This window comes from Salibacterium sp. K-3 (assembly GCF_054052005.1).
Genome location: NZ_JBSVZE010000003.1, coordinates 576,717 through 629,621 on the forward strand (window position 1 = coordinate 576,717; position 52,905 = coordinate 629,621).

General features: G+C 45.3%; 51 protein-coding genes, 7 tRNA genes, 1 rRNA gene and 3 pseudogenes (1 of these 62 cut by a window edge). 21 read left to right on the plus strand and 41 right to left on the minus strand.

Annotated elements, in window-relative coordinates:
- The 9 genes from ACW9JV_RS18300 to ACW9JV_RS18340 all read right to left on the minus strand — a co-directional run.
- Positions 1 to 57: transfer RNA gene (locus tag ACW9JV_RS18300), tRNA-Ala, on the minus strand; it reaches 19 nt to the left of the window's first position.
- Positions 58 to 68: 11 nt separating this feature from the next.
- Positions 69 to 142 (minus strand) — tRNA-Gly (locus tag ACW9JV_RS18305).
- Positions 143 to 146: 4 nt separating this feature from the next.
- Positions 147 to 221 (minus strand) — tRNA-Gly (locus ACW9JV_RS18310).
- Between the two features lie 14 nt (positions 222 to 235).
- Positions 236 to 311 (minus strand) — tRNA-Lys (locus ACW9JV_RS18315).
- 107 nt (positions 312 to 418) lie between these two features.
- Positions 419 to 503, minus strand: a tRNA-Tyr gene (locus ACW9JV_RS18320).
- A 64-nt stretch (positions 504 to 567) separates the two neighbouring features.
- A tRNA-Glu gene (locus ACW9JV_RS18325) sits at positions 568 to 642 on the minus strand.
- An 87-nt stretch (positions 643 to 729) separates the two neighbouring features.
- Positions 730 to 1,941 carry a D-alanine--D-alanine ligase family protein gene (locus tag ACW9JV_RS18330; protein WP_457337118.1) on the minus strand — a complete coding sequence of 404 codons (1,212 nt, stop codon included), beginning with the start codon at positions 1,939 to 1,941 and terminating at the stop codon, positions 730 to 732.
- Between the two features lie 21 nt (positions 1,942 to 1,962).
- The gene (locus ACW9JV_RS18335) at positions 1,963 to 3,549 is read right to left on the minus strand and encodes a Mur ligase family protein (RefSeq protein WP_457337120.1); all 1,587 of its coding nucleotides are present in this window, start codon (positions 3,547 to 3,549) and stop codon (positions 1,963 to 1,965) included.
- Positions 3,546 to 4,322 (minus strand): alpha/beta fold hydrolase, encoded by a 777-nt coding sequence (locus tag ACW9JV_RS18340; RefSeq protein ID WP_457337122.1) that lies wholly within the window; start codon positions 4,320 to 4,322, stop codon positions 3,546 to 3,548. The genes ACW9JV_RS18335 and ACW9JV_RS18340 overlap by 4 nt, the downstream gene beginning before the upstream one ends.
- 297 nt (positions 4,323 to 4,619) lie before the next feature.
- Between ACW9JV_RS18340 and ACW9JV_RS18345 the strand changes: the two genes are divergently transcribed.
- The 3 genes from ACW9JV_RS18345 to cydS are packed head-to-tail and all read left to right on the plus strand — an operon-like array spanning position 4,620 to position 7,107.
- Positions 4,620 to 5,972: a cytochrome ubiquinol oxidase subunit I gene (locus tag ACW9JV_RS18345; protein ID WP_457337124.1), complete on the plus strand. Its 1,353-nt coding sequence runs from the start codon at positions 4,620 to 4,622 to the stop codon at positions 5,970 to 5,972.
- Complete coding sequence (locus ACW9JV_RS18350) at positions 5,969 to 6,982, plus strand: cytochrome d ubiquinol oxidase subunit II (protein ID WP_457337126.1); 1,014 nt, start codon at positions 5,969 to 5,971, stop codon at positions 6,980 to 6,982. Before ACW9JV_RS18345 ends, ACW9JV_RS18350 begins: the two co-directional genes overlap by 4 nt.
- A 17-nt stretch (positions 6,983 to 6,999) precedes the next feature.
- Positions 7,000 to 7,107, plus strand: a complete 108-nt coding sequence (gene cydS, locus ACW9JV_RS18355) for a cytochrome bd oxidase small subunit CydS (protein ID WP_457337261.1) — start codon at positions 7,000 to 7,002, stop codon at positions 7,105 to 7,107.
- 295 nt (positions 7,108 to 7,402) lie between these two features.
- Here the strand turns inward: cydS and ACW9JV_RS18360 are convergent, their stop codons facing one another.
- From ACW9JV_RS18360 to ACW9JV_RS18370, 3 genes and pseudogenes are all read right to left on the minus strand, one after another.
- Complete coding sequence (locus tag ACW9JV_RS18360) at positions 7,403 to 8,251, minus strand: M15 family metallopeptidase (protein ID WP_457337128.1); 849 nt, start codon at positions 8,249 to 8,251, stop codon at positions 7,403 to 7,405.
- Positions 8,244 to 9,370, minus strand: a pseudogene (locus ACW9JV_RS18365) (ethanolamine utilization protein EutH). The gene ACW9JV_RS18360 and the pseudogene ACW9JV_RS18365 overlap by 8 nt, the downstream one beginning before the upstream one ends.
- Before the next feature lie 15 nt (positions 9,371 to 9,385).
- The gene (locus ACW9JV_RS18370; RefSeq protein ID WP_457337130.1) at positions 9,386 to 10,207 is read right to left on the minus strand and encodes an MBL fold metallo-hydrolase; all 822 of its coding nucleotides are present in this window, start codon (positions 10,205 to 10,207) and stop codon (positions 9,386 to 9,388) included.
- Between the two features lie 119 nt (positions 10,208 to 10,326).
- Between ACW9JV_RS18370 and ACW9JV_RS18375 the strand changes: the two genes are divergently transcribed.
- Entirely contained in the window at positions 10,327 to 11,013 is a 687-nt protein-coding gene (locus ACW9JV_RS18375) for a thermonuclease family protein (RefSeq protein ID WP_457337132.1), read from the plus strand.
- Between the two features lie 300 nt (positions 11,014 to 11,313).
- On the opposite strand, the gene ACW9JV_RS18380 is transcribed toward ACW9JV_RS18375, so the two are convergent.
- Complete coding sequence (locus ACW9JV_RS18380; RefSeq protein WP_457337134.1) at positions 11,314 to 11,739, minus strand: pyridoxamine 5'-phosphate oxidase family protein; 426 nt, start codon at positions 11,737 to 11,739, stop codon at positions 11,314 to 11,316.
- A gap of 164 nt (positions 11,740 to 11,903) precedes the next feature.
- On the opposite strand from ACW9JV_RS18380, the gene ACW9JV_RS18385 reads away from it, so the two are divergent.
- The 3 genes from ACW9JV_RS18385 to ACW9JV_RS18395 all read left to right on the plus strand — a co-directional run bounded on the left by ACW9JV_RS18385 (position 11,904) and on the right by ACW9JV_RS18395 (position 15,511).
- On the plus strand, positions 11,904 to 12,770 hold the full coding sequence (locus ACW9JV_RS18385; protein ID WP_457337136.1) for a methyl-accepting chemotaxis protein: 867 nt from the start codon (positions 11,904 to 11,906) through the stop codon (positions 12,768 to 12,770).
- A gap of 3 nt (positions 12,771 to 12,773) precedes the next feature.
- Positions 12,774 to 14,237: an aldehyde dehydrogenase family protein gene (locus tag ACW9JV_RS18390; RefSeq protein ID WP_457337138.1), complete on the plus strand. Its 1,464-nt coding sequence runs from the start codon at positions 12,774 to 12,776 to the stop codon at positions 14,235 to 14,237.
- 242 nt (positions 14,238 to 14,479) lie between these two features.
- Positions 14,480 to 15,511: a glycerophosphodiester phosphodiesterase family protein gene (locus ACW9JV_RS18395; protein WP_457337140.1), complete on the plus strand. Its 1,032-nt coding sequence runs from the start codon at positions 14,480 to 14,482 to the stop codon at positions 15,509 to 15,511.
- Positions 15,512 to 15,580: 69 nt separating this feature from the next.
- On the opposite strand, the gene ACW9JV_RS18400 is transcribed toward ACW9JV_RS18395, so the two are convergent.
- The 8 genes from ACW9JV_RS18400 to ACW9JV_RS18435 form a co-directional block, all read right to left on the minus strand.
- Entirely contained in the window at positions 15,581 to 16,510 is a 930-nt protein-coding gene (locus ACW9JV_RS18400) for a nucleoside hydrolase (RefSeq protein ID WP_457337141.1), read from the minus strand.
- 377 nt (positions 16,511 to 16,887) lie between these two features.
- Positions 16,888 to 17,913, minus strand: coding sequence for a zinc-dependent alcohol dehydrogenase family protein (locus tag ACW9JV_RS18405; RefSeq protein WP_457337143.1), 1,026 nt, complete (start codon positions 17,911 to 17,913; stop codon positions 16,888 to 16,890).
- A gap of 118 nt (positions 17,914 to 18,031) precedes the next feature.
- A complete protein-coding gene (locus tag ACW9JV_RS18410) occupies positions 18,032 to 18,166 on the minus strand; it encodes a hypothetical protein (RefSeq protein WP_457337145.1) in 135 nt (44 codons plus the stop codon).
- Complete coding sequence (locus tag ACW9JV_RS18415; RefSeq protein WP_457337147.1) at positions 18,157 to 18,318, minus strand: DUF6612 family protein; 162 nt, start codon at positions 18,316 to 18,318, stop codon at positions 18,157 to 18,159. Before ACW9JV_RS18415 ends, ACW9JV_RS18410 begins: the two co-directional genes overlap by 10 nt.
- Before the next feature lie 137 nt (positions 18,319 to 18,455).
- The gene (locus ACW9JV_RS18420) at positions 18,456 to 20,645 is read right to left on the minus strand and encodes a 5'-nucleotidase C-terminal domain-containing protein (protein WP_457337149.1); all 2,190 of its coding nucleotides are present in this window, start codon (positions 20,643 to 20,645) and stop codon (positions 18,456 to 18,458) included.
- A gap of 238 nt (positions 20,646 to 20,883) precedes the next feature.
- The gene (locus ACW9JV_RS18425; protein ID WP_457337151.1) at positions 20,884 to 21,705 is read right to left on the minus strand and encodes an ABC transporter ATP-binding protein; all 822 of its coding nucleotides are present in this window, start codon (positions 21,703 to 21,705) and stop codon (positions 20,884 to 20,886) included.
- Positions 21,706 to 21,747: 42 nt separating this feature from the next.
- A complete protein-coding gene (locus tag ACW9JV_RS18430) occupies positions 21,748 to 22,800 on the minus strand; it encodes a FecCD family ABC transporter permease (protein ID WP_457337153.1) in 1,053 nt (350 codons plus the stop codon).
- Positions 22,797 to 23,801 (minus strand): FecCD family ABC transporter permease, encoded by a 1,005-nt coding sequence (locus tag ACW9JV_RS18435; protein WP_457337263.1) that lies wholly within the window; start codon positions 23,799 to 23,801, stop codon positions 22,797 to 22,799. The genes ACW9JV_RS18430 and ACW9JV_RS18435 overlap by 4 nt, the downstream gene beginning before the upstream one ends.
- A gap of 195 nt (positions 23,802 to 23,996) precedes the next feature.
- Here ACW9JV_RS18435 and ACW9JV_RS18440 point away from each other — a divergent pair, with 195 nt between their 5' ends.
- Entirely contained in the window at positions 23,997 to 25,016 is a 1,020-nt protein-coding gene (locus ACW9JV_RS18440; protein WP_457337155.1) for an ABC transporter substrate-binding protein, read from the plus strand.
- Between the two features lie 163 nt (positions 25,017 to 25,179).
- Positions 25,180 to 25,866, plus strand: coding sequence for an RluA family pseudouridine synthase (locus ACW9JV_RS18445; RefSeq protein WP_457337157.1), 687 nt, complete (start codon positions 25,180 to 25,182; stop codon positions 25,864 to 25,866).
- A 39-nt stretch (positions 25,867 to 25,905) separates the two neighbouring features.
- On the opposite strand, the gene ACW9JV_RS18450 is transcribed toward ACW9JV_RS18445, so the two are convergent.
- Positions 25,906 to 26,028: a hypothetical protein gene (locus ACW9JV_RS18450; RefSeq protein WP_457337159.1), complete on the minus strand. Its 123-nt coding sequence runs from the start codon at positions 26,026 to 26,028 to the stop codon at positions 25,906 to 25,908.
- Positions 26,029 to 26,060: 32 nt separating this feature from the next.
- On the minus strand, positions 26,061 to 27,005 hold the full coding sequence (locus ACW9JV_RS18455; protein WP_457337161.1) for a helix-turn-helix transcriptional regulator: 945 nt from the start codon (positions 27,003 to 27,005) through the stop codon (positions 26,061 to 26,063).
- Between the two features lie 119 nt (positions 27,006 to 27,124).
- Here ACW9JV_RS18455 and ACW9JV_RS18460 point away from each other — a divergent pair, with 119 nt between their 5' ends.
- Complete coding sequence (locus ACW9JV_RS18460; RefSeq protein ID WP_457337163.1) at positions 27,125 to 27,661, plus strand: dihydrofolate reductase family protein; 537 nt, start codon at positions 27,125 to 27,127, stop codon at positions 27,659 to 27,661.
- Positions 27,662 to 27,740: 79 nt separating this feature from the next.
- Here ACW9JV_RS18460 and ACW9JV_RS18465 read toward each other — a convergent pair whose 3' ends face one another.
- The 7 genes from ACW9JV_RS18465 to ACW9JV_RS18495 form a co-directional block, all read right to left on the minus strand.
- Positions 27,741 to 28,220, minus strand: coding sequence for a DinB family protein (locus ACW9JV_RS18465; RefSeq protein ID WP_457337165.1), 480 nt, complete (start codon positions 28,218 to 28,220; stop codon positions 27,741 to 27,743).
- 147 nt (positions 28,221 to 28,367) lie between these two features.
- Positions 28,368 to 28,928 carry an NADPH-dependent FMN reductase gene (locus ACW9JV_RS18470; protein WP_457337167.1) on the minus strand — a complete coding sequence of 187 codons (561 nt, stop codon included), beginning with the start codon at positions 28,926 to 28,928 and terminating at the stop codon, positions 28,368 to 28,370.
- An 87-nt stretch (positions 28,929 to 29,015) separates the two neighbouring features.
- Positions 29,016 to 30,413 carry an MFS transporter gene (locus ACW9JV_RS18475; protein WP_457337169.1) on the minus strand — a complete coding sequence of 466 codons (1,398 nt, stop codon included), beginning with the start codon at positions 30,411 to 30,413 and terminating at the stop codon, positions 29,016 to 29,018.
- An 85-nt stretch (positions 30,414 to 30,498) separates the two neighbouring features.
- The gene (locus ACW9JV_RS18480) at positions 30,499 to 31,092 is read right to left on the minus strand and encodes a TetR/AcrR family transcriptional regulator (protein WP_457337171.1); all 594 of its coding nucleotides are present in this window, start codon (positions 31,090 to 31,092) and stop codon (positions 30,499 to 30,501) included.
- Between the two features lie 285 nt (positions 31,093 to 31,377).
- Positions 31,378 to 32,934 (minus strand): mechanosensitive ion channel, encoded by a 1,557-nt coding sequence (locus ACW9JV_RS18485; protein ID WP_457337173.1) that lies wholly within the window; start codon positions 32,932 to 32,934, stop codon positions 31,378 to 31,380.
- Positions 32,935 to 33,025: 91 nt separating this feature from the next.
- Positions 33,026 to 33,802 carry a helix-turn-helix domain-containing protein gene (locus ACW9JV_RS18490; RefSeq protein WP_457337175.1) on the minus strand — a complete coding sequence of 259 codons (777 nt, stop codon included), beginning with the start codon at positions 33,800 to 33,802 and terminating at the stop codon, positions 33,026 to 33,028.
- Positions 33,803 to 33,983: 181 nt separating this feature from the next.
- Positions 33,984 to 34,136 (minus strand): hypothetical protein, encoded by a 153-nt coding sequence (locus ACW9JV_RS18495; RefSeq protein ID WP_457337177.1) that lies wholly within the window; start codon positions 34,134 to 34,136, stop codon positions 33,984 to 33,986.
- A gap of 436 nt (positions 34,137 to 34,572) precedes the next feature.
- Between ACW9JV_RS18495 and ACW9JV_RS18500 the strand changes: the two genes are divergently transcribed.
- On the plus strand, positions 34,573 to 35,346 hold the full coding sequence (locus ACW9JV_RS18500) for a class I SAM-dependent methyltransferase (RefSeq protein ID WP_457337179.1): 774 nt from the start codon (positions 34,573 to 34,575) through the stop codon (positions 35,344 to 35,346).
- Positions 35,347 to 35,619: 273 nt separating this feature from the next.
- Here ACW9JV_RS18500 and ACW9JV_RS18505 read toward each other — a convergent pair whose 3' ends face one another.
- From ACW9JV_RS18505 to ACW9JV_RS18515, 3 genes are all read right to left on the minus strand, one after another.
- Complete coding sequence (locus ACW9JV_RS18505) at positions 35,620 to 36,408, minus strand: SDR family NAD(P)-dependent oxidoreductase (RefSeq protein WP_457337181.1); 789 nt, start codon at positions 36,406 to 36,408, stop codon at positions 35,620 to 35,622.
- Between the two features lie 65 nt (positions 36,409 to 36,473).
- Entirely contained in the window at positions 36,474 to 36,860 is a 387-nt protein-coding gene (locus tag ACW9JV_RS18510; RefSeq protein ID WP_457337183.1) for an ArsR/SmtB family transcription factor, read from the minus strand.
- Between the two features lie 53 nt (positions 36,861 to 36,913).
- Positions 36,914 to 37,357: a UPF0236 family transposase-like protein gene (locus ACW9JV_RS18515; protein WP_457337185.1), complete on the minus strand. Its 444-nt coding sequence runs from the start codon at positions 37,355 to 37,357 to the stop codon at positions 36,914 to 36,916.
- 265 nt (positions 37,358 to 37,622) lie between these two features.
- Between ACW9JV_RS18515 and ACW9JV_RS18520 the strand changes: the two genes are divergently transcribed.
- On the plus strand, positions 37,623 to 37,979 hold the full coding sequence (locus ACW9JV_RS18520) for a zinc-ribbon domain-containing protein (RefSeq protein ID WP_457337187.1): 357 nt from the start codon (positions 37,623 to 37,625) through the stop codon (positions 37,977 to 37,979).
- Positions 37,980 to 38,426: 447 nt separating this feature from the next.
- On the opposite strand, the gene ACW9JV_RS18525 is transcribed toward ACW9JV_RS18520, so the two are convergent.
- From ACW9JV_RS18525 to ACW9JV_RS18540, 4 genes are all read right to left on the minus strand, one after another.
- Positions 38,427 to 39,089: a hypothetical protein gene (locus tag ACW9JV_RS18525; protein WP_457337189.1), complete on the minus strand. Its 663-nt coding sequence runs from the start codon at positions 39,087 to 39,089 to the stop codon at positions 38,427 to 38,429.
- A 350-nt stretch (positions 39,090 to 39,439) separates the two neighbouring features.
- Entirely contained in the window at positions 39,440 to 40,108 is a 669-nt protein-coding gene (locus ACW9JV_RS18530) for an NAD(P)-dependent oxidoreductase (protein WP_457337191.1), read from the minus strand.
- Positions 40,109 to 40,192: 84 nt separating this feature from the next.
- The gene (locus ACW9JV_RS18535; protein WP_457337193.1) at positions 40,193 to 40,576 is read right to left on the minus strand and encodes an NAD(P)-binding domain-containing protein; all 384 of its coding nucleotides are present in this window, start codon (positions 40,574 to 40,576) and stop codon (positions 40,193 to 40,195) included.
- Positions 40,577 to 40,580: 4 nt separating this feature from the next.
- On the minus strand, positions 40,581 to 41,771 hold the full coding sequence (locus ACW9JV_RS18540) for an MFS transporter (protein ID WP_457337195.1): 1,191 nt from the start codon (positions 41,769 to 41,771) through the stop codon (positions 40,581 to 40,583).
- Between the two features lie 246 nt (positions 41,772 to 42,017).
- On the opposite strand from ACW9JV_RS18540, the gene ACW9JV_RS18545 reads away from it, so the two are divergent.
- From ACW9JV_RS18545 to ACW9JV_RS18555, 3 genes are all read left to right on the plus strand, one after another.
- Positions 42,018 to 42,353, plus strand: a complete 336-nt coding sequence (locus ACW9JV_RS18545) for a MerR family transcriptional regulator (RefSeq protein WP_457337197.1) — start codon at positions 42,018 to 42,020, stop codon at positions 42,351 to 42,353.
- A 231-nt stretch (positions 42,354 to 42,584) separates the two neighbouring features.
- Positions 42,585 to 43,505 carry a LysR family transcriptional regulator gene (locus ACW9JV_RS18550; protein ID WP_457337199.1) on the plus strand — a complete coding sequence of 307 codons (921 nt, stop codon included), beginning with the start codon at positions 42,585 to 42,587 and terminating at the stop codon, positions 43,503 to 43,505.
- A 94-nt stretch (positions 43,506 to 43,599) separates the two neighbouring features.
- Positions 43,600 to 44,652 (plus strand): homocysteine S-methyltransferase family protein, encoded by a 1,053-nt coding sequence (locus ACW9JV_RS18555; RefSeq protein WP_457337201.1) that lies wholly within the window; start codon positions 43,600 to 43,602, stop codon positions 44,650 to 44,652.
- Positions 44,653 to 44,979: 327 nt separating this feature from the next.
- Here ACW9JV_RS18555 and ACW9JV_RS18560 read toward each other — a convergent pair.
- A pseudogene (locus tag ACW9JV_RS18560) lies at positions 44,980 to 45,235 on the minus strand (MBOAT family O-acyltransferase); the annotation flags it as partial.
- 252 nt (positions 45,236 to 45,487) lie between these two features.
- Between ACW9JV_RS18560 and bla the strand changes: the two are divergent.
- The 3 genes from bla (at position 45,488) to blaI (ending at position 48,746) form a co-directional block, all read left to right on the plus strand.
- Entirely contained in the window at positions 45,488 to 46,417 is a 930-nt protein-coding gene (bla, locus tag ACW9JV_RS18565) for a class A beta-lactamase (RefSeq protein ID WP_457337203.1), read from the plus strand.
- Between the two features lie 151 nt (positions 46,418 to 46,568).
- Positions 46,569 to 48,341, plus strand: coding sequence for a BlaR1 family beta-lactam sensor/signal transducer (locus ACW9JV_RS18570; protein ID WP_457337205.1), 1,773 nt, complete (start codon positions 46,569 to 46,571; stop codon positions 48,339 to 48,341).
- A 21-nt stretch (positions 48,342 to 48,362) separates the two neighbouring features.
- The gene (blaI, locus tag ACW9JV_RS18575) at positions 48,363 to 48,746 is read left to right on the plus strand and encodes a penicillinase repressor BlaI (RefSeq protein WP_457337207.1); all 384 of its coding nucleotides are present in this window, start codon (positions 48,363 to 48,365) and stop codon (positions 48,744 to 48,746) included.
- Positions 48,747 to 49,055: 309 nt separating this feature from the next.
- On the opposite strand, the gene ACW9JV_RS18580 is transcribed toward blaI, so the two are convergent.
- Positions 49,056 to 50,399, minus strand: coding sequence for an aminotransferase-like domain-containing protein (locus ACW9JV_RS18580; protein ID WP_457337209.1), 1,344 nt, complete (start codon positions 50,397 to 50,399; stop codon positions 49,056 to 49,058).
- Between the two features lie 175 nt (positions 50,400 to 50,574).
- On the opposite strand from ACW9JV_RS18580, the gene ACW9JV_RS18585 reads away from it, so the two are divergent.
- The 3 genes and pseudogenes from ACW9JV_RS18585 to ACW9JV_RS18595 all read left to right on the plus strand — a co-directional run.
- Positions 50,575 to 51,567, plus strand: a complete 993-nt coding sequence (locus ACW9JV_RS18585; RefSeq protein WP_457337211.1) for a DMT family transporter — start codon at positions 50,575 to 50,577, stop codon at positions 51,565 to 51,567.
- A gap of 1 nt (position 51,568) precedes the next feature.
- Positions 51,569 to 52,210 (plus strand): NAD(P)-dependent oxidoreductase, encoded by a 642-nt coding sequence (locus tag ACW9JV_RS18590; protein WP_457337213.1) that lies wholly within the window; start codon positions 51,569 to 51,571, stop codon positions 52,208 to 52,210.
- A gap of 83 nt (positions 52,211 to 52,293) precedes the next feature.
- Positions 52,294 to 52,452 (plus strand): annotated as a pseudogene (locus tag ACW9JV_RS18595) (DinB family protein); the annotation flags it as partial.
- A gap of 282 nt (positions 52,453 to 52,734) precedes the next feature.
- On the opposite strand, the gene ACW9JV_RS18600 reads toward ACW9JV_RS18595, so the two are convergent.
- Positions 52,735 to 52,810 (minus strand) — tRNA-Thr (locus tag ACW9JV_RS18600).
- 16 nt (positions 52,811 to 52,826) lie between these two features.
- Positions 52,827 to 52,905: ribosomal RNA gene (rrf, locus tag ACW9JV_RS18605) — 5S ribosomal RNA — on the minus strand; the annotation flags it as partial.

The window sequence follows — 52,905 nt, forward strand, 5'->3', positions numbered from 1 at the left end:
CGAACCGCTGACCTCCTGCGTGCAAAGCAGGCGCTCTCCCGGCTGAGCTAAGGCCCCGGCTATGTAAATGGAGCGGGTGATGGGAATCGAACCCACGACATCAGCTTGGAAGGCTGAGGTTTTACCACTAAACTACACCCGCATCATGGAGCGGAAGACGGGATTCGAACCCGCGACCCTCACCTTGGCAAGGTGGTGTTCTACCACTGAACTACTTCCGCGTTCCTTTGAAAAATGGTGAGCCATGGAGGATTCGAACCTCCGACCCTCTGATTAAAAGTCAGATGCTCTGCCAACTGAGCTAATGGCTCCTTTGGGTTAATACTTCTTTCGTTAACAGGCGCTACTCCAGCGTATGTACAAAGTACTGTTTTCTATTGTACTCCATTATAACCGAAAAAACAACGATGTAAACAAATGGTGGAGGGGGACGGATTCGAACCGCCGAACCCGAAGGAGCGGATTTACAGTCCGCCGCGTTTGGCCAACTTCGCTACCCCTCCCGCTTCCAAAGACACCTTTCTATTTAAACAAAAAAAGTATCTGTTGTCAATATAAAAATGGAAGTGGTGACCCGTACGGGATTCGAACCCGTGTTACCGCCGTGAAAGGGCGGTGTCTTAACCACTTGACCAACGGGCCATACTGCCGGCAGGAAAGTTCCCTCTCCTGCTGACATACGACATTATATCTCAAACGCCGGAAATGGTGCAAGTCCTTTTTTTATATTCATGATGAACGCCCGTTTCCATTTTTTGACCCTTTTCCGCTGCCGGCATTCTGCATGGAGAACAAATTGGAATCGATGGAAAATACGAGCTTCTCCCGTTCCCGTTTGCGTTTCAGAGCAAGTTGAATGAGTTGATCCGTTAATGTCCTGTAATCTTTTCCTGCCGGTTCCCATAGATAGAACGAAAGAGAGCCGGGGATGGTATTGATTTCGTTAACGTAGACGCGGTCCCGAGCCTGGTCAATTAGAAAGTCGATACGGGATACTCCGCTGCAGCCGAGGATCTGGAATGTATCTTTCGCTAATTCCCGGACTTCTCTGGACCTATCCTCTTCAAGTTCCGCCGGGATAATGCGGTCCGTACTTTCCATTCCTTTGGCAGCATCGCCGTCTTTCCCGCTTCCACACTGATATTTATCTTCATAACTCAGAATTTCCTCGGATTTCAGGACTTCTTCTATCTCAGACGCTTCGACTTCTTCATAGTCTCCAAGGACAGAACAATTTACTTCTTTCATGTCTTCGACCATAGTTTCGACGAGCAACTTCGCGGAAAATTCCATAGCCTCTTCCACGGCTTCCTCCAGTTCCTGTTCATTTTCTGCTTTATTGATGCCGACACTGGATCCGAGGTTGGCCGGTTTAACAATGACGGGAAATCCTAACTTTTCACCGATCATCTTTATCATTTCCGCGCTGTCTTCCACCCAGTGGCTGCTGTAAAACCAAACGTAATCCAGTACGGGGAGCCCGGAATCTCTCAGGATCTGCTTCATCACTACTTTATCCATGCCCCCCGCTGACGAGAGGACATCACAGCCGACATACGGAAGGTTCAGCAGTTCAAAATACCCCTGCAGCACCCCGTCCTCTCCAAACGTGCCGTGTATAATCGGAAAAGCTAGGTCTATCTCCGCAGCAATTTTCTTTCCAAAACGAGGGACCGGATCTTTCTGGAGTACGACGCTCCCGTCATCCGACCTCGTCACCATGACTTTCTGCGCCGTCTCAAGAAGATTGTCCAAATCCTTATAGTTCTCTATATCAAGCAGTTCTTCCCCGGTGTAAAAAGAGCGGTCTTTGCTGATATAGACGGGGACCGCTTCATATTTTGAATCATCCATTGCCTGCACGGCCTGCAGGGCGGAAATGACGGACACTTCATGTTCAACCGAGACACCGCCGAAAAACACGCCAACTCTTGTTTTCATGTACAGCTCTCCTTCACCTGATTACTCGTTAAACGTATCCGGCAGATCATTTTCCAGCAGTACCACCGATTTCTGTACGGCTTTCTCATGCATTTTATTCAATGCATCCTGCAGGTTCTCTGCCACGTAGTACTGTTCCTCCGGGTATCCTTTGTCCTGCAGTCCCTGCTGCAGCGGCTCCGTCTGTTTTCTGCCGACCAGTATGACAAAATCGCAGACGTCTGCAGCATATTCTGCAAATGCCTTATTCAGTTCGTATTCTTTTTCTCCAAGTTCAATCATGCCGGGAGTCACAAGCATCTTGTACTCCGGCATCTGCCCCAGCACCTCAAGCGCCATTCTGGAACCTACCGGATTCGAATTAAAACTGTCGTCCACAATCGTAATGTTTCCGGACGGTTTTTTCAGTTCCAGCCGATGTTCCACAGGGGCAACCTGTTTGACAGCCCGCGCGATTTTGTCAAAAGCAATTCCTTTTTCCGATGCCATCGCAATCGCAGCAAGAATGTTGTAGATATTATGACGCCCAAGCAGTTTGGTCTGAATCTTCACCGAAGTCCCGTCGTATTTATAGACCGTAAACTGAGATCCTTTTGAAGAATAGGAAATGTCAGCAGCTCTGTAATGAAGATCGACAGCATCAATGCCGTAATACATCGTCCGGCACTGATTGCGCTGCTGGTACGACATAATATTCTGGTCGTCTTTGTTCAGAAAGGCAGTCCCTTCATGCGGCAGCGTCTCGATTAATTCGAATTTGGTCTTTTTAATATTATCAAGCGTCTTAAACGTTTCCAGGTGCTGCTCTCCGACGGCTGTCAGAATGCCGTACTTCTGATGTACCAGCTCACAGATATCCTGGATGTCATGTTCCTGCTTTGCCCCCATTTCCGCAATAAAGATCTCGTGATAGGGCTTGAGCATCGTCCGGATTGTCTTGGTAACCCCCATTTTCGTGTTGTAGCTTTCGGGGGTCATCAATACATTGAATTCAGAGGACAGGACGGTTTCGAGTATATGTTTCGTACTCGTTTTCCCGTAACTGCCTGTTACTCCGATCACTTCCAGGTTGTTCATCTGCTTAACGATCTTTTCTGCATCGTGGTAATAATACTGGCTGATCTGCTTTTCAATCGGCCAGTTGATGACATTGGCAGCCAGCGTATAGAAATAAGCAAGAATCGACGAAGCCGTCACAAACAGAAGAAACCACCCAATGCTGCTTTCTTCCCCTGTTCCTGTAATAATGCCTGCCAGTGCGGTTAAAGCAAAAAGCACCCCGCTCGTGACCAGAAGACGTTTTACTCTGGCGGTAAACACCAGTTTCTTTTTTTCCTGCTCTTCCGGCATGAAATACGCTGCAAGCGCAAAAATAAGAGTCCCCGCCGTCAAAGCTGCCGTTTCATTTCCGAAAATCAAAGGAAGAAAGGCAAGAACCGGCAGGAAGCTCTGTATCGGAAAGGCTCTGGAAGTGTGAGACATGGTCCAGTTCCAGTACCGTTCCGTCCGGTAGGCATTCAGCTGCAGCATATGTGTGCTTGTGTTTACGATCCGTGCTGTATACCAGCCCCAGGCTGCGAGAAATAATAGAATGAATACGCCTGTCATGAATTCCTCTCCCCCTTGTCTTGTTGAAGGAAAGAATCGATTACCAACAAAAACTGCTGTCGCTTATCAAGATATGAATAATGACCTGCGTTTTCCAAAACTGCCAGACCTGCATCCGGAATCATGCCTTCCATCAGGCGGGCATCTTCCACCGGAGTGGCTTCATCCTTCTCTCCCCATACAAGCAGTGTCGGCGCCTGTATATTGGGAAGATGATGGCGCAGATCTTCATTGACGACTTTGACCATCGTCTGCTGCATCGTTCCGGAAACATTTTTATAGTCTGTGGAACCGAGCTTTCCTTTTACTTTTGTGAGAATATTTTCTTTATACCGGTTGAGAACCGGCAGATCCAGTATTTTTTTGAATGCCTTGTACGTGTAGACTTTAACATAATACTGCCATTTCCTCTTAGGCTTAATACCGGCGCTGTCTACAAGAATAACTTTATGCACCGGGTTGGCGGATGCATACTTGATCGACACCCTTCCGCCGAAGGAATGTCCGATTAAGGTCGGCCGGTCAATATGTGCCTTCTCCAGAAAGGCCCCGAGCATCCTGGTGTAATCGCCGACGTCCCAGGGTTCCGGGGGCTCCTCACTGTCTCCGAACCCTGGAAAATCAAGGGACCACACTCTGAAATGCTTTTCCAGGGATTGATGAACCGGCGCGAAAGCGTTCCTGTCAGCTCCCCAGCCATGCAGAAGAACAACGTCCGCTCCTTCGCCGGAAACGTGGTACCCCACTTTCACTCCCTCTATATCTATGTTCACAGCTATAACGCTCCTATTCTTATGATAACTTCCGTCCGTATTGTATATATAATCAGTTGTTCTACAGTTTATGTTCTTTTCCCATATAACACATAACCACCACTATATCTTATCATATCAAACAGTAAACGAGAATCGTCTCTTTTCTTTGGATTGTCACTTCTTCTATCTTTCTTTCGCATTTCATTTGTGATATATTTCACATAATAAAACAGGTGAACAGCAAAAGGAAATAAAGATTTTAGTGTCCCTTTTTAAAGGGAAGGATATAGACAGGCTTAGAGAGGAGAATGCCTCATGTTTATGGAATATGATGCAGCCACGTTCAGCCGCATGCTGACAGGTCTGACCCTCGGCTTTCATATTATTTTTGCCACGATCGGCGTCGGCGTGCCGTTAATGATAGCTTTCGCCGAATGGATGGGCATACGCAGGAACGATGAACATTACAGACTGCTCGCCAGGCGTTGGGCCCGCGGTTTTGTGGTAACGGTAGCTGTCGGAGTGGTGACCGGTACCGCCATCGGGCTTCAGCTGAATCTGTTGTGGCCGAATTTCATGCAGCTTGCCGGTCAGACGATTTCGCTCCCGCTTTTCATGGAAGTATTTGCTTTTTTCTTTGAAGCCATTTTTCTTGGCATCTACCTGTACACGTGGGATCGGTTCAAAAGCAGGATGCGCCACTTTCTTCTCATGATCCCGGTCGTTCTCGGCGCTTCCTTTTCCGCTTTTTTCATCACGACCGTCAATGCTTTCATGAATGCGCCGCAAGGGTTTGAGCTGGTGGACGGCGTTATTACCGACATCAATCCGATTGCCGCGATGTTTAATCCAGCAACGCCGACCAAGACCGCCCATGTGATCGTCACCTGTTATCTCACATCCGCGTTTGTCCTCGGTATGATCGGCGCGGTGAAAATGCTGAAAGGCGATCATCACGTCTATCATAAAAAAGCGCTCCGCTTAACGATGATGGCAGCCTTCATTTTCTCCATCGGGACCGTCATCATTGGAGATTTGTCCGGCAAATATCTGGCTGAATATCAGCCGGAAAAACTCGCTGCTGCGGAATGGCACTTTGAGACCGAAGAAGAGGCACCGCTTGTTGTGGGCGGTATGCTGAACGAAAACGGAGAGGTGAGCTATGCACTTGAAATTCCATACGCTCTCAGCATTCTGGCACACGGAAATCCGTCGGCAGAAGTAACGGGGCTGGAGGAGTTTCCGGAAGAAGACACCGCTCCGCTTATTGTGCATTACTTTTTTGACAGCATGGTCTTTATCGGTATGTATCTTGCTTTTATTTCGCTTTTATATCTGCTGCTCAGCTGGAAAAAACCGGACTGGATGCATCATAAAGTGGTGTTGTGGGGGATTGCCGCCGGCGGCCCGTTATCGATTCTTGCGATAGAATTCGGCTGGGTGTTTGCTGAAATCGGACGGCAGCCGTGGATTCTGTACGACATTATGCGGACACCGGAAGGGGCCACCACTTCCGAACACGTCGATGCCATGCTCTACCTGTTCATCGGCCTGTATGCGGTACTCGGTACCTCCAGTGCGATCGTCCTCCGCAAAATGTTCAAAAACAATCCGGTCGCTCATGAGCTTGAGCACCGCGGTATTGAAGAACGGGGGGACTCGTCATGACTTATGAAATTCTCGGTATTACCGTGCTCTGGTTTTTCCTTTACGGCTACTTAATCGTAGCCTCGGTTGATTTTGGAGCCGGCTTCTTCCATTTTTACAACAAGGTGTCCCACCAGAACTACCAGGTGAACAAACTGATTCAGCGCTATCTGTCCCCGGTATGGGAAGTGACAAACGTCTTTCTCGTTTTCTTTTTCGTCGGGATTATCGGTTTTTTTCCAGATACGGCGTATTATTACGGCACAGCACTTCTTGTTCCGGGAAGTATCTCGATTATTCTGATCGCCATCCGCGGCTCCTATTATGCCTTTAATACGTACGGGTCCAAAGACAGCCGGGTGTACTCGTTTCTATACGGAATGAGCGGCCTCTTGATTCCCGCTTCGTTTACCATCGTATTGACCATCTCGGAAGGAGGGTATCTCGATGTGTCGGAAGGCAGCGTCACCCTGCTTCTCGGTGAATTATTGACGAGTACGTATTCCTGGAGTGTGGTCGTCCTGGCTGTCGTGAGCGTGCTGTATATTTCGGCGGCGTTTTTGACGTACTACGCCTATAAGGCGGGGGACACAGCATCTTACGGCCTGTTCCGGCGTTACACGCTGTTCTGGTCGGCACCGACGATTCTTGCCAGCCTGCTGATCTTTTTTGCGATCAGCCGCCACAACCCGGAACACTTCAGCAGCATGCTTGATATAAGCTGGATGTTTGTGCTGTCGCTGCTTTTCTTCCTCGGCGCCGTGTTTCTGATTTATCGAAGACAGCGGCTCGGTCTGGCCTTTGTGCTTGTGATGCTCCAGTTTTTCAGTGCGTGGTTCGGCTACGGGGCTTCTCACCTGCCGTACCTGCTGTACCCGCATCTCACGATTTATGGTGGGTTTGTAAATGAGACGATGGCCATTGCCTTGATTCTGGCCTTTATCGCCGGGCTGCTGCTGCTCATTCCATCGCTTGTGCTGTTAATGAGACTGTTTCTGTTTGACGCGGATTATATACGCGGCAATCGCTAGGAAAGGAGCGTTGTATGATGGACGTTTTTGTGATCATGATTGCCCCCCATCTTGTACTCGGAGCCTGTGTGCTGGCTGTTTTTCTATGGGGCGGGCGCCGGAAAGATTATTTTGACTATAAATAAGGGATTCCCTCAGCAGCAGGATGTCGTCTTGAGGACACTACAGTGAAAAAACCACGCCTTAGTGGTTTCCGGCGGATGGCATGAAGCCGCTGACTGCCCGTGACAGAGTCGTAGTGTCCTCAAGAAGTCTCCTTATGGACACTAAACACTCCCCCGTGTACATCCAGAGTCCTCATCCCTGTCATCCTCCAAAAAAAGTTTGTGAACGCAGCGCTTCTCTGCACGCTGCTACAAAACCCGGACGATGGGGTTTTGAAAGCCCATCGTCCGGGTTTTAATATAACTTATATTTTTTTCATTCAGCCGTACCATAGTATTCTTCCAGCGTTTCGTCTTCTTCATGAAGGGTTTCTGCAAGGTCTTCGCCTACGTAGCGCAAATGCCATGGTTCATACTGATAACCGGTAATATCCGTTTTATCTTCCGGATAACGGATGACAAAGCCGTATTCATGCGCGTGTTCTTTCAGCCATGTGCCTTCCGGTGTTTCTCCGAATTCATCCGTCAACGCGAAATCCGCCGATTGGGAGCTGACATCCATAGCCAGGCCGCTTTGGTGCTCACTTTCACCCGCCTGGGCGCTGTACTGGTTGGCCTGTTCCACCCCGTCTTCTTCCGCATTCGCCGCAAAAATGGATTCCTGTCGGTCATAGGAACGGTAGCCCGATACGGCAAACAGATGCAGTCCTTCCTCTTCCGCTCCGGCAAATAGCGATTCCAGTGCTTCGGCTGCCGGTTCGCGCAGCTGTTTTTTCGGCACGTCTTCTTCATATGGGAATCTCACATCCGGAACCGTCAAATCCTCCGGGACGTATTCAGACGGCAGATGATATTCCCGGTTTACCAGGGCATCCAACGCCGCCGGATTCTGCAGTACGCCCTCCTCATTCACCGATGGAGCGGCTGCCGACTGATCCTGTTCTTCATCCGCCGTATCTTTTGTTTCCTCCTGTTCCTCTTCATCCTCAAAAACAGGTTCGGATTCTTCTTCAGGCTGAGGCTCCGTTTCCTGTTCCGTCTGGTCTTCCTGCGGGGATGCATCCCCGCTGCTGTTCTGTTCTTCTCCTTCCGACTGCCCGGAATCCGAACAGCCGCCAAGAGCAAGCAGCACCGCAGCACTGCAGGCGATGATCGTTTTATTCATGATAGATCCTGTCCTTTATCTTGAAATTCTTACTCATCAATCCATGTTTCCGCGATTTTTGAATCATTCCATACGCGACTCCCATCGCGCTGATTCCTCCTGCCAGTTTTCCTGCAAGCAGCGGCACAATCATTCCTTCATCCACTGCAGCAGTGTAACCAAGATGGCCGCCGAGAAGGAACGCACCGCTCACGGCGAAGGCATAATTCATCAATTTTCCGTCATCGTCCTATCCCTGCTGAGCGTAAACATCGGGATAACGTGAGCCAGAGAAGCACACCAGCCCGACCAGGCCGTCGGATTCATGAAAAACCGCTGCCCACTGCCTTTCCCGGAAATCAGCTGCTGAAAAAAATGAACGAGCGGAAAGGCTCCCGCAAGTGTAAACGCGAGCATTCCCACCGTCACCAGGCCTTCCCGGGACGGGGTCATTCCTTCAATAACGGTCCAGCCGGTCAAAGACTCCCATACGACAACGGCTGTAGCCAGGGTCGTTATGATCGTTACGAGCCTGCCGAAAATACGGAAGCCTCTTATCATATATTCCATCTTCCACCATAACCCGAAGAGAATCAGACCGGACACGAGAAAAATCGGCACCAGATTGAAAAACATCATATGTATTGAAAATCCTGCTGCCGCTCCACCCACGAGCATACCAACAGGGATGGTAATAATACCAGCCAGCATTCCCTTGGCAAACAGGGCATGGTCTTCTTTTTTCAGGATACCGAGAGCGATCGGCACAGTAAATGTTAATGCCGGCCCCAGCATACTTCCGAGAAGAATACCGGCGAACCGGGCGGATTCCTGCGTTTCCGCCAGCTCTCCGGCCAGTGCCCATCCTCCCATATCCAGTGCCAGAAGTGTCGTGGCAAACATGGCTGGATCGGCTCCAAGCCATTGGTAGACCGGTGCAATGACGGGACGCAGGATGTCGGCCAGAACAGGGGCCAGCGAAATCATTCCCACGATCACGACAGCAACCGGACCCATGGCGGCAAATCCCCGGTCAAATGCTTCCCCGTAACCAAACCGGCTGCCAAACGCCTTGTCCAGCGCGCCGATGGCCATAAACACCGCCAGGATCCAAATGACAATATCCTGGAGTACTCCCATGACGTAACCTACTCTCTATGAACTGTGTTCTTTTTGTATCTGAGCTTTGTTGTTCTCATGTTCTTCTCCAAGATAACGCGAAAACAGATAACTGTCCACAAAGGCATCCAGCACGTCAAAGTGTTCCTTCTGCCTCACTTCATCCCGCAGCGCCTGAATATACCAGCGCGAATCGCCGACACGGTCCCTCATTTCGGCAGCCTCCGTCGTACTTTTGCCGTGGCCTGGAATGAGCAGCCGGATATCTTTTTCATTCAACACCTGTTCCAGTTTATCAATCGTACGCTCATACGCTTCACTGTTATGATGAATAAAAGGAAACTCGACATCGCTTAAATAATCGCCGGCAATAAGAATGCCCGGTTCATGCACCACCGCAAAAACGCCGTCCGCCTGATGACCCGGCGCCAAGTAAAAGGATACCGTTGTATCCCCGGTTTCAACCGTCTGTTCATCATAATCAATGATAATATCGATACGAGGGTAATCAACGATATAGGGGCGCTCGATATAATAGTGATCGTCAAAGTCTTTGATCTCCTGCAGGATATCTTTTTTTCCGGACTTGGCCGTAAATCCACGGGAAGCGATGGTTACGGCTTCCGGAAACGCATTCCAGCCCAGAATATGGTCAAAATCCGAATGCGTGAAAAGTAGATACTTCCGCTGTCCGGCATCCCGCGCTGCCACATGCTGCCGGATGGCTTCTATTTCGTCAGGCAGCCAGGTCGGGTCAACGATCAATATCATGTCTTTTGTTACAACGACCGTAGACGTCGTCTGGTGCAGTGCACTCTGAAAAACGGTCACCTTGTCGCTTTCATACTGTACCGGCATTGTATCACCCTTTCTCTCTGAACATTTGTCACCGCTCCTGTTTTCCTCTTGTAAACAGGGGTTAACCAGTATATACCCGATTTATCGCAACACCAAAAGTCCTAAAAGGAGCGATCCATATGCGGCACTGTTTATTTTTCATCGTCATTCTGCTCGGGGCATGCGGCAGTACAACATATGAAGAGGGGGAAAAAGTAGATGCCGAAGTCATAGACGTCGTGGACGGAGACACGGTTACCGTTGACATGGAAAAAGGAGGGGAAGAAACGCTCCGGCTGCTTTTAATCGACACGCCGGAGACGGTACATCCTGATGAGCCCGTGCAGCCTTACGGCCCGGAAGCAAGTGAGTATGCCAAAGAACTGCTCCCCGAAGGAAAAGAGGTCACTGTGGAAATAGACACGACCATCCGCGATGATTATGACCGTTTTCTTGCATATCTCTGGGCAGACGGAGAAATGATCAATACATCGATGGTGGAAGAAGGCCTGGCCCGGGTCGCCTACATTATCGAGCCGAATACCCGTTACGTGGAGCGGCTGAAGGAGGCAGAACAAACAGCCCGGAAACAGAACCTGGGAATTTGGAGCGAGGACGGCTACGCTGCCGAGGAGGGATTCCGTCCGGAGGCGGTAGAGAGCGCATCATGTGAAAATCCAGAGGTTAAAGGAAATCATAGTTCAAGTGGAGATTTTATTTATCACACGCCCGACAGTCCACATTATGAACAGACCGAGGCAGAAGAAATGTTCTGCAGCACGGAAGCAGCGGAAGAAGCCGGTTACCGCCCGGTGAAGCAGCAATAAAGGTAATTCTACTGATCGGCAGACGGCGCAGGATCTAAGAAACATCCGGTTCCGCTCGGACATCTGTTCCGTTATTTCTTTGATTGAGAGGCTTTTGAAAGGGGAAGCGGACGTTTGTGCCGTTAAATGTTCCGCCGGACCCTTTTTTGAAGAAGAAATAACAAAATAGCGGAACAGAAGTCCTCCATTCCCTTTAAAACAGGTGATTTGAGCGATATAAAGGACTGTATGTCCGCCGACTTCGATCTGCAGGAAAAAACAAACCGGCTGAACGCACAGTTTCAGCCGGTCCTCCCCCCCTTATTTTAAATCCAGTTCCTGCGGAGGTTCTCCCGATTTATTCATCAATCTCATCCCGTCCGGCTGGATTTCAAGCACCACAAATTCAGGGTCATCGATACCATCAAACCACCGGTCCATACTTTCTTTCCAGACTTTCTCTTTTGTTTGACGGTCCTCCCGGATCACAGCTTTTCCCGATGCCTCTACATAAAGATCGTCCAGGCCTTCTCCTTCATATCCGAGTAAGATATGCACGTAAGGATTTGTTTCAATTTCTTCCGCTTTATGGGTGTCTTTGCTTGTCGGTGTATAGAGCGTCAAGTCGTCATGATAAAATGTCATGTACCTCGAATGCGGCCGGCCCTGTTCCACCGTTGCCAATACTCCTGTCTTGTATTGATCAATAATGTCCTCGATTTTCTTTTTCATTTCACTCTGTTCCATGGAAGAAACTCCTTTCTGGTGTCTACAAAAGATGATTCCCCTGCGCGTTGCTGTATAAACCCTGCCGATTTCTTTCCTGAATAAAATGTTACAGTTTTTTACTTACATTTTATAAAAAGGATGCCGATATTATCATTGGTAGTTCAAAAGAAGGAGGAAATAATATGACTGCACACACCAGGACGGAAACAGACATAAACATTCTGGATGCCTTTGTAAAAGTGGCTCCGTTTTTAAATCAGTTGTCCCAGGACGACGTAACTGTCGGGATATACAATACAGAAGAACTCGTACTGAACATCCCCGGCGAAACGTTCAAACTTCCCGTAAACGTTGGAGATCCTTTACAGGAAGGCGACATCATCTCAAAAGCCATTTTTGAAAACAAAACCCAGAGCATGATTGTCCCAAAAGAAGTATTCGGTGTCCCGGTGGCGGCCAATGCCATTCCACTCCGTGATGAGAACCGAAATGTGATCGGCGGCGTGGGCCTTGGAACAAGCATCGAAAAAAACCAGCTCCTCGCAGATGTCAGCCGCGGCCTGACAGATATGTTTGAAAATATGAGTGCTTCCATTGAAGAGATTACCTCGTCCATAGATGAACTGTCCGGGAATCTGAATCAAACGACAGAAGCCTTTGAAGAAATGGGAAACAGAGTCAGCAAGATTGAATCGTTTTCCGCCGAGGTAACAAGCATCTCAGAAAAAAGTCATATTCTCGGCTTGAATGCTTCCATTGAAGCGGCACGAGCCGGGGAATACGGCAAAGGATTCGCCGTGGTTTCCAAAGAAGTTCAGAACATGGGGAGCCAGACGAAACAGTTTGCTGCCGACATCCAGAGAACAACGAATGAATTAAGTGAAAAAATAGCATCGTTGCAGCACATGGTGAAAAACGTCAATGAACAATCGACGGAGCAGGCCAAAGCCATGGACGATATGTCGGAAACGGTGCAGCACGTGTACCACGAAGCACAGAAATTAAAAGATATGGCATCCAGCCATATTCATGAAGGAAAAGGGGATTAAACGATGTCGTACACATTTAATGACTTACATACCCAGGCATTTGCCGGAGACTGGGGGGATGGAAACGGCAGCCGCAGGTTGGAGAACTACAATCCATACTCCGGTCAGTTGCTTGGAACAGCTGCATCCGCTTCTTCCGATGATCTTCATGCCGCCTATGAAAGCGCCGATCAGATTCAGAAAGAATGGAACGGGTTTAATCCTTACAAACGAAGAGACATGCTGCTGGAACTGGCGGCAGTACTTGAAAAAAGAGAAGAGGAAATCACCGAATTAATCATAGATGAGCTCGGCGGCACCCGGTTAAAAGCCGGATTTGAAATCGGCCTCGTGAAAGATATGATTAAAGAAGCGGCCACCTACCCGCTGCGAATGGATGGGCAGATCCTCCCCTCGCCGGTGGACGGAAAAGAAAACCGGGTATACCGGATGCCTGTAGGAGTGGTCGGGGTGATCAGCCCGTTCAATTTCCCCTTCTATTTATCCATGAAGTCTGTGGTTACGGCTGTCGGGGCAGGAAACGGCGTTGTAATCAAGCCTCATGAAGATACTCCGGTAACCGGAGGGACTATGATTGTCCGCCTGTTTGAAGAAGCCGGATTTCCTAAAGGACTGGTGAATGCCGTTCTGCTCGACATCAGTGAGGTCGGTGACTTATTTGTCTCCCACCCTTTAAATAAAGTGATCTCATTTACGGGGTCAACGGCTGTTGGAAAGAAAATCGGGGAGCTCGCCGGCCGTTATCTAAAAAAAGCCTCCCTTGAATTAGGAGGAAACAGTGCGCTGATTGTCCTCGATGACGCCGATATCGATTATGCCGTCAGTGCCGCTGTGTTCAGCCGCTTCACCCATCAGGGCCAGATCTGCATGTCCGCCAATCGGATTCTCGTTCACGAATCCATCAAGGATACCTTTCTGGCAAAGTACAAAGAAACTGTTGCTTCCCTGAAAGTCGGCGACCCCCGTGAGGAGGACACCATCATCGGACCGCTGATCAATAACAAACAGGCGGAAACCCTGATGAAGATTATTGACGAGGGGATCGAAGAAGGAGCCGTCCCTCTCCTGAAAGGAGAAGCTGATGGTAATCTCGTTACCCCGACTATCCTGACAGACGTGACTCCGGATATGAAGGCGGCCCGCGAAGAATTATTCGGACCGGCTGTCAGTGTGCTTACCTTCCGGACGGATGAAGAAGCGCTCGCTATTGCCAATGCGTCAGACTACGGCCTGAGCGGTGCCATTCATACCGAAGACATTGAACGCGGCGCAGAACTGGCCAAGCGGATGGAAACAGGCATGATTCATATCAATGACGGCACTATTAACGACGAACCGATTGTCGCATTCGGCGGTGAAAAAATGTCCGGTATCGGCCGGTTGAACGGAGACGAAAGCCTGGACGCGTTTACTACGAAAAAATGGATTTCCGTTCAGCATACAAAACGAGCGTTTCCTTACTCTTGACCAATGCAGCTTTTTAAACAAACGTTTGATGAAATATTATCTTAAAATCTCCGTCCCGGTACGGAGATTTTATTTTTTGTATGATATCAAGCGATAACGTCGGATAAATAGAGATAAAACAATTTCTTCAAATATGATAGTTATGGTTCGATTTTCCTGCTGTTTTACTATTGTTAAAAATTTATTTAAAATTTTTATCGTTAAAAATAAATTTAACTCTTAGTTACAGGGGGAGATGAAACATGATACCAAAGTGGGGAAAAACAGCAGCCTGCTTTATGTTCGTATTGTTTATGGCAGCTTGTGGCAATGAAGAAGAAGCCGGTACTCCTGAAAATTCCGGTGGAAATGAATCAGAGACGAGTGGCGAAGGCAGTTCAGAAGACTCCGAAAGCTCTGCTTCCGAGGAAATAAATCCTTCAGACATTCAGGATCAGGAAGTTATGAACATTGCGCACCGTGGAGCAAGCGGCAGTGCGCCGGAAGCAACAACCTTCGCCTTTGATCAGGCAGCTGATGTGGAAAATGCCTGGCTGGAAATGGATGTTCAAAAAACCAAAGACGGTGAACTCGTCGTTATCCATGACAATGATATTAAACGTACAACAAACGGCGAAGGAGAAGTTGGGGAGCATACTCTGGAAGAGCTCCAAAACCTCGATGCCGGATCCTGGTTTAATGAAGAAAATCCAGATAAGGCAGATGATTCTTATGAAAATGCTTCTATCATGACACTCGAAGAGGTATTTGAACGCTATGGCACCGAAGAAAACTATTACATAGAAACCAAATCGCCGGAATTGAACGAAGATATGGAGGAACCGCTGGTTGAGTTAGTCGAAGAATATGATTTGGTTGAAAATAACAGCATTATCATCCAATCTTTTAATCAGGAGAGCCTGAAGACCATTCATGAGTTAAATGAAGATATTCCTTTAATCCAGCTGCTTTGGTGGGAAGTCGATGAAGAAACCGGCGAACGTAAAGAATGGCTTGATGTTACACCTGCGCCCGAAGACATGTCAGCGGAAGACTACGAAGAGATAAGAAGTTATGCTGCAGGCATAGGTCCGCATCTTGCGTATGGAGATACGGAAGTGATTGATAAAGAGTTCGTGCAGAAAACATTGGATCATAATCTATTGTTCCATGTTTATACAATTAATAGGGAAGAGAATATGGAGCGTCTGATAGATTGGGGCGTTACAGGTATGTTTACAAATTATCCCAAACGTCTGCAGCGTGTCATAGAAGAAACAGGAAATAATTCATAACGTCTATTTCATTTGTCTAAAGGGAGACCATCGGCTTTCCGGAGGTCTCCTTTCTCTGTTTACGTATCATCAAGGGAGGCGTTCCAGTGCCTTTCTCATCATGTCCCAGAATTTATCATGATTCAGTTCCCGGCCAACGTGGACATTCGGCGCTTTTCCTGTAGTCTGCAGGGAATCAATTACCGTCATCCCTGTCGTGTAGGTGCCGCTCGTTTCCACCGTTACCGGCTGATATTCTGTTGAAAAAACATCTTTATCAATACAGTAAGCTGCCGCACAGGCGTCATGAATCGGCGCGCCGGAAAAACCGAAAAGGTCCTGATACGTACCGGCGAAATAATCCAGCAGTTCTGCTGTGAGCGTTGCAGCTTTCGTACCGGCAAGGCGTAGAAATTCTTTTTCTTCACTGCCTGCCATCGCCTGATGGGTCAGGTCCAGGCCCGCCATCGTTACAGGGAGTCCGCTTTCGAAAACAATATGAGCAGCTTCGGGATCTGCGTAGATATTAAATTCGGCCGCAGGCGTCCAGTTCCCGTACGAGCCGCCCCCCATGAGTATGATCTCTGCAATGTTTTGTTTTACAGAAGGATACCGTTTGAAGAGCCATGCAATATTCGTGAGAGGTCCCGTCGGAACCAGTGTGACCGGCTCTTCGGCGTTTAACAGCAGATCCGCGGTAAGGTCCACGGCATGCTCCTTTACCGGTGTCTTCATCGGTTCCGGAAGGTCAGGGCCTTCCAGTCCGGTTTCCCCGTGGATATGAGGAGCCGTGGTGGGTGTACGGACCAACGGTTCCCCCGCTCCCTCTGCTACCGGCACATCGTGCAACCCTGCCATCTCAGCGGCAATCAGCGCGTTTCTTGTGGTATGTTCGATCAATGCGTTACCGGACACCGTGGTAATGGCTTTTATCGTCACGGAAGGATGACCGGCTGCAAGAAAAATGGCCATCGCATCATCATGGCCGGGATCGCAGTCCATTATAATCGGTTTGGGCATATGTAGTCTCCTTTTCTTCCAGGTTGTTTCTCATTATACCATGAGAAACAGGGAAGAAGGGCTCCGCATTGGAGCGGCGGGGAGTCCTTTGGCGGCACACCCGCTTGTTGGCTGGTAAATCTGCTGATTTGGCTTGTAAATGGCGGGATTCAGCTGGTAAGCGCGGACGTTTGGCTGGTAAGCCTCCTTGTCCGTTTCCCATCCGCTGCCGTTCCGGACCTCCAGTTAGAAAGAAGGTGGACACTACATCCCGCAGACGTCTCGGATAAACAAAAAAATCCGAAAGACGGAACAAAATGCTTCACAGAGCATTCCATTCCATCATTCGGATTATCGACGGACCTGTACTCTTTAGACCCTGGCCCGCTCAAGCTGCATTATTCATGGGACAGCGCAATTTTGCCGAAGAATTTCTGGCTTTCCAGGTAGTTGTAAGCCTCGGCGGCCTGTTCCATAGGAAACACGCTGTCGATGACTGGTTCCATTTTTTTATCTGCAATCAGCCGGTTCATATCTTCAAAGTCCCGTCGGCTGCCGACACCGATGGTCCGGGTGGAGGCTGTGCCGAACAAGTCGAAATAGTCGATTTTATCGCCGGTCCGGCTGAGCACCCCGATTAATGCCAATTCATCGCCCTGGGCCACGGCTTTCAGGGATTGCTGGATGGTGGCTGGTCCGACAACTTCTACGACGCGGTTCACCCCGGCACCACCGGTCAGCTCCTTGGCCTTTTCTCCCCAGTTCGGTGTTTCGTTGTAGTTGATAACCTCATCAGCACCGAGCTCCTTCAGTTTCTGCGCCTTTTCGTTGCTGGAGGTTGTGGCGATGACGTTGATGCCCAGTTCTTTTGCCAGCTGCAGCGCATACACCGACACGCCTCCGCTTCCAAGTGTCAGGACGGTGTCTCCTGCCTGCAGCGGACTCGGACCGTGCAGGGCATTCCATGCGGTGACGCCGGCACACGGCAGCGTAGCAGCCTGTTCAAAGGTTAAATGATCTGGAACTTCGACGAGAAGTTCAGGATTGATAACCTTATACTCGGTCAGCCAGCCGTCACTATGGGAGCCGTATGGTTCAATGTAGGACGGGCGGCGGCCGCTGAACCACTCTTTCATGAAGTTACCGGCAACCCGGTCGCCGACCTGAAAACGCCGCACCCCTTCACCCACTTCGACAATTTCACCAGCACCGTCGGAAAGCGGGACCAGTTCCGGATGCATCCCGCCCGGGTACTGCGCCTTCAGCATCGCCAGATCCCGGTAATTCAGCGATGATGCTTTTACTCTGACCAGTACTTCCCCGCGCCGGGCTTTTGGAATGTCTTCGGTGACCATGTGAAGATGATCCACGCTTCCCTCTTTCTCCAGCCGGATCGAACGCTTCGTTCCTTCCTGTGCAGTCATGTTCAGCTCCTCCTTTTATTTCCAGTTAAAGTTCCATCTATTATGCTAAACAACACTACACCGGGACGTCTAACTATCTGCTCGGATACTTCTTCTTTCTGTTGCAGCGGCGGGATGGTTATTCACCGGGATGGGACGGCATGGCGTTTCCTTCCATTTCCTGAGCATTATCCACAACGTCGGACAGGACCTCGACCGACTCCGTTTCGTTGAAGTTGGAAATGACCGCGTTGGTTGTCTGGCTCACTTCCATCGACGGCCCTTCCTCTTCAATACGGAGTTCATCTTCATTTCTTCCTGATAAAAGGTCTCTTTATCTATACATAAGGTGTATTGAAAAGACTGGATATCCATCGCATTCATAATCGTTTCCATTTGATCTTCCATCTGCGGATCTGAGAGCACAGACTGACTTAAAGCCGCCTCTCTTTGAAAGAAAAATGGAAATGTGAGAATAAATGTCCGTACAAACTGGTTCCTCCCGCCGTCTCCTGCGACACAAAAACCGGCTGAATGCGATCATCCAGCCGGTTTTTTATCATTTACTGCACAATCCGCCCTTCTACTTCGGGATCCACCGTTTCGAGTTCTGCCACATGGTCACGCAGGTTCTCCCAGTCGGCGAGGCCTAAATCCGTAACCCGCCCTTCGTCATAAGCCTCCGCGAACACTTCATAACCGTCGCCGCCTTTTGCCGTAAAGGCATTTGTGGCAATAACATACTCCTCATTTTCATCAAGAGGTGTATAGCTGCCGTCCTGTTCTATTTCAACGGTCTGCACCCGGCTGCCAGGCTCATTGGAGCTGTCATACGTGAATTGCATCCCGCTTACATGCAGAAATCCGCCATGTTCTTCGGGTGCCTGGCTCACACTGTGTTCCAATGCTTCTTTCAGTTCAGCTCCTGTTAATTCCATGGTTGCGAGTGTATTGCCGAACGGAAGAACCGTTATAATTTCTCCGACGGTGATAGGGCCTTCATCGATAGATGCACGGATGCCTCCGCCGTTTTGGAGCGCAGCTGTCGTTTCTTCATTGTACTCTTTCGCTTTCGAGAGCATACCGTCTGTAATCAGGTTGCCAAGCGCCGTTTCGCTGTTTCTCACACTGGTATCATCTCCGTCGCCGAGACGCGGGTTAGGAAGTGCATCTGCTGCGGTACCGCCGCTTTTTTCATTTTTCACTTCCTCCACCTGGGAAGCATAATCATCAAGAATGGCCGCCGCTTCTTCATCCGCTTCCTGTTCACCGATTTCAATTAATTGTCCCTCGTGTTCTGTTACAACCCCTTGTTCATCAAAGGTTACATTCAGGGTCCCGAGGAACTGTCCATATTGGGAGGCCTGCACAATCACGGTCGGCGCGCCGCTTTCCGCCCCGACAACGTCCGGTTCCGAAAGTTCCGTATGAGTGTGACTGCCAACAATCACATCAATGCCTTCCACCTGTTCGGCCAGCTGAAGGTCGTTATCGACTTCCGGATTATCATCATATCCAATATGGGTCAAAGCTACAATTTTGTCGATGCCCTGTTCTTCAAACTGATCGACTGCCTCCCGGGAGGATTCGATATAATCTTCAAACTCTACATCAGCGGGGCTGGAAATCTCAGCGGTTTCAGCAGTGGTGAGACCGAAAACACCAATCTTCTCCCCGTTCACTTCTTTCACGATGCTGTTGTAAATCTGTCCATTCTCCGGCTGTTCTGCCATGTCATCATGAAACAGACCGCCGAGATTGTCATCGTTTGTAACGTCTACGTTGGAGCTTACAAAAGGAAATTCCGCTCCGGTAATGAAATCTGCCAGAGCCTGATGGCCTTCTTCTCTAGAACCGAGGTCAAATTCATGGTTGCCGAATGTCATCATGTCATAGTCCATGAGATTCATAAATTCCAGGTCAGCCTGCCCTTCGAATTCATTGAAATAAAGTGTTCCGGAAAACACATCTCCTGCGCTCAGTAATAAGGAATCCGGGTGATCCGCCCGGAAGTTTTTCACTGCTGTTGTCAGTTGAGCGGTGTTGTCCAGGTGGGCATGGGTATCATTTGTGTGCATAATCGATAATTCAACGTCTTCCGTATCCTTCTCCCGTTCGTCCAGCTGCTGGGAACGATGCAGGAAAGTCGAAAACGCTCCTCGTGACAACGATTCCTTCGGACGGAAGTCGTCCAGCTGTGTAGTCAATTCAAGATTGGCCAGCGTCTGCACGTTATCCTGATGAGAGACATGTACATTGCTCAGCCGGATATTTGCGTCTTCTCCCCATGTATCATAGTCTTCCAGATTTAATGCAGATACAAGAACGGAAGCGGTCTGCTCCCGAGTGATAGACTTTCCTGGTTGAAATTCCCCATTTTTTCCTTTAAAGATTTCAGCCTCTGTCACCGCTGCGATTTCGTCTGCATACATATGATCCGGGTCGAGATCTTCATACCGTTCGAGTACTTGATCTGCATTTTCCGGTGTCTCCAGCTCCACTGCTTCTGCCAGCATCACCGCGGCATGCTGACGCTTCACATCCTCCCACGGGCGGAATGTTCCATCTTCATACCCCTGGATAAGTCCCTGATCCGTCAGTGAAAGAATAGATTCGTAGTGAGTGTCCCCTTCTTCCACGTCACTGTAACCGGTCTCTGCTGCGTTCCCCGTTCCGGGGATGGCCATCAATAAGGCTGCAGTCAGAGAGAAAAAGGTACACCCTTTTCTGTGAGATCGTCGGGGGTGGTACATGAATATAAAACCTCCTTCAGCTATCCACTATTTGTAATGGATAAAATAGTTTTGAAAGGAAATACTTTTCTACCTTCATTGTAAGAAGATTCATATAAACAAACAAGAAATTTTTAAAAATTTAGATTGGGAAGTGTTCGGCTTAAGGTTCACCGGTACAACATAGAAAAAAATCCCGCTCCATTTCTATGGATGACGGGATTTGTGGGAGAGACACCTAGCTATTCACTCACGGCGGTCAGGCACTTCCATGATGTTTAAAAACTCCGCCAATACAACGACCCATGCCGTATGGAATGCAAAGCGGAGTACCAAACAGCGGATCGGCGGAGATCTGACATTCCATACCAAAAACCTGGCGGACCATATCACAGGAAATGATTTCTTCCGGCCTGCCCTGTGCAAAAAGCTGCTTATTCTCAACAGCTGCCAGATTATGGGCATACCGGCACGCCATATTCAAATCGTGAAGAACCATCACAATGGTTCGATTCTCTTTTTGATTAAGATTAAACAATAAATCCAGAATTTCAACCTGGTGTGCCATATCCAAGTACGTCGTTGGCTCATCAAGAAGAATCGTGTCCGTGTCCTGGGCCAGGGTCATTGCAATCCATGCCCGCTGCCGCTGACCGCCGGACAGAGCATCCACCGTACGTTCAGCCAGTTCGTGCATATTGGTTTCTTCCAGAGCTTTCTGCACACAGCGTTCGTCTTCTTCCGACCACTGCTTTAACCAGTTTTGATGAGGGTAGCGGCCTTGTTTCACCAGCTGCAGTACCGTCAAGCCTTCAGGTGCGGAAGGCCCCTGCGGCAGAATAGCCATTTCTTTAGCAACTTGACGTGTCGATAACTTAGATATCTTTTTTCCATCCAAAAGCACAGATCCTTCATCCGGCTTCATCAGACGGGCCATCGAACGAAGAAGCGTCGATTTGCCGCAGCCATTTGCACCTATTAAAACGGTAATCTCGCCTTTTGGAATATGAATGGAAAGATCTTCAATAACGCTGTTCTGTCCGTAGGATAACGTTAAACTGTCCGTTTGCAGCCTGCTCATCGCGTACCGCTCCAATCTTTCATAGTTTCTCCCTGCCCACGGTTATAGGTTACGATTTTTATAAAGTAGATAGATAAAATACGGCGCGCCGATCAATGCAGTAAACACCCCAGCCGGTACTTCCAATGGCGAAAAAACAGTTCGCCCTGTCAAATCAGCAGCTAAAACAAGCAGAGCACCAATAAAGGAGGAAACCGGAATAAGCGCGCCAAATGCAGAACCCACCAGATTTCTGGCGATATGTGGTGCCATCAGCCCGACAAAACCAATTCCACCGGCAAAGGCAACTGCGCCGCCAACCAGGGCAGTGCTGATCAGAAGCAGTCCCATACGCTGCTTCTGCACCCGGCTTCCCATCCCTTTTGCAAGCTCATCGCCAAGCTCCTGAATATTCAATTTCCTGGCTGCTAGTAATGTTCCCGTTAATAGAACCAGTGTCCACGGGGCTAAAATCGTGACATCATTCCACGTCGCACCGTATACCGTCCCTGTCAGCCATATGTTCGCCTGACTTGCCCGGTAAATCGGACCAACAAGCATCAGTAACGTTGTAATGGCCTGAGCGAGAGAAGATATGCCGATTCCAATCAACACCAGGCGGATCGGTGATACACCGTTTTTCCAGGAAAGGCTGTACACTAGAAAAGCCGTGAATGCTGCTCCTATGAATGCAGCCAGAGGCATCCAGTGAATACTGACAAGAAGCGAGTTATTTTCATCACTGAAAACAGCGAGAAACGTTACAACAGCCACTCCAGCCCCGCCGGTAATGCCGATAATCTCGGGCGAGGCCAGAGGGTTTCGGACAATACCCTGGAGAATGGCACCCGCTGCAGCCAGACACATACCAACCAGTACTCCCACAATAATTCTGGGAAGGCGGAACGAGAAGATAACCAGTTCTTCCTGTTCCCCGCCATTACCCAAAAGGGTGCGTATGACATTCAGCGGGGATATGCGCATATCTCCAAGGCCGATACTGGCAATAATAAGTGCAAACGTCAGCAGTATAAGGACCACGGTCGTAAGGAAAGCCTTCCGATCCAGCAGAAAAGAAAACCAGTTTCTGAATCGGATAGGGATGTATTTTTTCATGTCATCCTCATCCCCCTTCTGGCAATGTATATAAAGAAGGGGGTTCCAATCGCCGCTGTCATCACACCGACCGGTACTTCCTGCGGCATGATCACGTACCGTGCCGATACGTCAGCGGTCATTAAAAGAATACCACCTAACACCGCACAATACGGGAAAATCCAGCGGTGATCAAGGCCCACGAGGGGACGGACAATGTTCGGGATGACAATACCGATAAACCCGATGGGGCCAGCCACCGCTACCGATCCACCTGCAAGTACAATCACCAGTAAAGCGCATGATAATTTGGTCAGTCCTGTTTTCTGACCGAGACCTGCCGCCACGTCCTCGCCTATGGCCAATGTATTAATTGGGCGTGCTAAAAGTATAGTCAACAACCAGGCTGCACCAATATACGGAAGGACGAATAATAAATATTCCAGTTCACGGCCTTGTACCGAACCGGCAAGCCAGAACAGCACTTCATCCAACGCTCGTTCATCAAGAACCAGCAACCCCTGTGTAAAAGAGGAAAACAAAGCAGCCATGGCAGAACCGGCAAGAACCAGTTTCATCGGACTAAGTCCTTCTTTTCCGAGTGAACCAAGCATATATACCGTAAAAGCTGCTGCGCCAGCCCCTAAAAAAGCAATCCATATATAATGCTGCATACTTGAAACAGAGAACAACGAGACAGCTGCCACTACAAAAAAACCAGCCCCGGCATTGACACCTAAAATCCCGGGCGAAGCAAGGGGGTTTTTTGTCAAAGCCTGCATAATTGCTCCCGCCATCGCCAGGCTGGCTCCCAATACCGCTGCTGTTAATGCTCTTGGCATTCGTTGATTTCGTATAACCAAGTGTTCATTAGATTTATCAAATTGTGTATAAGCATCAATGACCATGGAAAACGTAACCGATGTATAACCAAGTATGACGCTTCCCAATATACATGCAAAAAAAACGATAATACCAATGACCAGCCCCGTGACTTTTCCTTTCCGCGATTTCAGCAGCATAACGGCTGAACTCCAATCTACATCTTTTACCGACAACTCTGTTTATACCCCTAAGTTTAAGGAATATACAACGTTATTGTCAATGATTTTGAAATTCATTTTCATTTATTTATTGACAGTGAGAATCATTCTCTATAGGGTTTTAGTAGAACTATTTTATTGCACATATACTTTTGTGATGGGAGGCACATATTTATGACGGTTAAACATTCGTTATCCCTTTCCCGGATAAGCTTCATCCTGCTTCCTGTTATGTTTGCTCTTCTTTTAACAGCTTGCGGTGCTGAAGGAAATGGGGAAGGAGACAGTTCAGAAGAAGAGAATACCAACCAGGAAACGGATGAGAACACGGCGGAGGAAAGTCAGAATACCTACACTATAGAGCATGCCATGGGAACAACAGAATTAGAAGGAACCCCGGAAGATATTGTAATTCTTACCAATCATGGTACCGAAGCCTTGCTTTCTCTCGGGATCACTCCGGTTGGAGCAGTAAAGTCATGGACAGGTGATCCGTGGTATGACCACATCGAAGACGACATGGAAGGCGTTCAGGTAGTAGGAACAGAAAGCCAGGTAAACCTTGAACAAATTGCCTCACTTGATCCTGATCTCATTATCGGCAACAAAATGCGTCAGGAAGACATATATGAACAGTTGAATGATATTGCTCCTACCATCTTTGAAGAACGGCTCCGCGGAGATTGGAAAGTAAACTATGAACTGATTGCAGAAGCCGTCGGCAAAGAGGAAAAAGGACAGGAAGTGCTGGATGATTATAACCAACGTATTTCAGACATCCAGGAACAAGCCGGTGACCGCGTAGATCAGGAAGTTTCCGTGGTCCGTTTTACAGCTGGTGATGTCCGTATTTATCAGAAAGATTCGTTCTCCGGAATTATACTCGATGAAATCGGATTTAACCGCCCCGAACCACAGGATGTTGATGAACTAGCCATTATGGAAGCAACGAAAGAGCAGATTCCTTTGATGGAAGGAGACGTCCTTTTCCACTTCACGTATGAAACAGGAGATGGAGAAGCATCTGACCTTAAAGAAGAATGGCTGCAGGATCCATTATTCAAAAATCTTGAAGTAGCTCAGGAAGGCAACGTGCACGAAGTCAGTGATGCGATTTGGAACACCGCCGGCGGTGTCCGTGCTGCCAATTTAATGCTTGATGACATCGAAGCATATCTTGAGGAAAACGAATAAACACGCAAAGGGGGCTGTAAAAACAGCCTCCTTTTTGCTATGTAATGAATACAAACGAGGACAGTGTAACACGAATCTTCCGAAAACAGGTGCTTACCTCGAGTAACGGATGCGCTATGTTATCATAAGGGGTATAGTATAAAGTGAAGGGGTTTTAACAGCCATGACCGTTCCTGTTCTTTATGAGGATAATCATTTACTTTTTGTAGAAAAGCCGGTGAACATGCCTGTCCAGGAAGACAGCTCCGGCGATAAGGATCTGTTGACGCTGCTGAAGGAAGACCTGAAAATCCGGCATCAGAAGCCGGGCAATGTGTATCTCGCGCTTGTACACCGTCTGGATCGCCCTGTAGGCGGTGTGATGGTGTTCGCCAAGACATCCAAAGCCGCTTCACGGGTATCGGACGCCATCCGCAGAAACGCCATGCAGAAACGTTATCTGGCAGTGGTAAGGGGGAAGCCTCCGAAATTTCAAGACAGGCTCGAAGATTATCTGCTGAAGGACCGTCAAAGCAATCAAGTAAGCATATCCAGCCCTCATCATAAAAAAGCACAAAAAGCGGTGTTGGAATATAAAACCATTGGCAGCGGGAACAATCTGAGTCTCCTTTCCATCGACCTACATACAGGAAGACCCCACCAGATACGCGTTCAGTCTGCTTCGCGCGGCTGTCCGCTGTACGGTGACCAGAAATACGGCAGTGGCGTGAATAAGCCGGGGCAGCAGATCGCTTTATGGTCTCACACCCTCGCAATAGAGCATCCAACAACAAAAGAAGAAATAAAAATAACTTCCGAACCGCCTGACGCGTATCCGTGGAATCTTTGGGAGGCAAATGACATGAAATAAGCCGGGATAACACCCGGCAACGTACTGGAACGAAACGTTTTAGTCATCTGTCATCACCTTACGGAAACAAACATAGGTAAACAATCCTGCAAGGATAACCCACACCATAATGACAACCAGCGGCATCCATGTGCCGGCATCGTGCATCTCAGCTGCCTGCATGACCGGAAAATTCCCAAGGTAATAAAGACCTTCTAGTCTCTATCGTAAAAATCGATAACGGACATGGCTGACGATACGATTTCATCTGTCAGACTTTTTGGTGAAACAACGTTGATTTTGTTTGCGAATCCCAGTAGATACTCTACAGCCTCCTGTTCATTATGAAACCTTAAAGTGGCTGCTATCCATTCATCCTCGTGTGGTTTTTCGGTATTTATAACTTGGACAAACTTCGCTGTAAACTTCATTCTGTTCCATATTTCCGGATGTATTTCCACCTCTACATCATAAGTTGGGAGATTCCGTACAAACTCTGCTTTTGATTGTTCCCAGTATACGGCGAGATTGAAATGGGGAGGTCTTCTAAACGTTTCGCTTTCAACCTTTGCATGATGTATGCGTGACACCCTGTAATTACGCATCATATCGTTTCTTGATGCAACAAGGTACCATGTATTCCCTTTTGCGACCAATCCTAATGGTTCAACCAGCCTTTCTTTTTGCTCTCCGTCGGCCTGTTCGTAGTGAATGTTCAGCCGTTTACTATCCCAAACTGCCTGCAGCACGGTATGAAGAGCATCCGCATGTTCTCTGGATTGCTTCCATGTGCCCGAATCTATATGTATTCTTTCCCACATGGCTTGGGCTTCGTCCCGGTAAGCAGCCGGGACAGCTTCAAGTAATTTGTGCCTCGTATCCAGCGGAGTATTATTCAATCCTAAATCTTCGAGTAATTCATTGGACGGGAAAAGAAATAAGGATTTCATATCAGCCAGGCTTAATCCGCTTAATCTGCTCCGAAAATTATCTAATAAACGCCATCCTCCCTCTTTTCCCCTTTCCGAAACAACGGGGATACCAGCATTCGTTAATGCATCCATATCTCTGAGAATCGTTCTATCTGACACCTCTAATTCACTGGACAATTCCTTTGCGGTCATTTTCCCTTTATTTTGTAAAAGTATCATGATATTCATTAATCTATCTGCTCTCATCATACCCCGCCTTTCCGTAAGAAAAATTTGTAACTAACACGACAAAAGGTGTCATGTTTTTATTATATACTTGGGGTAACAGTAAAGAAAGGAGCATTATCATGAATCAAAGACGACATACAGTATTATTTATTGCGTCGAGTTTGGATGGGTATATTGCCGCGAAAAATGAATCCCTTGAATGGCTGTTCAAGGTTGAAGGGGAAGGAGATAACGGCTTTGCAGCGTTTTACGAAACAGTGGATACGGTTTTGATGGGAAAAAGAACGTATGACTGGATAATGAATCAAGATTTTAAAGAATTCCCATATAAAGATAAGGAATGCTACGTGTTTACCAGCTCTTCTTATGAAAATACCGGGAATGTGCAGTTTGTTCATGATGATATAAAAAGTTTTGTAAACAAGCTTAAAAACAAAAATGGTAAGAACATCTGGCTAGCCGGCGGAGGCGAACTGTTACATTCTTTTATTCAGGAGGGCTTAGTGGACGAATTCATTATAACCATTGCACCAACTATCATTGGCAGCGGGATCCCTCTATTTAAGGAAGGAAATCATCAATTAGACCTTGTGCTGAAAGAATCAAAGACATTTAATCAATTTATTACATTGCATTATGAAGTAAAAAGCACATGATCCAGTGAACCCCTTTCAGAACCATCTACAAAGGTTCCGGCAGCTTCCGGAACCTTTGCCATAACCCCATCAGAAAATTCTAAATAATGCGTTTCATTGCGCTGATTTGTCCCATATGAATGCCTTCATGCATGCATAGTAAACCCGCTAAATCTTCAAAGGTTTGTACTCCCTCAAATGGGAAACTCAGCGGCTCCTCCAATGTTACATTTAACCGATTCACCGGTATTTGTTGTATACGGTTTGCCTGATCTTTTAAATGCCGGGTGAGCTCTTCAACGGATGGCACTTCCCGCGTCCAGTCGCCGGGCTTAGTTCCCATTTCGAATAATTCACCATAGCCTTCGGGCAGTTGACTTTTTGATATGTCGGGGTAACCCAGTATTGTTTCCGTGCTGGTTAATACATGGCCGATATGCCAACGGATCGTATTATTAAAATGTTCCGGCTGCGTATCTACGATTTCTTCCGGTGTTGATTCTACCGTTTGAATAAAGAACTTTCTCGTCACGTCGAATTGGTTCATGATTAGTTCATGTTTAGACGATAACGCATCCATTAAGAAATTCCCCCTTCATATACTTTTATTTCCTGTAACACTATTCTAACACTCATCTCAGCATAATACATTCGAAGTACGTTTCTTCTTCCAGCCAACCACATCCTCCCTTCAGAATCATTTCCCGTATTATCCGATTTTCGGTTCTTACGTCTGCCGTATAGTCTTTAACGCACCGCTCCAGGCAATCACCTGATCGAACATCTTGTTTACTGCTTTTTCCTGGAAAGATGCCGGTTTCAACTCGCTGAAGTTTTCAAAATCGGTGAATAATGAAAGCCTTACCTGCGTCTGTACATCCGCCACCTTTAATTCAGCCATCATCATCCGAAGGTGTTCAACGGCTGTTGTTGCACCAGCAGCACCGTATCCAACAAAACCAGCAGCCTTATCGTTCCATTCCTTATACAAATAATCGAGTGCGTTCATCAGCGCAGGAGACGTGGCATGGTTATATTCTGGTGTGACGAAAATAAAACCATCAAAGGTGTCTATTTTTTGGGACCAAACCTTAGTATGGGACTTCGTATACTGCCCTGATGCAGCACCCTTGGGTTCGTCAAGCAGGGGTAGGTCGTAATCCGCAATGTCCACGATTTCAAATTCAGCATCACTCCGTTGTTTGGCTATGCCGTGTACCCAGTGGGCTACAGCCTCACCGTTTCGACCCGGACGTGTGCTTCCAATAATAATTGCTATTTTATTCATCTCAAATTCCTCCTATTAAAAGATTATTTAAGCGTCCTTCTGTTAACGCTCCATGACATGATCTTCCACTCTATCAGACATCTTTCTTTATCCAGGTGTAGACGTCGTGTTCAAGCTGGATTTGCTCTGCATTTGCTCTGCCCTTGCCATTTGGAAATAATAAAGGACAATAACGCTCACAAGCGCAATAGCAAGGATGAAAAAAATATTACTGTAAACAAAGCCTTCCGAAAACAAATGCAGCGGGTTCCAGTTCACAGCGGTTCCCTGGTCTACTGCTCTGCCGTAGACAGCACCTGAAACGCTTCCTGCCATAAAGTTCAACATTGAGAAAATCCCCATGCCCACCCCTATCTGTTTTTCAGATAAAGTTTGGGAGGCCGCGTTCTGCAGCGGGATGAGTATGAACGCCATCCCTACATCGCCAAGTATCAAGAAAATCGCAACAAATACCGGTGAACTTCCCATAAAGACCGATAACAATACAAAACTGGTCAACATCAACGCTGAGGACAGATAAAACAAGAAAGGATTTCCGTTAACATCCGCCAACTTCCCTCCTTTTCTACCAAGCACCGCTGAGATAACGGCGGCTGGAACCATAACAAGACCAATAAGCTGTGGTCCCAGTTGATAAATATCGGATAACAACAGCGGCGTTAGAAAAACAAGTGAAAATCCACTGGCACTGACAAGAAAGGTTATGACCAAACCAAGGGAATAACGCTTATTTTGAAACAGGCGCGCTTCAACAAACGGTTCTGCAGCAAAACGAATGCGTACAATGAACAAAACCAACAGAATCAAAAAACCGACAGCCAGCATCCAGCTGCTTTTTGTAATAGAGAGTAAGGAGAACGCCACCGCTCCGGCTAACAGCCCAGTCCCAATCCAATCAATGTTACTGCTTTCCTCTTTCTGTTCATCCTCCAGATATTTTCGATAGAAAGGCAACATAACGAGCGTCAACAGCGGCAGGCAGAACAACCATCTCCAGTCTGCAATGCTGACAATGAAGGCTGGAACAACGGGACCAAGCACTCTGCCAAGCGCCAGCCCGACTGCTGCCATTCCTAAAGCACGACCGCGTTTCTCCGGGGAAAAATAGCGTGCCGGAATGATCATCGCTGCCGCGGGTATAACCGATGCCCCCACTGCTTGAAAGATGCGGCCAAGAAGTACCATCCAAAAAGCGTGAGCGGTCAGACCAATCAGCGAACCCAGCGAAAAAAAGATGAGCCCGAACGTTAATAAGTTCTTGAGTTTGAAGCTGTCTGCCAACTTCCCGTATATAACCGCTCCGATACCATAAAGCAGCATATACGCAGAAGAGACCCAGCTTACCTGTGCAAAAGACAGGTCGAGATCCGCAACAATTTCAGGCAGGACAATGTTAAACATCGTTGCACTCATAACGGAAAGAATCAGCGTGAACATCACAATAAGCATTAATTTTTCGTTTGTTTGATGCTGTATCTCCTTCATTCCGATTTTCATTTCTCCTTTCCAAGCAAGATTTGACTAATCTTAAATTACAGTCACTACTTACTGACATACTGCTTTTAAATTTTTACCAGGGAATTAAAGCCCTGGTAAATATCGAGACACTTTCTTCTATAAAAGCCTCGATGGAAAAGGCATGAAGTATGGGATCATTGTTCATTCTTCCCATGGCTGCTCCATAATTCATATACAGAAAGGTAACTGCCTGGCTTTCCGAGTCCGCTTGTATGATCTTTCCTTTTTGAGCCATTTCATCGAAGTATTCGGTTAAAAAAGCTTTTAACTGCTCAGGATGTTTATGAGTATCCTGCTGAAACCCCGGAAGATTTTTCGCCTCTTTTGTACTAATTTGAATCAGCTTCCGGTTCTGATACATAATCTTGTGATAGTGTCGGGCAATCATAAGCAAATCAGCATGAAGGTCCCAAACGATTTTTTCGGCAAAAAGATCCTTCATTTCTTCCGCATAATGATATCGGTGAAACGCCGATTCTAACAAATTTTGTTTGCTTTGAAAGTGTCTGAACAACGTTTTTTCCGTGAACCCTGCTTTCACTGCAATGTCTTCGGTTGTTACACCGTGGTAGCCATGTTCCGCCATAAGATCGACAGCAGCAGTCATTATCTTATCGGAAGTGGCCTGTTTTCTGTTTCCATCCATTAGAAAAAATCATCCTTGTTTGCTTTTGTCTGTCACCAGTGACTGTCATTAATATACGGCATTTTCTTTTTATTGTCAAGTAGCACATCAAAATTCTTCTTATAACTTTGAAATCTGCCCTGACCGTTTTCTTTTTTCCAAAGTTAACGCCCCATCTTTGCTGCACGGAAAAAAGCAGACATAGATGTTAGGCAGAAGGGGACGGCTTCCGATTGTCTAAAAGAAAGCCGCACCCTTCTTTACTAATATTACTGGTATTGTCACAGACTCCTTTGCTGCTTGCGGTTACTTCTCTTCCTCATCCGAGTCGGATGGTTTGTTTACATTCATCTGTCCCATTTTGTTATCAGCTTTCTCGAGATATTCCGCGGCTTTCTCGCGTCCCCCGAGACCGAATGCCAAACCAAAGGCAAGGGCCAGCGCACCAAGAATCAGCATAAAGGCTGTGTTAATGATGGAATCCGCAACGCCCAGCTGATCAAGTGCCATAAACAGGGCGAAAGCGATAATGGCGTATTTCGCGGCGGATGCCAGGATGTTTGAATCTCCTCCCGGCGTACGGACCGTGCTTTTCACAAAACGATAAGCTGCATCAGCAAGCCACAATCCGAAACCGAGAATGATGACGGCAGCGAAGACTGAAGGCAGGTAGCTTACTATTCCGGAAGCGAGATCCACCAGGAATTCAAGCTGCACAACCTGCAGTGCTTCGACCGTAAACAAGAAGATGACAACAATCTGAACGACATAACCGCCGATTTCCGATAACGTTGGAATGCCGCTTTTCTCTTCGGTTTGTCCAAGTCCCATTCTGCTCATAAGAGCATTGAAGCCGAGACGCTGTAGCAGATTCGTGACCGTCCCTTTCAACCAGCTTCCGACCACGAAACCGGTGATAATCAACAACACAGCGATCGCAATCTGCGGCAGCATGGCGAGAACATCGTTCAGCATGGCGACGGCCGGTTCCGAAATGCCGTTCAGCGCCAGGGTCTCCAACGCGGAAATAACGGCCGGGATCAGAACCAGGATGAACGCAATGGTTCCAATTATCCGAGAAAAGCTTGTTTCTTTCAGGACGGAAGACAAGTTCAGCTTATCGGCAGCTCGATCTGTGCCAACACTTTCAAGAAATTTCGTTAAGATATCGCGTACAACCTTCGCAATCAGCCACCCGATCAACAGCGTAATGGCGGCTGCTACGAGTTTAGGCAGGAACGTCAAGACGCTTTCGATCATCGAGGTGAACGACGTACTGAGGCTTTCAATGTTCAACGCTCCCAGCACAGCCGGCAGTGCAAACAGCAGCACGAGATAGAATACGATTTGGGCAAGGGTATCAACAGCCTTCTTTGCGGACGATTCATCGTCAGCAGCTTTTGCTTTTACCAGGAGGCCGGATAATTTGCCGCCTGCCCCTTCGATAAGTTTTTTCAGCACGATGGCGATGATATACGCACCCAGAAGAATAATACCGGCTGTGATAATATCCGGAATGGCTCCTGTCACTAAGCTCAGCATGTTAGACAACGGGTCAGCCAGCATGTCAATATTCAACATGTTCAAAAACCAGACAAAGGCAGCGATAACAATCAGCCAGTACACCAATCTCCCAATGATTCTTTCGATATGGATAGGTTTTGATTTATCCTGATTTTCCAAATCATCTGAATCATTTGAAGGAAACAGTTTTTCACTGATGTTCATCCGTTCCAGTGCCTTTCTCACTCCACGGGAAACCAGTCCCGCTATGATGAAACCAAGAATAAGTACCACAAATGCTAAAATGAACTGCGGAAGCTGGGCGACAACACTCTCAAAGGTTTGCCCGTAATTATTCATATAATCTCCTCCTTGTGTGATCTCTAATGGTCCTTCGGTTTCCCCCCCTTTATTCAAATGTAGACGTCCGGGATTTTCGAAACTCAACTGGTTATTGATCTCCGGTTGCTTTTTTTACCGGATTCAGGGTGAGTCGTTTCCGGTAATGATTAGGGGAGCACTGGTATTTTTCCTTAAATACTCTGTTAAAGTGGGCCGGGCTCATATGTAACATTGCAGCCACTTCTTGGATCGGCTTCGTGATATCATGCAGCAAATAAACACTTTCTTCGAGCTTTTTCTCACGTATATATTCGATACACGTCGTACCCAAATGCCTTCTCACCAGACGTGCCAAGTGCCCGGAAGAGATATCCAGATGCGCAGCAACGATTTGGGTATTCAGATGGTCGTATATGTAATCATCTACAAACTGAACGAACCGCATGATCTGAGGATGGGACGGATATTCATCCTGATAGCCGTTAATGGTTTGGATGAATGTATTGGTAATGAAATAGATCCCCTCACTGTACTCTTCTTCTGTTTCCCAGGTCTCAATGATTTTCATCAAGGTGACAGCTGCAGCCAGGAACTCCCAGGAAAACGATAAGTGACGGGTGAATTCTTTGGCAGAGGATCCAGCCAGAAACGTAAAGAATCTCCGATAGTCTTTTAATCTCTCTTGTTCGGATTCTTCGACGGATAAGATATGAAAGATATTCTCAATATGCTCATAAGCCTTCTGTTTCCGTCCGTGATAAACAGCTCGGAAAAAGTTCTCTTCTTCTCTGATGATATTCTGAAACACTGCCCCTCCGGCGCGCTGCAACACATACAGTTCCTTCGGAAACATATGGCGGAATTTCTTGTCATTGGACGTCTCCACAGCTGTCACCTACTTTTGACCAATCAAGCCTTTATTGACCATTTCCTTCTTTACAGATTCCCTCCAGGAAAAATACTTCCGGTAGTGATGGCTGGACCGAAACAATGATATCCAGGCTTAGGAAACTATTTCTATTATCGGAATGGGTAGATACCTCCCTTTAGCAGCATCGGAGAAATTACTACCTTTTGCCCATCCCCGTTTCTTCTTCTTTTGCCTTATACCCCTGTTGGTAGCCCGTACGGTATGCGGCTTCAATCATGCATTCCAGTTGCTCCCGTAACGCTTGATCTTCAAACGTTTCTATAAACCTTTGTGCATGTTCTGGTTTCATATGGATCCCTCTGTTCTCTTTTTTATCCAATCCCAAAAGTACTACGTATAATAACTTTTGTTATAAAACCATTATGAAAAACGACTGCCGCTATGGATACAATTTTCAAGAAAGGATGGATGGTTTCGACATTTTTATCCTCCCCCTTCCATATTTCGATTTTACCCCAAAATTAAAAATTCAATCTCTTCATTTGAAACATTTAATATCAAAATCTAACATCGACTAATTTTTTTGATCATTTTCACCTAAATAAAAACGTTTATAATGCAGCACGTTTTAATAATCTCAACAAAAAGAGCAGGAACCTACATCTTTGGAACCGGAAGTAAATGAATATAAAACTAGAGAAAAGGCCCGTTCTTTAATAAGATAATTTCCAAAAATTATGTTATGCTTATTAAACAATATCAAAGTGCCGGGGGTGTTTATTAAGATGGATGTGCCTGCAGATAATAATTGGAATGCTGAGCTGTACGATGGAAAGCATTCGTTTGTTTCAACATACGGGAATGATTTAGTTGACTTATTGAACCCGAAGAAAGGACAACACATACTCGATCTTGGTTGTGGAACCGGAGATTTAGCAAAACAACTAAATGACTTTGGAGCTGATGTTGAGGGTGTTGATAAATCAGAAAATATGATTGAACAAGCCAAGACTAAATATCCGAATATTAAATTCGCGGTGGAAGACGCCACAGCGTTAGAATACAAAGATGAATTTGACGCCGTTTTTTCTAACGCTGCGCTTCACTGGGTGAAACCTCCAAAAAAGGCGCTATATTGCATATATAACAGTTTAAAAGAGAATGGACGTTTTGTTGCCGAGTTTGGAGGAAAAGGGAATGTTCATCGAATTACTACGGAAATTAGAAACCAGCTTAAAGCCTTAGGATTACCCTATTACGAAGATCGATTCCCCTGGTTCTTCCCAAGTGTCGGCGAATATACAACCCTTATGGAGGAAGTAGGTTTTAGAGTGACCTTTGCAAATCACTTTGACAGACCAACACCATTGGAGGGTGAGACCGGATTAAGACATTGGATGGAAATGTTCGGAAAAACAATGTTTGAGGAATTCGATAATGAGTCAGTACATAAAGTCATCACAAATGTTGAAAACAATTTAAAAGAATCTATGTTTAAAGAAAACAAGTGGATTGCAGATTATAAAAGAATCAGGGTGATCGGAAAGAAGAGTAAATAAAGAGATCCCCTATCCGGGACGCAGTTTCAGCTAATATTCCGAGGAGTTAAGCCATTGTGAAACCACAACCAACCCTTACTGAAGAAAAGTGACCAACTCATGACCATGTCGAAAGCTCAAGCATACTAAAAGGTTTCGGAGATTGCCGGAACGGTGGCTTGGTGAAGACTTGGTGAACACAAGTAATGCTAAAATATTCTGAAGTTCGAAAGTGTTCGAGTTTTTCGTTTTTTTACCGAAATTCTGATAAGGAAAATTCTCCATCTAACGAAGTTACTTGTTGGTCAATGCGGATTGAAATGCACCTTTAGCCAGTTTTACGACCATACTCCGGGGCAGTAAACGCGGCAAGTGAGCCATAATATAATTGTTCCGTCCAACGATTATGTGGCTGCGATCTTTATTTACACCCTTAAATGCTGCGTTCACAACATCAATCGGCTCCATGTGCTTACCTTTCAAGCTTTCCGTACCGGATACAGCATGAAATGAGCTTTTTGTTTCTCCTGGGCATAACGCAATGATTTGAACACCGCTATCTCTATATTCGGCCCATAATGCTTCCGTGAAAGAGAGGACATAAGCTTTCGTGGCACCATACACAGCCATGTATGGTGTCGGCTGAAACGCTGTCATTGAAGCAACATTGATAATAATGCCTTCCTTTTTCCCAATCATGGAACCGATGAATTGATAAGTTAATTCAGTTAATGATATGACATTGAGATGAATCTCCTGATGAACACGGGTTGACGAGATTTGATTGAAAACCCCCAGCGTTCCAAACCCGGCATTATTAATAAGTATATTAACTGTTAACCCGAGAATTTCAACTTCCCTGGCCACTTTCTCTGCAGCGCCAACTGAAGATAGATCAACCGGAAGAGGTACCGCTTGGATGAAGTACTTTTTTTGAAGTTCATTTGCAATTTGTTTGAGTTTATTCTCCGATCGGGCAACCAAAATTAAGTTGCATCCTTTTTTGGCAAGTTCTATCGCGAAAACCTTCCCTATTCCGGATGATGCACCTGTTACCAAAGCTGTTTTCTTTGAAAAACTCATTTGAATGACCTCCATCAAAAGATTAAATAATTAAATATTTGAACATTTTATCCAAAAAACATTCTTCACTTTTTGCGAGAAAGTGATGTATGTTCTTCAAACGCCTTAGCAGGGTCATTTGATAAGCTTTCGGCAGCACGAATGACTGCTTTAAGTTGGTCTATAACCGAGTTTTCAAGAGTCAAGCTATAATAAATTTCCGTTTTATCCTTCGAGGAGTCCAAAATGCCTGCTTGTTTAAGTATCTTTAAATGGTGAGATATTGCCGGTCTGGATAAATGCGATTGCTCCACTACTTGTGCGACGTTCATTCGTTTGGCTATCATAAACATCAACAAAATATCCTGCCTTACAGGATCAGCAAGTGCTTTGAAAATATCTGTAGACTGACGAATCTCATGATGGAGAGCCTGCTTCTTTTCCAATAATACGCTTGGCTTTTGTTCCTTCAACCCACTACCCCTAACAATTAAATATTTGAATGTTTAAATGTTTAAATATTCATTTAAAGATAACATATTGCTTTTAAAAAAGCAATGGGGGAAGTGGAGGGGGATGCGTCAAGTTTTTCTCGGTAGTTCTGAAAGACAACCCAGGTGTGTTCCAACGAATAACGATGAGCCGTTACCGCCTGAACTTCCTTCCAGTATACTGCCGCCGGCTGCGTGGTCATCAACACCCGCGGGTGTTGGAGCGATACCCGCCGCCCGTTTGTCTCCCATCCCTCATGGGTTACCGCATGGCAGACTTCGATGCCCTGTCTCTTCTTGGTCCCACGGACAAACACGCCATCGGCTTCCGCATACAGTTGCGAAACCTCCCGGCCGTCCGGAAGGGCGGCCGCCTCATCCAGCGAGGTGAGAGCCTCGCCCACCAAATCGCTGAACCAGCTGACCATCAGCTGCTGCAGCTTTTCTTCCATGGCCATGACATCCGGTGTCTCTTTCAATATCTGACATTTCTGCTATAATGGTTGTCATGAGAAGGCCTCTTTTCACTCTGTATTTGCTCGCTAGGCATACATTGATAGAGGACCTTCTCTTTTTTGCCAACGATCAGCTCCCACAACTACCGAGAACTATTTTACACATACTATTATCGCTTTAGGTATTAATGGTTAACGAAAAGGATAAATAAACGTAAATGTTTACTTTTTCCATAGTTACAGATAGAATATGAGCACGTAGACGTAAGATCGGTTGAGGTGATTCAATTTGTATTGTTCTAAATGTGGCATGGACATCAATCAAGACGATAATTACTGTTCATCATGTGGCACTGGTATAGGGAGATCCCAAGTCTCAGCTTCCGATGATTCAGCAGGAGGATCCTCATTCCCGGAAGAAAATGACCAAGGAAAAAAATACGTTATTTTAGGATGGCTGTTCTTCGCAATTTCATTAATACTTATTCCGATATTATTTGGCACCGGCGCATTTATTATGGGCTTTCTCACTTATAAAAAACGGAATCAGACGCATGGCGTTGTTTTAATGATTTTTGCTGTAGTTGGGACCATTATAGGAACTATGATTGCAATGGCTGTCCGCGGGGATCTACATATTGGATGATAAAAAATATCATTCACTTATAACATTCTATATATTCTGTATAAAGAATGTATACAGAAGCAGTGTTAATGTCTAGAGGATACAAAAGCGATTGATAAAGCCGGCGTTTCAGCTAATATCCCGAGGCGTTAAACCCGTGGTGAAATAAAACTCTTCCCAAAGCTCAACCCATCGAGTAGGAGGGGGTGACTAAACCCCCGTCCTCTCCCACCACCGAGCGTACGGGTCCGTACTCGGCGGTTTCCAAAGTAATGACGGGCAATGATTTCCACTCTCCTTGCCCGTTGTGCTTTTCTGGCTCTTTGTGTGTCACCGCTTCTTAACACTTCTAAGGTATTCAACAGAATTCACCGTCTATCCCTTAGTGAGCTCCTTTCGGACATCTGTTTCATAGAACCTACAAAAATGCCAACAATAATTTGCTGGCATTTTCGCGGTAACATACAACTATTTTATACTTTTAGCAATTTCAATAAGTCTTTTCTGTTTTTCTTCTGTAAATTGGCTTTTATCCCCATTTTTTTCAACCATGGTTATAATAAATTTCCATCCTGACTCTTCAAGATAAATAGAGTATGCAATTCCATCTACTCCAAAAATCTTTGCTTTTGTATCATCCACATTAACTTCTTCTGATGTGGCTGTACCATCATAAGTATCAGCTTTAAAAGTTGGCTCAGCTTTTGGAGCCTTACTTGTATGAATACTAATGCTTTGACTCTCTTCCTCTTTTGCTTGAAAACTAACTTGATATCCATTTATATTGTTACTTTTATCTAGGTAAAGCTTACTAAATGAATCAATTTGTAGATCTGAAAGTTTACTTGGAAATGGAATATTAGTATCAAACTTCTTCTCAGCTTGCTCGATACTCTTAATCTCTTCTGTCTCATAAACATCTTGATTAGAAAAACCATTTCCAAAGGAAGGTGACTCTTGTGCACTATCCTCATCATATTGGGAAACTTCAAATAAACCATTAAAAACAGCTTGAACATTAGGGCTTACCCAAATACCAATACTAAAAATTACTGCTGCTGCGGAAGCCAATAAAGGTTTATTAAATCTTTTATTTTTCTTCTCCTTAAATTTATTTTTTTCAAAAACCACTTGTTACTGCTAGAGAAATTTGACCGTTTATTGCTGAACTGCACGGTCCACAAATTGACAGGCAGTCTGTCCGGTAATAGACGAAAAAAAGCAGGAGAGTCGCTCTCCTCCTGCTATTGAAATTCTCCTATTACGACATCTTTCACCATGTGATCATCAATGATGCGATGACCACTTTGAGAACCATCGTTCCACTATTAGCTTTTAAAAAAAGGAGGTGCTTTTACCCCATTTGGGGGTACCTACATGATACGTGTAAAATATACAGTTAAGGATGGATATTTCATCCATCCCTAACTAGAGATTGTCAGTATATGATTCTATCTAACGGTTCAAGGTTTACCCCACTTTCAATCACCTGATTCCTGACCTACAATGAAGTGTACTCCTGTCCATTGCTCCCTTATTGCATCACAGACTGCCGTCGCAAAATCCTCATAGCTGATACGACTATTTAAAAAGTCACTTTCATCATACGACGGATCCCATTCATGATAATACCCAGTACGAGGGCCTGTGGGATCATAAACCGGCGGTGGCATAAGGTAAGCCCATGTACCTTGCGGGATATCCTCCAGATAGTCTCGCAGTTTGGCTTGCGCCACGGCCCTTGGTAAAGGGCGTTTCGGAAATACAGGATCCTGCCATAATTGCTTACCATTATGCATATGGAAGGTTCCAGCTCCTCCTACAGTAATAATCAAACACCCCTTCATATTCCCAACCGTTTCACGAATTCGTTTGTCCAGTTCAACCAATGCTGTTGGGGGCGTCTCACCTGGAATCCGAATGGCGTTCACTATTATATCAGCTCCAGATGTTGCCTTACGAAGACTGTCTATGTTTTCTATATCTACAACAGTCGTTTGAAAAGATCGTTTGGTCTCGGGGAGCCTGGACGTATCATCCGAATCTCGCAGTGCGGCAGTTACCTGGATGTTGTCCTCATACTCTAACAATTGCCTGAGAATGCGGGTGCCTGTTCGCCCAGTTGCCCCTAAAAGTAGTAAACGTGTCATCGATTATCAACTCCTCAAAGTCATTGTGTTATATTTCTGCTTTCTCCTTTTACCGGTTCAAGATTGTGAATCTTGACCAAAACCTTACTTCAAATCGGTACTTAAGAGGTCATGCAGAAAAACAATAAGGAAATTCCCGACCAGCTTAACAATCGTTGCCGCTCCGACCTCTTCCCTAAAATCAAAAAGACCCTGCCCTCCCATTGCTTTTAGAATGGGTTGGACGCGTTCTTTAGCTTGCCGCGAACCTGTATAGGGAATCCAGAGCCTTTTGTCAGCCACTGCTTCTGGTCTTCCAAAAATGGGAGCTTCAACATAGGCACTACCATGTTGTGCGTGCATGGCCGCAATTTTCTTTGCTGTTTCAGGTAATACAGTGCCCATCGAAATATGAATCCCATCCGGTCCCAGTTGTTCCAAAAAAGGAATAAACTTTTTAGGGACTTCTACGAATCGATATTTCTGCAATATATCAAGTATTATCTTTCATGAAACGAAACAGAAAAGAAAATATTAAACCTATACCGAGAATCGCAGCCAGGATTTCAAACGTTACAAAGTAACCACCGGTCTTTAATAATGCAACCGCAATAATCGGCCCCAGGGTTGCCCCAATAAACAAAGAAAACGAGTAAAGGGCGACGGCCGATGCGCTAGCTTGCCCCGCCATCTGTCCAACCAGTGAGATAACGGATGGATTAGTCAATGCAATCCCGGCGACAAAAACAACACTCATGATGATTGAAAACCATAGACTAGAGCTTACGCCAAGTGCTGCAAGTCCAAGAACCGCCAGTGTGATTCCTCCGCAGAGCACATTGCGCAAACCAAATTTTGCAGCCAGCCTGCCAACAAATGGTGCTAACAACATACCCGCAATGCCAACCGAGCGAACATAGAGAATTTGCCGGTCATTCAGTCCGAAATTTTCACTTAAATAATTTCCTAATGCCGTATACATGCCGACAAAAGCCAGCAAGAGAGTCGCCGTAATGATATACAACAAAATAAGGAACTTGTTTTTGAAAATGCTGCCCATCTGCTTAAAGAGACTAAATAAACCAATATCTTTATTTGGTTTATGACCTGTTGGTAAGGACAACATCACCCATACGACGGTGACACCATAGATGATGCCAAGAGCATAAAAAACAGCCGGCCAATCCATTTGACGACTCACAAAAGCGCTAAAGACCTGCCCCACAATACCCGCCATCAGAAAACCGGTGGTTATAAACCCAACGGCGGTCACACGTTTTGCGGCCGGTAACATTTCAGTAGCATAAGCAATTAAGGTTGGCGCGATAGATGCTGCTGCCACTCCTTGAAGGCTACGAAGTATAATCATTGCTGGCAAACTATCAAAAAGCCCCACAATTGGAGAGACGACCGTTAGGGTGATCAACCCGAACAGGATCATCGGTTTCGTGCCATAACGATCAGACAATGGACCAAAGAACAAAAATCCAACAGCATAGAATAAAGAAAAAGCACTTCCGGTCCAAGCAGCCTTCGCCGTAGAAACCCCGAAATCTTCGGCAAACACGGAAAGAATCGGGATGGTCACATAAACATTCGCGACAGCCACAAGCCCGCACCAAAATAGAATCGCCGTCATTAAAGGATAGTTTCTGGTTTTTAAAGTACTATTGATCACAGTCATATAAATCTCCTCACCTCTTTGATAAATCCCTCTTGACCTCTGTTGTTTTGCTTTAAATTGAAAATTGCCTACCTTTGCCTAAAATCACCCCCCTCTATAAAATCATTTCCCTTTGTTTCATTTTATGCTTATAAACTACATTTATTGTAACCTATTTACGTTTGATGTCAACAAGTTGCTATAAAATTTGTAGTTTATCTCCTTTTATTGTAAAATGGTTACAAAATATCTATTCGGAGGATTACCGTGAATAAAAAGTATGATTACGAAAATCCTTTACTTGATTTTGATTTACTGAAAAGACTTGTTGTAGGGATTGGTGAGGTATCAGAAATTACAGGTATACCGACACGGAAAATTCGCTATTGGGAAGAAAAGGGAATTATTCAGTCAGATAAAGAGGAGGAAGGAACAACAAGGAGATATAATTATTTAACCGTCAAAAAGATCCTTTTGATTCAGGAGATGATCGAAGAAGGTTTTACACTCGATGCAGCAGCAAAAAAGGTCGAGAAACGAATGGAAAACCTTAATGAAGCTTTTCGAAAACTGGCTGACAATGTTCCAGACGATGTAGAGTGATGGTTCGAAATAACCTCCCTACTACCCTAAAAGGGTTGTTGCCTGACATTTTGACAACAACCCTGAATATTAACTCATAAAAAAAGAGCTGGAAAAGCTGGGATGGACTGCCTCTTGCCGTCGTATTGGACGAATCAGTCCAGTTTAGTGTTGACATACCAACATGCTGGAATTGCATGGAGAAGAGCGAAGTCTACGCACCATCTCAAAACAAAGGAAGGAGGAGTTTAAGTGACATTGCAACAATTGAGATATGTGATTGAAGTGGCGAAGCAACGATCGATTAGTAAAGCTGCGCATCGATTGTTTATTAGTCAGCCGAGTCTGTCGAATGCGATTAAGGAATTGGAGAATGAACTGGGGATTGCGATTTTTTCTCGTACAAATAAGGGGATTGTTATTACGTCAGAGGGTTCGGAGTTTTTAGGTTACGCCAGGCAGGTAATGGAACAGACAGAATTGCTTGAAAACCGCTATGCCAATACGGCTCAACCTCCGCAGCAGCACTTCTCTGTCTCCGGCCAGCATTATGCCTTTGCGGTCAGTGCGTTTGTGAAGCTGTTAAAAAATTACGATCGGGACGAATATGAGTTTACGTTACGAGAAACGAGGACCTATGAAATCATTGATGATGTAAAGAACCTTCGTAGTGAAATTGGGATTTTGTATCTAAATGATTTTAACCAACAGGTCATTCGCAAGTTTCTGAGAGAAGGAAATTTAACATTTCATGAGCTGTTTCAGGCCAACCCGCATGTGTTCATCAGTTCAACGAATCCACTCGCGGCCGAGAAGTATGTTACCTTAGCTGATTTGGATCCTTATCCGTATTTGTCATTTGAACAAGGGGACTATAATTCGTTTCATTTCTCCGAGGAGATATTAAGTACCATCTCAAGGCGCAAAAATATTCGTGTCAGTGACCGGGCCACGTTGTTTAACCTGCTGATAGGATTGAATGGATACACGATTTCCACAGGGATAATCAGTTATGACATCAACGACGATGATATTGTGGCGGTGCCGCTGGAGGTGGATGAGAGCATTACAGTCGGGTATATTCAACATAAGAATGTGGCAAACAGCCCGCTGGCAACGATTTATATCAATTTCTTAAAGGAAACGATTGCCGAAGAACTAACTTTGCTATAGGTTGAAATTATGACAAAGCATAGAATTTACGTGTTATGCTATACCATTATTCAATGCTACACTGCCCCTACATTACTAAAGGAGAGGGTTCGCAGTGGGGAAAAGAAGTTTAGAACAAAGATTAAACGAAGGCACAGTCGTTGCAGCCGAAGGATATTTATTTGAAATGGAGCGCAGAGGTTATTTACAGGCTGGATCGTTTGTACCAGAAGTAGCGCTGGAGCACCCGGAGGTTTTAAAGCAGGTATATCGAGATTACATGAATGCCGGTTCAGATGTGGTTTTAGCTTTCACCTATAATGCCCACCGTGAAAAAATGAGAATTATAGGTAAAGAACATTTACATGAGCCGTTAAACCGGAGTGCGATTCGTTTGGCGAAGGAAGTGGCGAAAGAACATCCTACAGAAGAAGCGTTAGTTGCAGGCAACATTTCGAATACGAATATTTTTGATCCGGAAGATGCTGATTCTGCGGAAGAAGTAAGAAGTATATTTGCAGAAATGGCCGAGTGGTGCAAAGAAGAAGGCGTCGATTTTATAAATGGGGAAACTTTTTATTACCATGAAGAGGCCGTTATTGCGCTGGAGGAAATTCAAAAACAAGGTCTGCCGGCAGTCGTTACATTAGGGCTGATGGGCGAAAATATACTGCGGGACGGTTATACCGTTGAAGAATCCTGTAAAATTCTTTCTGAAAAAGGTGCGTTAGTGGTTGGGATGAACTGTTTCCGCGGACCAAATACGATGCAGCCATACCTGAAGGGAATTAGAAAGGAGGTAGAAGGATATGTCGGTGGATTGCCCATTCCATATCGCACCACAGAAGAACACCCGACGTTTTTCAACCTGCCTGATGGAGGATGCAGTTGTTCCCTGCCGACCGAAACCACGTTCCCGACATCCTTAGACCCGCTTTATCACAATCGGTACGAAATAGCGGAATGGGCGAAAGAAGCAAAAGATATTGGTATTCATTATATTGGTCTTTGCTGCGGGGCCTCACCTGCGATGATCAGAGCAATAGCAGAAGCGATAGGATACGAAACCATTAATTCCAAATATTCACCGGATATGGAGAAACACTTCTTATTCGGGAAAGATGAAACGCTGAAGGGTCATAATCTAAACTACAGTAAAAAAGCATAAGTCATAAGGTGATCATTGAAAGAGGGGAAGCAGGAAAGCGATAATAAATATGGCTTTAATCGGGCGCTTCTTATTTGAACAAGATGGATGCATTCTTCATAAACTGAAGCTGCATCCATTTTAAGCATATTGCGGTTTAATATCTTTTGAAGAGTGGAGTCAGCATCCAAACATATCTTTTAATGTATATGGATCATGTCTCCTTCAACATTACTATACTCTGCGTCAATAATCTTCCTCCATTCGGCAAGATCAGCTTATACTATATATATGACACTTTCTCCGCTATCATTACTGGGTTATCGATAAGAGGAGCATACTCATATAGAGAATCGTTAGATTGCCGCAAATGGAACCGATGAACACAGTCCGGGCTATCGTTTTGCGATGTCTGTACTTGTCGATCAACAGCCCGTTCGCATAATCGAATACGGTGGAAAAGATCATAATGACAACCCCATGCATAAAAGACGAGGCTCGCGCCGAACAGAACGGCATTTTTCAGCTTCCCCGGCGACACGTAATAAATGAGCAAAGCCTCAGGTGAAAACTGGAACAGAAAAATCAGGCTGCTGAAAACCAACGCTCATACCCTCCTTCACTGTCACTTTGCGCTTTTCTGCAGATCCGAGGCGTCTTTCACAGAAAAAACACTTCAAGATTGTGTCAAACTACTTTTTAATTTTGGCTTGACATCCAAAAGACTACAAGTGTAGTATAATACTACACTTGTAGTCTTTTGATTCATAAGGAGGTATAAATTGCTTACAAATAAGGCTGGTAAATGAAGAAAAGAAATATGAGCAATTCAATCTAATAGAGAGAAGGTACCAATATGAGAAAAACAAACCCATACAAAATCGGCATGCACCTGTTCACGCTGTCCATAACGTTGCTGTTACTAACAATACTTAGTGCATGCGGAAATGAAGATAATAAGACTGATACATCATCCGACAAGGAGAATGAATCAAAGCAAACGATCAATAGGGATGAAAAGTTTGCACAGCTTGAAAATGAGTTTGATGCCAAACTTGGAATCTATGCATTGGAAACAGGAACGAATCAAATCGTCAAATACCGATCGAATGAACGTTTTGCCTATTCATCCACTTTCAAACCTTTGGCTGCAGCAATTCTGCTTGAGCAAAACAATATAGAAGATCTTGAAAAAGTCGTTACGTACACCTCTGATGATTTGGTTGCTCATTCTCCAGTTACCGAGAAACATGTGAATACCGGAATGACGCTGTTGGAAATAAGTGAAGCGGCCATACGGAAAAGTGACAACACTGCGGGGAATCTTCTACTTGAGGCAATTGGGGGTCCTGTTAAATTAAAGCAAGCCTTACGTGACATTGGCGATGACGTTACCCAACCCAAACGATACGAAATCGAATTGAATAAATTCACACCGGGGAATAAGCGTGATACAAGCACACCGAGAGCGATGGCCGCGAATCTGAAGAAAGTCGCCCTTAGTGACTTTCTTCCAAATGATAAGCGTGAATTGCTTATCGACTGGATGACGGGCAATGAAGCAGGAGATCCATTAATACGTGCAGGTGCACCTGAAAAATGGAAAGTTGTTGATAAAAGCGGGGCCGGAACCTACGGAACAAGGAATGACATTGCTGTTGTATGGCCACCGAACAAAGAACCAATCGTCATTGCAGTTATGTCCCGACACGATACAGAGAACGCCGAATATGATGATGCACTGATTGCAAAGGCTGCAGAAATCACCCTGAACGCTTTAAAATAAGAAAATCCGGGATCACATATGTCAGTCAGGGACGGCATGTGTGACCCTTCTTTATTGTATGTCTTTCCATGGCATTAAAATGATTTGGGTAGTAAAGTAGAGGTACTAGGTACTCTGAGAAAATATCTTCACGGGTAAGGAGATTAAAGTAATGTCTGTCCTCCATCTGGCTGTTAGTATGTTCGTATCTTCTATCATGATCATCGTTATCATGCTGATCCGAAAAATTTTTAAGAACCAATTATTATCCAAATGGAAATACAATCTCTGGTTCCTGTTACTAATCGCTTTACTATTACCTTATATTCCAACCCAATTATTAAACTTCGGAGATAAGTTCACGTGGAACGGGAACCAAAACAGTGACCTGTTACCATCCGTTACCACAACCGAAAACCCTGGATCATGGGAAAATGAAAATTGGATGCATGATTTTTCAACATCCGTTAACCGGTTTGATTTTACATTTTTGAATCACGTTTTAACCATCATATGGATTGCAGGCATGCTCGTGATGATTGCTCTTTCCATTCATGCATGGATGAAACTGCGACAAATTAAAAAGTCCACAACCCTGCTGACGAATAGACAGGTGCTGTCATTGTTCGAACAGTGTAAACAACAGCTTAATGTATCACGACCACTGGTGTTGGGAGAATCACCACTGATCAAATCCCCATTGACGTTCGGGGTATTTAAAACCTATATAGTCCTGCCTAGTCATGCTGAAGCGTGGCTGTCCATGGATGAAATAAAATACACTTTGCTGCATGAATTACATCACTATAAATATAAAGATATTGCCACAAATTATCTGATCGTCCTATTCCAGATTTTATACTGGTTTAATCCATTGATCTGGATGGCGTTCAGGGAAATGCAATTGGACCGGGAAATCGCGTGTGACAGTGCTGTCCTAAATACTTTGGATCAAAACCAGCATACAGCATACGGAAACACCATTATTATGTTTGCGGAGAAATCCTATCTTCCAAGGCAATTCTCAATGGTTAACCAAATCGCTGGTTCAAAAAAACAATTAAAAAAACGGATTGAACGTATTGCAGCCTTTAGATCTGAAACAAAGCTGCTAAAACTGAAAAGCATCCTGATTTTTATACTTCTTGTCGGAGTTGTCGTGAGTCAGATACCAGTTGTTTCTGCAATGCCTTATGGTAGTGACAGGATTAATTTCGACAATAAGCAGACAATGTATGAGGATTTAAGCGTATTTTTCAGTGGATATAAAGGTAGCTTTGTACTGTATGATTTGCAGGAGGAACAATACAATATCTATAATAAAAGCAAAAGCACATTACGGATTTCGCCAAATTCCACGTACAAAATTTACAGTGCACTTATTGCGTTGGAGTCTGAAGTCATCACACGGAATAACAACTCCATGCAGTGGAATGGGACCCCGTATCCTTATCGAAGCTGGAACCAAAATCAAAATTTATTTACTGCAATGGAAAATTCCGTGACCTGGTACTTCCGGAAAATAGATAAAAAGGTGCAAATGAAAAACATTGAATCTTATCTTGATAAATTAGAGTACGGCAATCAGAATCTGTCGGGTGGAATCGAAAACTATTGGCTCGAATCTTCCTTAAAAATTTCACCAATTGAGCAGGTGCAGACACTCAAAGACTTTTATACAAACCAATTTGAATTTGATGGTAAGAACATTCAATTCATAAAAGATGCCATCAAACTGGAGACGAAAGACAGTGCAACACTCTATGGCAAAACCGGTACAGGAACAGTGAATGGGAAAAATGTGAATGGCTGGTTCATTGGCTATATAGAAAAGGAAAACAATACGTATTTTTTCGCAACTAATATCGAAAGCGACCATCATGCCAATGGTAGTACAGCTGCTGAAATTACGAAATCCATTTTATCCGATAAAGGCATCTATTAAAAGGTAAAGGCAGGGAATAACGTGACGAATAAAATACCCACTATTTCAGAGTCGGAATGGGAAGTCTTAAAAGTGCTCTGGGAAAAAGCGCCGCAAACAGCAAATGATATCATTTCATCCTTACAGGCACAAACGAACTGGAAGCCGAAAACCGTACGTACACTGTTGGATCGGCTCACTAAAAAAGAAGTCGTCGGCGTCCATAAAAATCAGAGATTTTACACATTCTACCCGCTTTATTCCCAAAACGAATGCCAACGTGCCAAAGCAGACTCCTTTGTAAAACGATTCTATGACGGCACCTTAAAATCGATGCTCGTTCAATTCATTCAGGATGAAGACCTGTCTGAAGAAGATATTAAAGAACTAAGATCCATATTGGATAAGAAACAGGACAAAAAATGAGACTGTCCCCTTTCAAAATTGAAAACATCCTTTGACTACACTTATTGGATTAGTCCAAACCAGGGCGGGGAATAACGTTTGGCTAAGCATAATCCACAATCACTTTAGAATCAACATCGTTTTTTCTCCGCCATTGATAATGCTTCTCCCATGGCTTTCAGAAGGGGTTATACTCGTTCTTTAGCTTGCTGCGACCCTGTATGAGGAATCCAGAGCTTTTTAAGCGGCTGCTGCTTCAGGCCTCCCAAAAATAGGTGCCTCAACATAGGTACTGCCTCATGGTAACTACACCCCTGAAGTATTCCAAAACTACCACCCGCTTTCCCGGCTCACTTCTTCCATGATTGTTTTAACCCCCTTGTCGATTTGTTCGGGCTGCGCACGTGAAATGCTGATTCGCAAAAATTTCTTCCGGTCCAGGTAACTCGATAAATAAAATCCTTTTCCAGTGACTACGTTGACATTCCTTGCGGCAAGCCGTCGCGTCAAACGTTCCAAATTCACCGTTTGTAATAGTCTGAACTGCATATAGATACCTGATTTGACGTCTGGCACTTTAACTAGCCCTTTCTCGTTATACCTCTGCACTGCCTTATGTAATGCCTGAATCCGTGTTGCGTATTCGTTGTATATGTTGTATCTGTGCCGTTCATACATCCCATTTTTGATGTATATTTCAAGTGCGGCCTGGGACAAAAGCGAGGTGTCAGCATATCTTTTGTAGGTATGGAATGTCTTCAACAGGGCTCTCGGTAATACGACGGCCCCCAATCGCAGACCGGGGAAGATGATTTTCGAGAAACTTTTCAAATATACAACGTGCGAAGATTGGTTATAAGCATAAATCGGATCAAAATATTCTTTTTCCCCAAGGTCGGCCATGTAATCATCCTCCACGATGAATACGTTGTATTTGCTCGCTAGATGAGCGATAGCCTGCCTCTCCCGCTTGTTGTATGAGGTACCCAAAGGGTTGTGATATCTTGACATCGTGTAAAAAAATTTGATGTCATCATTTTTGAACTTCTCTTCTAACCTCTGCAAATCAATCCCTGTCTCCGAACGGGCAATTCCGCATACTGGTATATCCTCCCTCTCAAGAAAATGAAGATAGTTATCGTAACTTGGCTGTTCCACAAGGACGGTTGAATTTCCATTAGGAAACGGCATCTTCGTTAATATTTCCAATGCTTGCTGAACACCAGATGTGATAAAAATCTGTTCAGCTTTTGTGAATACTTGATCATTGGCTAGGTGGGAAGTAAAAGTTTGCCTTAGCTTCTTCATCCCCTGTGAGTAGCCATATGTAAAGAGTTCATATTTGTACGTATCGATCGCCTTATTCAAGCAATGCTGGAAATCCAAATAGGGAAACACGTTTAAATCCGGTGAAGCTGAAGTAAAATCAACCTTTTCATTTCCTTGACGATCACGCTCATCTTCTGGTTTTGCAACCACGTAAAAACCACTTTGTGGTATAGAATAAATCAAGTGACGCTTCTCCAGCTCTGCGTACGCTCGTGTGGCCGTGCTGATGCTGCATCTGTATAACGTTGTGACTTCTCGAACGGAAGGCAGTTTTTGGCCGGGGGTGTATTGGCGTTTCATGATTTTTTGTTCCACATCAGAAAGAATAGATAAATATTTTTTCACATCGATCCCTCCTCGTATATATAGTTATTCCATTCATTGTACAAGATTTTCTAAACTGTATCGATACAGTTTAGAAAAATGAATATTGTTTGGATCGGTATTTTATCTTACTTTTTATGTAACGGATCGGACATTTTCTGGCATCGGTTCGATTATAGAAGAAGGAGGGTCGTCCGTGAAAGAAGAAAACGGGCTGAAACTTGCCTATTTATCTGCTGTGTTGAATGCAGTGATCATCGGGTTTTCATTTTTGTTTGTCAAGGTGGCGCTTGAGCATACCCGCCCATTCGATATGCTGACTTACCGGTTTGCCGCTTCATTTGTAGGTATTTCCATTCCCGTTGTATTCGGTTGGATAAAACTTGATTATCACGGTAAACCATTGTTTAAAGCACTAATGTTGGCTACCATGTTTCCACTCGGTTTTTTCACGTTTCAAACGTTTGGGTTACAGCATGCTACCTCTGCTGCGGGAGGAATTTTATACGCCTTCACACCGGTTGCTACAATGTTACTGGCCTCTATATTTTTAAAGGAAGCAACAACCCTCTTGCAGAAGCTGTCGATTTTCTTGTCTGTATTCGGCGTTGTTTTCATATTTATCATGAAGGGAAGCAGCCTTGATTTGTCAAACTTGACAGGTATTTTCCTTCTGTTTACCACATGCGTAGTTTTTGCTGGATACAGCGTTTTGGCCAGGTCGCTTTTGAAAACTTTCAGCCCAGCGGAAATCAGTTATTTCATGTTGGGAACAGGGTTCATTGTGTTTCTGGTGATTTCAGTCACCAACCATATTATAACCGGAACACTTGACAGCCTTTTTTCACCGCTTGCCAACGGTCCATTCATTTTGTCGATATTTTATCTTGGCGTGCTGTCAACACTTATCACAGCATTGACGGCAAACTATGCTTTGTCAAAAATAGAAGCTTCAAAAATGAGTGTATTCACCAATTTGTCAACTATTATCTCCATAGCAGCCGGAGCGGTTTTTCTTGGAGAAGAAATCAGGATGTACCATATTATCGGTTCGGTACTGATTATAGCAGGGGTTCTGGGCACGAATTTTTGGGGACAAAAAAGATGGGATGAATATTCATCGAAAACCCTACGAGACGGGACATATTCAAAATATAGCTTGATTAACGAAAAAACAGGGAGGAATTAAAATGAAAATAGGAGTCATTGGTGCAAGTGGCAAATTAGGAAACCTTATTCTAAAAGAAGCATTAAAACGGGGGCATGATGTCACCGCGATCGTAAGAAATGGTTCAAAGATAATAAATCCTGAAGTGAATGTGGTAGAAAAAGATATATACGAGCTTTCCCCGGACGATCTCAGACTTTATGAAGTGGTCGTAAATGCATTCGGAGCACCAATCGGAGAAAAAGAACCTCACATTACGGCTGGGCATGCATTGATTGAATCCTTAAAAGGTACAAATACAAGGGTGATTGTCATTGGGGGAGCTGGAAGTCTTTATGTGGATGAAGATCAGACGACCCGGCTTATAGATACTCCGGATTTGCCTGATGACGTGAAACGAACCGCAATAGGGCAAACGAAAAATCTTCAAGAATTTCAGGAATCGCAAGGTATCTCCTGGACTTATGTAAGCCCTCCGGCCTCTTTTGATCCCAAGGGGCCTAAAACCGGTGCTTATCAAACAGGGAAAGATAACCTGCTTGTAAATGACAAAGGTGAAAGCTATATCAGCTACGAAGACCTGACCTTAGCCGTAGTAGATGAAATCGAACATGCAAATCACCTTAATGAACGATTTACGGTGATAACAGGGCAGAGTGAGTAAAAGTTTTGGGGTATATTCCATTTATTTGGAATATACCCCAAAAATCTACGGATGCTACCTTTACTGTATTGTTACAATAAAGTTCCAATGCTCAAATACTGAAGGGACAAATCAAACATATTGTTCATCATCGTGGTCAAATCACCGTACTGATACGTCAAACAGGATTAAAACCTTATGGTGTTTATGGGCCACCTAAAGAAGAGTGGATTCATGTAGCCCCACCGTCTCCGATTTCATAATCTTTAGTTCTTCTAAACCTGGAAGGTCCATGGTAAAATGTTTATACACGCAACTCCTATCCTTTCTTGTTTCTGGGCAATTCAAGTATAAAGGAGCTTGCGTGTTTTTTACGCACGAAATTGTTTCAAAACCCCAACATTTATTGTAGAGCCATTTTAAAAATTAATTCGTCTCCAATCCTTACCCAAAACTCCTGTACTACTAAAAAATGCCTTAAACTGTACCAGTCTAAGACATAATAAAAACCCCTTTATCTCAAGGGGTCATCTCTGTATTATTCATGGAGCTTCCTAGCGGACTCGAACCGCTGACCTCATCCTTACCATGGATGCGCTCTACCGACTGAGCTAAGGAAGCTTATATAAATAAAAAAGTCTGGCAGCGTCCTACTTTCACAAAGGGTTGCCCCTTCATTATCATCGGCGCTGGAGAGCTTAACTTCCGTGTTCGGC

What these genes read in the sequence shown, in the direction of transcription:
- ACW9JV_RS18335 (WP_457337120.1), bottom strand. Translation starts at nt 3,549, where the DNA reads ATGACAGGCGTATTCATTCTATTATTTCTCGCAGCCTGGGGCTGGTAT.
- ACW9JV_RS18380 (WP_457337134.1), bottom strand. Translation starts at nt 11,739, where the DNA reads ATGGAACAGAGTGAAATGAAAAAGAAAATCGAGGACATTATTGATCAA.
- ACW9JV_RS18440 (WP_457337155.1), top strand. Translation starts at nt 23,997, where the DNA reads ATGACGGTTAAACATTCGTTATCCCTTTCCCGGATAAGCTTCATCCTG.
- ACW9JV_RS18420 (WP_457337149.1), bottom strand. Translation starts at nt 20,645, where the DNA reads ATGTACCACCCCCGACGATCTCACAGAAAAGGGTGTACCTTTTTCTCT.
- ACW9JV_RS18485 (WP_457337173.1), bottom strand. Translation starts at nt 32,934, where the DNA reads ATGAATAATTACGGGCAAACCTTTGAGAGTGTTGTCGCCCAGCTTCCG.
- ACW9JV_RS18530 (WP_457337191.1), bottom strand. Translation starts at nt 40,108, where the DNA reads ATGACACGTTTACTACTTTTAGGGGCAACTGGGCGAACAGGCACCCGC.
- ACW9JV_RS18480 (WP_457337171.1), bottom strand. Translation starts at nt 31,092, where the DNA reads ATGGATGGAAACAGAAAACAGGCCACTTCCGATAAGATAATGACTGCT.
- ACW9JV_RS18430 (WP_457337153.1), bottom strand. Translation starts at nt 22,800, where the DNA reads ATGAAAAAATACATCCCTATCCGATTCAGAAACTGGTTTTCTTTTCTG.
- ACW9JV_RS18400 (WP_457337141.1), bottom strand. Translation starts at nt 16,510, where the DNA reads ATGCCCAAACCGATTATAATGGACTGCGATCCCGGCCATGATGATGCG.
- ACW9JV_RS18390 (WP_457337138.1), top strand. Translation starts at nt 12,774, where the DNA reads ATGTCGTACACATTTAATGACTTACATACCCAGGCATTTGCCGGAGAC.
- ACW9JV_RS18540 (WP_457337195.1), bottom strand. Translation starts at nt 41,771, where the DNA reads ATGACTGTGATCAATAGTACTTTAAAAACCAGAAACTATCCTTTAATG.
- ACW9JV_RS18590 (WP_457337213.1), top strand. Translation starts at nt 51,569, where the DNA reads ATGAAAATAGGAGTCATTGGTGCAAGTGGCAAATTAGGAAACCTTATT.
- ACW9JV_RS18470 (WP_457337167.1), bottom strand. Translation starts at nt 28,928, where the DNA reads ATGAATAAAATAGCAATTATTATTGGAAGCACACGTCCGGGTCGAAAC.
- ACW9JV_RS18475 (WP_457337169.1), bottom strand. Translation starts at nt 30,413, where the DNA reads ATGAAGGAGATACAGCATCAAACAAACGAAAAATTAATGCTTATTGTG.
- ACW9JV_RS18360 (WP_457337128.1), bottom strand. Translation starts at nt 8,251, where the DNA reads ATGAATAAAACGATCATCGCCTGCAGTGCTGCGGTGCTGCTTGCTCTT.
- ACW9JV_RS18445 (WP_457337157.1), top strand. Translation starts at nt 25,180, where the DNA reads ATGACCGTTCCTGTTCTTTATGAGGATAATCATTTACTTTTTGTAGAA.
- ACW9JV_RS18435 (WP_457337263.1), bottom strand. Translation starts at nt 23,801, where the DNA reads ATGCTGCTGAAATCGCGGAAAGGAAAAGTCACGGGGCTGGTCATTGGT.
- ACW9JV_RS18370 (WP_457337130.1), bottom strand. Translation starts at nt 10,207, where the DNA reads ATGCCGGTACAGTATGAAAGCGACAAGGTGACCGTTTTTCAGAGTGCA.
- ACW9JV_RS18385 (WP_457337136.1), top strand. Translation starts at nt 11,904, where the DNA reads ATGACTGCACACACCAGGACGGAAACAGACATAAACATTCTGGATGCC.
- ACW9JV_RS18405 (WP_457337143.1), bottom strand. Translation starts at nt 17,913, where the DNA reads ATGACTGCACAGGAAGGAACGAAGCGTTCGATCCGGCTGGAGAAAGAG.
- ACW9JV_RS18395 (WP_457337140.1), top strand. Translation starts at nt 14,480, where the DNA reads ATGATACCAAAGTGGGGAAAAACAGCAGCCTGCTTTATGTTCGTATTG.
- ACW9JV_RS18410 (WP_457337145.1), bottom strand. Translation starts at nt 18,166, where the DNA reads ATGGAAGTGAGCCAGACAACCAACGCGGTCATTTCCAACTTCAACGAA.
- bla (WP_457337203.1), top strand. Translation starts at nt 45,488, where the DNA reads ATGAGAAAAACAAACCCATACAAAATCGGCATGCACCTGTTCACGCTG.
- ACW9JV_RS18350 (WP_457337126.1), top strand. Translation starts at nt 5,969, where the DNA reads ATGACTTATGAAATTCTCGGTATTACCGTGCTCTGGTTTTTCCTTTAC.
- ACW9JV_RS18375 (WP_457337132.1), top strand. Translation starts at nt 10,327, where the DNA reads ATGCGGCACTGTTTATTTTTCATCGTCATTCTGCTCGGGGCATGCGGC.
- ACW9JV_RS18450 (WP_457337159.1), bottom strand. Translation starts at nt 26,028, where the DNA reads ATGCAGGCAGCTGAGATGCACGATGCCGGCACATGGATGCCGCTGGTT.
- ACW9JV_RS18505 (WP_457337181.1), bottom strand. Translation starts at nt 36,408, where the DNA reads ATGAGTTTTTCAAAGAAAACAGCTTTGGTAACAGGTGCATCATCCGGA.
- ACW9JV_RS18455 (WP_457337161.1), bottom strand. Translation starts at nt 27,005, where the DNA reads ATGAATATCATGATACTTTTACAAAATAAAGGGAAAATGACCGCAAAG.
- ACW9JV_RS18495 (WP_457337177.1), bottom strand. Translation starts at nt 34,136, where the DNA reads ATGAAACCAGAACATGCACAAAGGTTTATAGAAACGTTTGAAGATCAA.
- ACW9JV_RS18425 (WP_457337151.1), bottom strand. Translation starts at nt 21,705, where the DNA reads ATGAGCAGGCTGCAAACGGACAGTTTAACGTTATCCTACGGACAGAAC.
- ACW9JV_RS18465 (WP_457337165.1), bottom strand. Translation starts at nt 28,220, where the DNA reads ATGGATGCGTTATCGTCTAAACATGAACTAATCATGAACCAATTCGAC.
- ACW9JV_RS18345 (WP_457337124.1), top strand. Translation starts at nt 4,620, where the DNA reads ATGTTTATGGAATATGATGCAGCCACGTTCAGCCGCATGCTGACAGGT.
- ACW9JV_RS18570 (WP_457337205.1), top strand. Translation starts at nt 46,569, where the DNA reads ATGTCTGTCCTCCATCTGGCTGTTAGTATGTTCGTATCTTCTATCATG.
- ACW9JV_RS18500 (WP_457337179.1), top strand. Translation starts at nt 34,573, where the DNA reads ATGGATGTGCCTGCAGATAATAATTGGAATGCTGAGCTGTACGATGGA.
- cydS (WP_457337261.1), top strand. Translation starts at nt 7,000, where the DNA reads ATGGACGTTTTTGTGATCATGATTGCCCCCCATCTTGTACTCGGAGCC.
- ACW9JV_RS18330 (WP_457337118.1), bottom strand. Translation starts at nt 1,941, where the DNA reads ATGAAAACAAGAGTTGGCGTGTTTTTCGGCGGTGTCTCGGTTGAACAT.
- ACW9JV_RS18460 (WP_457337163.1), top strand. Translation starts at nt 27,125, where the DNA reads ATGAATCAAAGACGACATACAGTATTATTTATTGCGTCGAGTTTGGAT.